The organism is Rhodoferax sp. (assembly GCF_039922535.1).
In the GTDB taxonomy this organism is placed as follows: Bacteria; Pseudomonadota; Gammaproteobacteria; order Burkholderiales; family Burkholderiaceae_C; genus Rhodoferax_B.
Window position 1 is genome coordinate 1 of record NZ_JBDTEM010000147.1, and the last position, 55,886, is coordinate 55,886.

53 protein-coding genes and 1 pseudogene (1 of these 54 running past the window's edge) are annotated in these 55,886 nt (G+C 64.8%); 16 read left to right on the forward strand and 38 right to left on the reverse strand.

Translation table 11 applies throughout. The features are described from left to right. Positions 1–143: 143 nt before the first annotated feature. Complete coding sequence (locus tag ABI213_RS06750; protein ID WP_348026507.1) at positions 144–830, reverse strand: SOS response-associated peptidase; 687 nt, start codon at positions 828–830, stop codon at positions 144–146. 302 nt (positions 831–1,132) lie between these two features. On the opposite strand from ABI213_RS06750, the gene ABI213_RS06755 reads away from it, so the two are divergent. Next, complete coding sequence (locus tag ABI213_RS06755; protein ID WP_348026509.1) at positions 1,133–1,750, forward strand: glycine zipper 2TM domain-containing protein; 618 nt, start codon at positions 1,133–1,135, stop codon at positions 1,748–1,750. Between the two features lie 14 nt (positions 1,751–1,764). Here the strand turns inward: ABI213_RS06755 and ABI213_RS06760 are convergent, their stop codons facing one another. The 5 genes from ABI213_RS06760 to ABI213_RS06780 all read right to left on the reverse strand — a co-directional run bounded on the left by ABI213_RS06760 (position 1,765) and on the right by ABI213_RS06780 (position 6,964). Continuing rightward, positions 1,765–3,180, reverse strand: a complete 1,416-nt coding sequence (locus ABI213_RS06760; RefSeq protein WP_348026511.1) for an amidohydrolase family protein — start codon at positions 3,178–3,180, stop codon at positions 1,765–1,767. Then, complete coding sequence (locus tag ABI213_RS06765) at positions 3,177–3,968, reverse strand: ABC transporter permease (RefSeq protein ID WP_348026513.1); 792 nt, start codon at positions 3,966–3,968, stop codon at positions 3,177–3,179. Before ABI213_RS06765 ends, ABI213_RS06760 begins: the two co-directional genes overlap by 4 nt. Positions 3,969–3,981: 13 nt before the next feature. Next, positions 3,982–4,785, reverse strand: coding sequence for an ABC transporter ATP-binding protein (locus ABI213_RS06770; protein WP_348026530.1), 804 nt, complete (start codon positions 4,783–4,785; stop codon positions 3,982–3,984). Positions 4,786–4,803: 18 nt separating this feature from the next. Then, a complete protein-coding gene (locus tag ABI213_RS06775; protein WP_348008571.1) occupies positions 4,804–5,856 on the reverse strand; it encodes an aromatic ring-hydroxylating dioxygenase subunit alpha in 1,053 nt (350 codons plus the stop codon). A gap of 100 nt (positions 5,857–5,956) precedes the next feature. Continuing rightward, complete coding sequence (locus ABI213_RS06780) at positions 5,957–6,964, reverse strand: ABC transporter substrate-binding protein (protein WP_348008572.1); 1,008 nt, start codon at positions 6,962–6,964, stop codon at positions 5,957–5,959. A gap of 325 nt (positions 6,965–7,289) precedes the next feature. Between ABI213_RS06780 and ABI213_RS06785 the strand changes: the two genes are divergently transcribed. The 5 genes from ABI213_RS06785 to ABI213_RS06805 all read left to right on the forward strand — a co-directional run bounded on the left by ABI213_RS06785 (position 7,290) and on the right by ABI213_RS06805 (position 12,603). Next, the gene (locus ABI213_RS06785; RefSeq protein ID WP_348008573.1) at positions 7,290–8,243 is read left to right on the forward strand and encodes a phosphoglycerate mutase; all 954 of its coding nucleotides are present in this window, start codon (positions 7,290–7,292) and stop codon (positions 8,241–8,243) included. Next, positions 8,240–9,964, forward strand: coding sequence for a single-stranded-DNA-specific exonuclease RecJ (gene recJ, locus ABI213_RS06790; RefSeq protein WP_348008574.1), 1,725 nt, complete (start codon positions 8,240–8,242; stop codon positions 9,962–9,964). The genes ABI213_RS06785 and recJ overlap by 4 nt, the downstream gene beginning before the upstream one ends. 111 nt (positions 9,965–10,075) lie before the next feature. Further along, on the forward strand, positions 10,076–10,537 hold the full coding sequence (locus ABI213_RS06795; protein ID WP_348008575.1) for a hypothetical protein: 462 nt from the start codon (positions 10,076–10,078) through the stop codon (positions 10,535–10,537). 28 nt (positions 10,538–10,565) lie between these two features. After that, entirely contained in the window at positions 10,566–11,222 is a 657-nt protein-coding gene (locus ABI213_RS06800; RefSeq protein WP_348008576.1) for a response regulator, read from the forward strand. Between the two features lies 1 nt (position 11,223). Then, complete coding sequence (locus ABI213_RS06805) at positions 11,224–12,603, forward strand: HAMP domain-containing sensor histidine kinase (RefSeq protein ID WP_348008577.1); 1,380 nt, start codon at positions 11,224–11,226, stop codon at positions 12,601–12,603. 18 nt (positions 12,604–12,621) lie between these two features. On the opposite strand, the gene ABI213_RS06810 is transcribed toward ABI213_RS06805, so the two are convergent. Further along, positions 12,622–13,764, reverse strand: a complete 1,143-nt coding sequence (locus ABI213_RS06810) for an ABC transporter substrate-binding protein (RefSeq protein WP_348008578.1) — start codon at positions 13,762–13,764, stop codon at positions 12,622–12,624. Positions 13,765–13,799: 35 nt separating this feature from the next. Next, the gene (locus ABI213_RS06815) at positions 13,800–14,243 is read right to left on the reverse strand and encodes a type II 3-dehydroquinate dehydratase (protein ID WP_348008579.1); all 444 of its coding nucleotides are present in this window, start codon (positions 14,241–14,243) and stop codon (positions 13,800–13,802) included. A 140-nt stretch (positions 14,244–14,383) separates the two neighbouring features. Here ABI213_RS06815 and ABI213_RS06820 point away from each other — a divergent pair, with 140 nt between their 5' ends. Then, a complete protein-coding gene (locus ABI213_RS06820) occupies positions 14,384–15,178 on the forward strand; it encodes an IclR family transcriptional regulator (protein WP_348008580.1) in 795 nt (264 codons plus the stop codon). Between the two features lie 78 nt (positions 15,179–15,256). On the opposite strand, the gene ABI213_RS06825 is transcribed toward ABI213_RS06820, so the two are convergent. The 18 genes and pseudogenes from ABI213_RS06825 to ABI213_RS06910 all read right to left on the reverse strand — a co-directional run bounded on the left by ABI213_RS06825 (position 15,257) and on the right by ABI213_RS06910 (position 35,365). Further along, positions 15,257–17,080: a methyl-accepting chemotaxis protein gene (locus ABI213_RS06825; RefSeq protein ID WP_348008581.1), complete on the reverse strand. Its 1,824-nt coding sequence runs from the start codon at positions 17,078–17,080 to the stop codon at positions 15,257–15,259. A 102-nt stretch (positions 17,081–17,182) separates the two neighbouring features. Beyond that, a complete protein-coding gene (locus tag ABI213_RS06830; RefSeq protein WP_348008582.1) occupies positions 17,183–18,514 on the reverse strand; it encodes an NAD(P)/FAD-dependent oxidoreductase in 1,332 nt (443 codons plus the stop codon). Between the two features lie 122 nt (positions 18,515–18,636). Beyond that, positions 18,637–18,774: pseudogene (locus tag ABI213_RS06835) on the reverse strand (nitric oxide dioxygenase); the annotation flags it as partial. Positions 18,775–18,784: 10 nt separating this feature from the next. Beyond that, on the reverse strand, positions 18,785–19,726 hold the full coding sequence (locus ABI213_RS06840; RefSeq protein ID WP_348008583.1) for an NAD-dependent epimerase/dehydratase family protein: 942 nt from the start codon (positions 19,724–19,726) through the stop codon (positions 18,785–18,787). After that, entirely contained in the window at positions 19,726–20,724 is a 999-nt protein-coding gene (locus ABI213_RS06845) for a fumarylacetoacetate hydrolase family protein (RefSeq protein WP_348008584.1), read from the reverse strand. The genes ABI213_RS06840 and ABI213_RS06845 overlap by 1 nt, the downstream gene beginning before the upstream one ends. Before the next feature lie 11 nt (positions 20,725–20,735). Beyond that, the gene (locus ABI213_RS06850; RefSeq protein WP_348008585.1) at positions 20,736–21,545 is read right to left on the reverse strand and encodes a cyclase family protein; all 810 of its coding nucleotides are present in this window, start codon (positions 21,543–21,545) and stop codon (positions 20,736–20,738) included. Positions 21,546–21,556: 11 nt separating this feature from the next. Next, the gene (locus tag ABI213_RS06855) at positions 21,557–22,348 is read right to left on the reverse strand and encodes a glucose 1-dehydrogenase (RefSeq protein ID WP_348008586.1); all 792 of its coding nucleotides are present in this window, start codon (positions 22,346–22,348) and stop codon (positions 21,557–21,559) included. Position 22,349: 1 nt separating this feature from the next. Next, entirely contained in the window at positions 22,350–22,946 is a 597-nt protein-coding gene (locus tag ABI213_RS06860) for a cupin domain-containing protein (RefSeq protein ID WP_348008587.1), read from the reverse strand. Positions 22,947–22,960: 14 nt separating this feature from the next. After that, the gene (locus tag ABI213_RS06865; RefSeq protein ID WP_348008588.1) at positions 22,961–24,088 is read right to left on the reverse strand and encodes an FAD-dependent oxidoreductase; all 1,128 of its coding nucleotides are present in this window, start codon (positions 24,086–24,088) and stop codon (positions 22,961–22,963) included. Between the two features lie 74 nt (positions 24,089–24,162). Then, on the reverse strand, positions 24,163–24,513 hold the full coding sequence (locus tag ABI213_RS06870) for a Rieske 2Fe-2S domain-containing protein (protein WP_348008589.1): 351 nt from the start codon (positions 24,511–24,513) through the stop codon (positions 24,163–24,165). 12 nt (positions 24,514–24,525) lie between these two features. Continuing rightward, the gene (locus ABI213_RS06875; RefSeq protein ID WP_348008590.1) at positions 24,526–25,470 is read right to left on the reverse strand and encodes a VOC family protein; all 945 of its coding nucleotides are present in this window, start codon (positions 25,468–25,470) and stop codon (positions 24,526–24,528) included. Positions 25,471–25,526: 56 nt separating this feature from the next. Then, the gene (locus tag ABI213_RS06880) at positions 25,527–26,357 is read right to left on the reverse strand and encodes an EthD domain-containing protein (protein ID WP_348008591.1); all 831 of its coding nucleotides are present in this window, start codon (positions 26,355–26,357) and stop codon (positions 25,527–25,529) included. Between the two features lie 49 nt (positions 26,358–26,406). Further along, entirely contained in the window at positions 26,407–27,564 is a 1,158-nt protein-coding gene (locus ABI213_RS06885) for a prolyl oligopeptidase family serine peptidase (protein ID WP_348008592.1), read from the reverse strand. Between the two features lie 22 nt (positions 27,565–27,586). Beyond that, positions 27,587–28,774, reverse strand: coding sequence for an MFS transporter (locus ABI213_RS06890; protein WP_348026516.1), 1,188 nt, complete (start codon positions 28,772–28,774; stop codon positions 27,587–27,589). After that, positions 28,771–31,158: an MMPL family transporter gene (locus ABI213_RS06895; protein WP_348008612.1), complete on the reverse strand. Its 2,388-nt coding sequence runs from the start codon at positions 31,156–31,158 to the stop codon at positions 28,771–28,773. The genes ABI213_RS06890 and ABI213_RS06895 overlap by 4 nt, the downstream gene beginning before the upstream one ends. After that, the gene (locus tag ABI213_RS06900) at positions 31,158–32,231 is read right to left on the reverse strand and encodes a YCF48-related protein (RefSeq protein WP_348008594.1); all 1,074 of its coding nucleotides are present in this window, start codon (positions 32,229–32,231) and stop codon (positions 31,158–31,160) included. The genes ABI213_RS06895 and ABI213_RS06900 overlap by 1 nt, the downstream gene beginning before the upstream one ends. Positions 32,232–32,244: 13 nt before the next feature. Further along, positions 32,245–33,609 (reverse strand): DUF1329 domain-containing protein, encoded by a 1,365-nt coding sequence (locus ABI213_RS06905; protein ID WP_348008595.1) that lies wholly within the window; start codon positions 33,607–33,609, stop codon positions 32,245–32,247. Between the two features lie 43 nt (positions 33,610–33,652). Further along, the gene (locus tag ABI213_RS06910; RefSeq protein ID WP_348008596.1) at positions 33,653–35,365 is read right to left on the reverse strand and encodes a DUF1302 family protein; all 1,713 of its coding nucleotides are present in this window, start codon (positions 35,363–35,365) and stop codon (positions 33,653–33,655) included. Positions 35,366–35,516: 151 nt separating this feature from the next. Between ABI213_RS06910 and ABI213_RS06915 the strand changes: the two genes are divergently transcribed. After that, positions 35,517–36,425 carry a LysR family transcriptional regulator gene (locus ABI213_RS06915; RefSeq protein WP_348026518.1) on the forward strand — a complete coding sequence of 303 codons (909 nt, stop codon included), beginning with the start codon at positions 35,517–35,519 and terminating at the stop codon, positions 36,423–36,425. On the opposite strand, the gene hmpA is transcribed toward ABI213_RS06915, so the two are convergent. Further along, positions 36,426–37,607, reverse strand: coding sequence for an NO-inducible flavohemoprotein (hmpA, locus tag ABI213_RS06920; RefSeq protein ID WP_348008598.1), 1,182 nt, complete (start codon positions 37,605–37,607; stop codon positions 36,426–36,428). Between the two features lie 149 nt (positions 37,608–37,756). Between hmpA and norR the strand changes: the two genes are divergently transcribed. Next, entirely contained in the window at positions 37,757–39,307 is a 1,551-nt protein-coding gene (gene norR / locus ABI213_RS06925; protein ID WP_348008599.1) for a nitric oxide reductase transcriptional regulator NorR, read from the forward strand. A gap of 39 nt (positions 39,308–39,346) precedes the next feature. After that, positions 39,347–39,832 (forward strand): acyl-CoA thioesterase, encoded by a 486-nt coding sequence (locus ABI213_RS06930; RefSeq protein ID WP_348008600.1) that lies wholly within the window; start codon positions 39,347–39,349, stop codon positions 39,830–39,832. Between the two features lie 55 nt (positions 39,833–39,887). On the opposite strand, the gene ABI213_RS06935 is transcribed toward ABI213_RS06930, so the two are convergent. The 4 genes from ABI213_RS06935 to ABI213_RS06950 are packed head-to-tail and all read right to left on the reverse strand — an operon-like array spanning position 39,888 to position 42,619. Then, the gene (locus ABI213_RS06935) at positions 39,888–40,433 is read right to left on the reverse strand and encodes an NYN domain-containing protein (RefSeq protein WP_348008601.1); all 546 of its coding nucleotides are present in this window, start codon (positions 40,431–40,433) and stop codon (positions 39,888–39,890) included. A 5-nt stretch (positions 40,434–40,438) separates the two neighbouring features. Continuing rightward, positions 40,439–40,834 (reverse strand): VOC family protein, encoded by a 396-nt coding sequence (locus ABI213_RS06940; RefSeq protein WP_348008602.1) that lies wholly within the window; start codon positions 40,832–40,834, stop codon positions 40,439–40,441. A gap of 10 nt (positions 40,835–40,844) precedes the next feature. Then, positions 40,845–41,588: a LytTR family DNA-binding domain-containing protein gene (locus ABI213_RS06945; protein WP_348008603.1), complete on the reverse strand. Its 744-nt coding sequence runs from the start codon at positions 41,586–41,588 to the stop codon at positions 40,845–40,847. Continuing rightward, positions 41,585–42,619 (reverse strand): histidine kinase, encoded by a 1,035-nt coding sequence (locus tag ABI213_RS06950; protein WP_348008604.1) that lies wholly within the window; start codon positions 42,617–42,619, stop codon positions 41,585–41,587. The genes ABI213_RS06945 and ABI213_RS06950 overlap by 4 nt, the downstream gene beginning before the upstream one ends. Before the next feature lie 67 nt (positions 42,620–42,686). On the opposite strand from ABI213_RS06950, the gene argH reads away from it, so the two are divergent. From argH to ABI213_RS06970, 4 genes are all read left to right on the forward strand, one after another. Beyond that, entirely contained in the window at positions 42,687–44,090 is a 1,404-nt protein-coding gene (gene argH, locus ABI213_RS06955) for an argininosuccinate lyase (protein ID WP_348008605.1), read from the forward strand. Positions 44,091–44,271: 181 nt separating this feature from the next. After that, a complete protein-coding gene (locus ABI213_RS06960) occupies positions 44,272–44,709 on the forward strand; it encodes a universal stress protein (RefSeq protein ID WP_348008606.1) in 438 nt (145 codons plus the stop codon). A 42-nt stretch (positions 44,710–44,751) separates the two neighbouring features. After that, a complete protein-coding gene (locus ABI213_RS06965; protein WP_348008607.1) occupies positions 44,752–45,411 on the forward strand; it encodes a response regulator transcription factor in 660 nt (219 codons plus the stop codon). Next, complete coding sequence (locus tag ABI213_RS06970) at positions 45,408–46,727, forward strand: ATP-binding protein (protein WP_348008608.1); 1,320 nt, start codon at positions 45,408–45,410, stop codon at positions 46,725–46,727. The genes ABI213_RS06965 and ABI213_RS06970 overlap by 4 nt, the downstream gene beginning before the upstream one ends. A gap of 73 nt (positions 46,728–46,800) precedes the next feature. Here ABI213_RS06970 and ABI213_RS06975 read toward each other — a convergent pair whose 3' ends face one another. Further along, positions 46,801–47,907, reverse strand: coding sequence for a J domain-containing protein (locus tag ABI213_RS06975; RefSeq protein ID WP_348008609.1), 1,107 nt, complete (start codon positions 47,905–47,907; stop codon positions 46,801–46,803). Positions 47,908–47,910: 3 nt separating this feature from the next. Then, on the reverse strand, positions 47,911–49,140 hold the full coding sequence (locus tag ABI213_RS06980; RefSeq protein WP_348026520.1) for a glycosyltransferase: 1,230 nt from the start codon (positions 49,138–49,140) through the stop codon (positions 47,911–47,913). Positions 49,141–49,196: 56 nt separating this feature from the next. On the opposite strand from ABI213_RS06980, the gene ABI213_RS06985 reads away from it, so the two are divergent. Further along, complete coding sequence (locus ABI213_RS06985; RefSeq protein WP_348026522.1) at positions 49,197–50,342, forward strand: hypothetical protein; 1,146 nt, start codon at positions 49,197–49,199, stop codon at positions 50,340–50,342. A 30-nt stretch (positions 50,343–50,372) separates the two neighbouring features. Then, complete coding sequence (locus tag ABI213_RS06990; protein ID WP_348007920.1) at positions 50,373–52,061, forward strand: asparagine synthase-related protein; 1,689 nt, start codon at positions 50,373–50,375, stop codon at positions 52,059–52,061. A gap of 90 nt (positions 52,062–52,151) precedes the next feature. On the opposite strand, the gene hisD is transcribed toward ABI213_RS06990, so the two are convergent. The 5 genes in view from hisD to ABI213_RS07015 are tightly spaced (at most 20 nt apart) and all read right to left on the reverse strand, a layout consistent with a single transcriptional unit that may run on beyond the window. Then, complete coding sequence (hisD, locus tag ABI213_RS06995) at positions 52,152–53,474, reverse strand: histidinol dehydrogenase (protein WP_348007921.1); 1,323 nt, start codon at positions 53,472–53,474, stop codon at positions 52,152–52,154. Between the two features lie 5 nt (positions 53,475–53,479). Further along, entirely contained in the window at positions 53,480–54,130 is a 651-nt protein-coding gene (gene hisG, locus ABI213_RS07000; protein ID WP_348007922.1) for an ATP phosphoribosyltransferase, read from the reverse strand. Further along, positions 54,127–55,407 carry a UDP-N-acetylglucosamine 1-carboxyvinyltransferase gene (murA, locus tag ABI213_RS07005; RefSeq protein ID WP_348007923.1) on the reverse strand — a complete coding sequence of 427 codons (1,281 nt, stop codon included), beginning with the start codon at positions 55,405–55,407 and terminating at the stop codon, positions 54,127–54,129. Before murA ends, hisG begins: the two co-directional genes overlap by 4 nt. Positions 55,408–55,427: 20 nt before the next feature. Further along, positions 55,428–55,670, reverse strand: a complete 243-nt coding sequence (locus ABI213_RS07010; protein WP_348007924.1) for a BolA/IbaG family iron-sulfur metabolism protein — start codon at positions 55,668–55,670, stop codon at positions 55,428–55,430. Positions 55,671–55,677: 7 nt separating this feature from the next. Beyond that, positions 55,678–55,886: the end of an ABC transporter permease gene (locus tag ABI213_RS07015; RefSeq protein ID WP_348026524.1), read on the reverse strand. The gene runs 547 nt beyond the window's last position; only the last 209 of its 756 coding nucleotides appear in the window; the start codon falls outside the window, past its right edge; it ends in the stop codon at positions 55,678–55,680.

Consider the following 55,886-nt stretch of genomic DNA (forward strand, 5'->3'; position numbering starts at 1 on the left):
CCACGCGGCCTTGTCGTCATAGCCTGCGATGTTGGTACCTGCGTGGTAGGTGGTGATGCGCGGGTTGCTCTGGCCGGGCGGGGCGGTGCGCACACCTTGCTCGCTGGCAGCCACCCGCATCCAGGTAGCGAAGGGCTGGAGTGTCAAAACAGCCCCTGCGGCACCTTGTCAGCCTTGGTTTCCACCGGGTTGGCGGCCAGCCAGTTGGCCGGGTACTGGCGCATGAATTCCTTGGCTTTTTCGACGCGCACCGTCAGCCAGGCATCCACCGCGCCTTCGTTCAGGATGACGGGCATGTGCCGGTCGCTGCCCTCGGGGCCGTAGCGGCGCATCAGGGCGTGGTTGTTGGCGTTGACGGTCAGCACGGTGTAGCTGAGGAAGGGCACGCCGTCTGGCCCGGTCCAGCTGGCCCACAGGCCCGCCACGCCCATGGGCTTGCCGTCGATGCGCGAGATGCGCGTGGGCACGGCCTTACCGCTGCGCCAGTCGTCGGCAAAAAACGCCTGCATGGGCACGATGCAGCGCTGGTTTTGCAGCCAGGCATCGCGAAAGTTCTGCGTGGTGCTGGCCGTCTCGGACCGGGCGTTGACCAGCTTGGGCGCGCGCAGCTTGCCGTCCGATGCCGATTTGACCCAGTGCGGCACCAGGCCCCACTGGGCGGGGGTAAGTGCGCGGGTGGCTGGCGCATCGCCCTCGGCGGCCACGGGCCGGATGCAAAACCCCGGCTTGCGCGGCCACATGTCGCGCTCGCCCAGGGCGCTGGGCGGCTCCACATTGAAGCTATCGGGGTACGCGGCGGGCAGTTGCAGGGATTCGTAGTGGGTGGTCATGCGGGGATGGTAGCGCGCTGGGGCGCAGGCTGCAAAGTTACAAGCTTTTTAGGCCTCCAGCGCAATATTCACCTACGGTAGAAGCTACTTTTTATATAGCAAATACAGACGGCAGATCCGGAACCGTCACGGGGTAGTCTGGGCCGCCCACCGCAGCAAAACCGGGTGCAAGGTCAACCGCAACCGGCTTTCCGGCGTTAAAAACCTATCCCCAAGGGATTTGTGGGGTCTGGAAACACCTTTTTCACAAACCCGCATACAGTTTCTTCATCTGCCAACACGGCAACCTACAGCCAAACACCATGAACACACCTACCGACTCCGTTTCAAAGCCCCGCCTGCACCCCATGGTCATCGCCGCCTGCTCGGCCGTGGTGCTGGTCTGCGCCGTGGGTACGGCGGCCATCATGGGCTGGATTCCCACCTCCACGGCCCGCAACACGGAGACCAGCAGCTTGGCGCAACCGGCGCCAGTAACCGCTCCGGTTGAAGCACCCGTCAAGGCCCCCGTAAAGGCCCCACAAATGGCGGCAGCGCCCGTGCACAACACCACCCACACCGAGCCACGCCCAGTGGCTGCCATTTGCAGCAATTGCGGCGTGGTGGAATCTACCCGTGAAATCACCAACGCCGCCAAGGGCAGCGGTGTGGGTGCCGTTGGTGGCGCGGTGGTAGGTGGCGTACTGGGCCACCAGGTCGGCGGTGGCCGGGGCCGCGACGTGGCGACCGTGCTGGGAGCCCTGGGCGGCGCCTTTGCCGGTAACCATATCGAAGGCCAAGTGAAGGCCACGCACAGCTATGAAATCACTGTGCGCCTGGACGACGGTTCCACCCGCACCCTGCAACAGTCCGAGCAGCCCGGCTGGCAAGCAGGTGACCGGGTGAAGATCGTCAACGGCGCACTGCGCTCCATCGGCTAATTTGCCGCATTTCTTCAAGCGGTGGCCATCAGGCGCCGCACTGCTGCACGGGCGGTATGGCGTAGCTCGGCCACGTCCAGCCCCTGCAGCACGTCGTCGCGCACCACCTGCTGCCCGGCCACAAACAGCGCCTTGAGCCGGGGCCGCCCGCCGCTGACCACTGGGCCCAGCGCCACGTCGTGCAGGCCAAAGTAGCGAGGGTCGTCCAGCGCATAAATTGCCAGATCCGCCGCCATGCCGGGGGCCAGCGTGCCCACATCGCCCAGGCCCAGCACGGTGGCACCGCCCGAGGTACCCCAGGCGACCACATCGTCGGCACTCACTGCCACACGCTCGCCCTCCCCGACCCCGCCCCGGAATACCGGCTGGCTCTTGTCGCCCTGCGCGGCGCGCTGCATCAGCCAGGCGGCGTGCACTTCCGACACCATGTCGGCGGCTTCGTTGGAGGCTGCGCCGTCCACCCCAATCGAGATCGGCACGCCCGCGGCCTGCAAGGCCATCACCGGCGCGGTGCCGCTGCCCAGGCGGCCATTGCTTTGCGGGCAATGGGCAATGCCGGTGCGGGTGCTGCCCAGCAGGGCAATTTCTTCGGCATCCAGCTTGACCAGATGGGCGAACCACACGTCCGACCCCAGCCATTCGTGCTCGGCCACAAAGCGCACCGGCGACAGGCCGTGCATGGCGTGCACGCTGTCCTGGTAGCCCACGGTTTCCGACAAATGCGAGTGCAGGCGGATGCCGAGTCGGCGGGCGGTGCGGGCGCATTCCCGCAGCTCGGCCGGGGCCAGCGAGTAAGGAGGCGTGGTGGGGGCCATGACGACGCGGCGCATCGCATCCGGCGCGGGGTCGTGGTAGCGGGCGGTGAGGCGCTCCACATCGGCCAGGTAGGCATCCAGCGACTCGGGCCGCATGGCCTGGGGCAGTTCGGCCTCCAACTGGCGGGTGCGGGTGGCACCACCGCGGCACAACACAAAGCGCAAGCCCATGCGCTCGGCCTCCTCGAACAAAATCGCCGAGCCGTCGAACGGCATGCCGGGGTAGTACAGGTAGTTGTGGTCGGCCACTGTGCCGCAGCCGGATAAGGCCAGCTCCAGCAGACCGATGCGCGCCGCGGTGCGGAACAAGTCCTCGTCAAACGCCGCCCGGAAGCGGTACGGCGTGGCCGCCAGCCAGGCCGTCAGTGGCAGGTCGATACCGCCCGCATCCCCCTTGAGCAGCGACTGGAACAGGTGGTGGTGGGTGTTGACCCAGCTGGGGTAGATGACGCAGTCGGTCGCGTCGATCACCGTCTCGCCCGGCAGCGGGGTCAGCGGGCCGATGGCCTCGATGCGCTTGCCGCGCAGGCGGATGTCGGGGCCCGCAATCCGCGAAGCGGCACCGGGTTGGCCGCTGAGGATGGCGGCTGCATTGCGTATCAAAGTGGTGCTCATGTTGCGCTTTCGTGCCAGTGGCCCAGGGCCTTTTTGGATAACCAAACCATGCTGATAAACAGCAATACACCGGTCACCGAAATCAACACCAGCGCGGCGAACAGGCGTGGGATGTTGATCTGGAAACCGGCCTGCAAAATTTCGTATGCCAGGCCCGCGCCGGTGCCGCCCGTACCGGCCACAAACTCGGCCACCACCGCGCCGATCAAGGCCAGCCCGCTGGAGATGCGCAGGCCGCCAAAGAAGAACGGCAGCGCACTCGGGATGCGCAGCCGCACCAGGGTTTGCCAGCGGCTGGCGCCGTTCAGCTTGAACAGATTCAGCAGCCCAGGATTCACGCTGCGAAGCCCCAGCACGGTGTTCGACAAAATGGGGAATAGCGTCACCAAAGTGGCGCACAGCACCAGCGCGAAGGTCGGGTTCTTCACCCAGATGATGATCAACGGCGCAATCGCCACCACCGGCGTTACCTGCAGCAGGATGGCGTAGGGGAACAGGCTGGCCTCGATGAAGCGGTTCTGCACAAACAAGAAGGCGCCGGCCACACCCAGTAGCACCGCCAGCGCAAACGCCAGCACCGTGACCTTCAGCGTTACGCCCAGCGCACGCAGCAGCGAGGGGCCGTCAGTGAGCAGGGTTTGGAAGATGTCGCTGGGCTTAGGCACCAGGTACACCGGCACCTGCCAGGCCGTGCACAGCGCCTGCCAAATCAGCAGCAACACGATGCCGAAGCTGATCGGCGCCAGCCAGTTGAGAACGCCGGGGCGTTGCAGCAAAGGGGTTGTCATGGTCATCACTCCTTCAATGGGCCGACATCAGCAGGGCGGAGAGTTCGCGGCAGTGGTCGGCGAACGCGGGGGACAGGCGGTAGGTCTCGGAGCGGTCCGGCTCGTCCAGCGGCACATCGGCCATCAGCCGGCCCGGCCGGGCCGCCATCATCACCACGCGGCTGGACAAGAACACCGCCTCGTAAATGCTGTGCGTGACGAACACCACCGTCAGGCCCCGCGCCGCCCAGAGCGCGCGCAGGTCGGCATCGAGCTTGTTGCGGGTGAACTCGTCCAGCGCACCAAAGGGCTCGTCCATCAGCAGCACATCTGGCTCGGTGACCAAGGCACGGGCAATGGACGCACGCATCTGCATGCCGCCCGACAGCTCGCGCGGATACGACTTGCCGAACGCTGCCAAGCCCACCTGCGCCAGTGCCGTGGCCACGCGGGCATCGGCCTCTGCGCGCGGCACGCCGTGCAGGTCCAGCGGCAGGCGCACGTTGGCAGCGACCGTGGTCCAGGGCATTAGCGTGGCCTCCTGGAACACCATGGCCGTTTTCAGACCCGACTTGGCCGGGCTGTCTTGCCCGGCCCAGCGCACATGGCCATGCGAGGGCGACTCCAACCCGGCAAACATCTTCAGCAGCGTGCTCTTGCCGCAGCCGGAGGGGCCAAGCAGCGAGACAAAGTCACCGCGCTGGATGCGCAGGCTCAGGCGCGACAAGGCATGGGTGCCGTTGCCGTAGGTCTTCTCCACCTGGTTGGCGTGGAGCACGGTGTCGGCATCGGGCGGTAAAGACTGCACCGTGGGCACAGGAATAGGCAGGGCTTGCATCAGCATGGTGCGTACTCCTTAGGCCGCCACAGGGTGGATGGGAATGCGCCGGTTGCCCCGGTGCACCTCTTCCTCGCCATGGGCTTTGAGCAGATCGAGCAATTGCTTGCGGATCATCAGGCCGGGGCGGTCGCTGGGCATGTGGAATTCTTGCCGGCGCGTGGTGTCGATGCAGGCATCGAAATCGGTGGCTTCCAGGATGTCGCGGTCTTCGGCGGTGATGGCTGCGTCCCAGTCAATCAGCTCCTGCGTGCTGCACTGCTCTTCGCTGTCGTTGCGGTACAGCCACTGCACCAGCATCAGGCGGTCGTCGCTGATCGGCGTCGCGCAGTTGTAGATGATGTGGTCGATGCCGCTGTCCGGGTACTGGCAGCCAAAGCGGCGCGAAAACGGCAGGTAGTAGCGGTTCGTCAAATGCCGCTGCGTCATCGGCGTGGTGGTGCCGGTGACGCGGTGGCCAGCCGGCGGGTTCTTGATCGGCACCAGGGTCTCGGCCTGGAAGCCGTAGTCGGTGTCATGGATCTCGTACTTTTGCGGCACCGGTTGATCGATGTCGCCAAAGTTGGCCTTGTGCACGAAGCTGAAGTGCGAGTTGTCGAAGGCGTTTTCCATCACCCGCACCGGGCTGGTTTTCCACTCTTCATAAAACTGGAAGATGCGGCGGTAGCCGGGCGCACCGTCTTCGGGGAAGTGCGGAATATCGCGCAGCGGGTCTTCCAGCGCCACCCACACGTAGCCATATTTCTCCTGGCAGTGGAAGGACGGCACCTTGGCTCCGGCGGGGATATTGCCATCGGGATTTTGCGGAATGCGCACGCAGCTGCCGCCGCAGTCATAGGTCCAGCCGTGGTAGCCGCAGACGATGTGGTCGCCCTCGACAAAGCCTTTGGACAGCTTGGCCGTGCGGTGGCAGCAGCGGTCGCGCAGGGCAGCGGGCGTGCCGTCCTGCTTCTTCCACAGCACTAAATTTTCGCCTAGCAAGGTGAAGGGTTGCGGGCCATCGTCCAGCTGGTGAATGGGCATCAGCGCGTACCAGAAGCGGCGCAGAACGGGTTGTTGGGTTACTAGCATGTCATCTCTCCTCCATCGGCGCAGAGCCTGCATTGCGCGGGCTCTGCGCCACCGGCCGGCGCGCCAAAATGGTCGCCTTCGCCGATAAATGCTTACTTTGTTACGGCATGACCTTCAGGTCTTTCACAAACTGCGTCGTGTAGGCCTTTTTCCAGTCCACACCGGGCTTGAGCAGACCAGCGGAGAGCATGAACTTGTAGGTTTGCTCCCAGCGCGCGTCGGTCATCACGCCCACGCCCTGGGTAGCGGCATCACCGCCGTCCACGGCCTTGACTTCCTTCATGCGTTTCACGGCGAAGGCGATCAGGTCGTCTTCCATCTTCGGGTTGTCTTTTTTAATCAGCGCGTTGCCGGGTGCGGGGTCGGCCAGATAGCTTTTCCAGCCTTCCATCGAAGCGCGGACAAAGCGGGCCACCACATCCGGTTTCTCGGCCACCATCTTTTGCTGCGTGACGATAGTGGTGCCATACGGCGGATAGCCCTGGTCGCCCAGCAGGAAGAAGTTGGCTGGCACATTGCTCTTCATGGCCATGAACGGCTCGGACGACAGGTAGGCGCTTTGGGCCACGTTCTTGTCGACGATGAAGGGCTGCAGATTGAAGGTGTAGGGCCGCACCTGGTCCATGCTGTAGCCGTACTTGCCCAGCAGCCAGGGCAGCCAACTGGTCTGGGCGGAGGTGTTGGCCAGGATGGTCTTGCCCTTCAGGTCGGCCAGGCTCTTCACATCGTCGTGCGCCATGATGCCTTGCAGGTCTTTCTGGAACGAGGCCGCCACCGTTACCACCGGCAGGCCTTTTTCCACTGCGTTCAGGGTCTGGATGTCGTAGCCCATGATGAAGTCGGCCTGGCCCGCCGCCAGCAGCTGGATGCCGTTGACCTGCGGGCCACCCATCTTGATGGTTACGTCCAGCCCGTACTTTTTGTACAAGCCGGTGGCCACCGCCTGGTAGAAGCCGCCGTGCTCGGCCTGGGCGTACCAGGATGTGAGCATGGTCACCTTGTCCTGCGCCCAGGCGGCGCTGGTGAGGGTGGTGGCAGCCAGGGTGGTGGCTGTCAGGGCCAGGCGGGAAAACCACCGGCGATAGAGAGGTTGGGGTTGGCGATGCATGGCTATCCGTCCTAAAGCTAAATTGCTGTGGAAAGACGAAAGCACCGCGCAGAGACAGGCCCAGAACACCGCACCAGGGCGCGGATGGCCAACAGCTGTTCTCCGTGGCGTTCACACATGAACACCAATGCACGCGCCGGGCGGCGTGTGCATGCGACGGCACTTCCGTCACCGGAGCAATGACCGACAACCGACACCTGTAAGGGCGGGTTGCTGACAGCTTCTACTCCACGTACGGCCATGCAAATGGTGTGCCAGATGGATTGCACGGCTTTGGTGCGGGGTGGCTAGCACGCCGGTTAGCGCCATCCCGGACAATACCCGCATGCCCACCCCCACCCATTTGCTGATTCCCCTGGCCGCCAGCGCGTCTGACGGCTGCCGCCAGGCGCTGGCCACGCTGCGCCTACCGAACCTGGAGCGCCTGCTCCAGCGCCTCACCGCCACCGCCCACGATAGCGGTGAAGACACCAGCCTGTCGCCCCCGCACGAACGCGCCCTGGCCCGGCACTACGGCCTGCCGGTGGCCGACGGCCAAATCCCCTGGGCGGCACATGAGGTGGCACAAGTGGCAGCGCAAGACGGTGCCTGGGCCTACATCACCCCCTGCCACTGGCAGGTGATGACCGACCACATCGTGATGGCCCCGCCCGACACGCTGGGGCTGGAAGAAGCCGAATCCCGCGCCGTGCTCGCCGCCGTGCGGCCCTTTTTTGAAGAAGACGGCATCACACTCACCTACGCCAGCCCCACCCGCTGGCTGGCGCAAGGCGAAATTTTTCGCGGTCTGGCCACGGCCTCGCTGGACCGCGTGGTCAGCGGCGTGGGCGCACGCAATGTGGATGAATGGATGCCCCCCACGGCCCAGGGCGGCCCGCTGCGGCGGCTGCAGAGCGAGATGCAGATGCTGCTCTACACCCATGCCGTCAGCGATGCCCGTAACGAACGCGGCCTGTTCCCGATCAACTCGTTCTGGGTCAGCGGCAGCGGAGCCTTGGCAGCGCCACCCGCGCCACAACCCGCCCCCAGCATGCCGCTGACCCTGCTGCACGCCGCGCAGATGGAGGACTGGGCAGCCTGGACCGCCGCCTGGCAGCACATCGACACCACCGCCTGCGCCGAACTGCTGACTGCGCTGGACCAGGGCCAAGCCGTGCAACTCACGCTGTGCGGTGAAAGCAACGCGCAAAGCTTCGAGGTAGTGCCGCGCAACTTCTTCCAGAAAATTTCAAGCCTTTTAAGCCCCCAGCGCTTATCTAACTTGCTGGAGAAGCTATGAAAATTACAGCACGCGACATTCCGCCCCGCGCCGTCTGGGCGCTGGAGCAAGCCGGGGTCCACCCCCTGCTGGCGCGCTTGTTCGCCGCCCGTGGCGTGGCCGACAAAGACGCGCTGGACGACGGCCTGGGCAAGCTGCTGTCGCCCGCCAGCATGCTGGGCACGCAAGCCGCCGCCGTGCTGCTGGCCGACGCCATTGCCGCCGACAAAAAGCTCTGCATCGTGGCCGACTACGACTGCGACGGTGCCACCGCCTGCGCCGTCGGCCTGCGCGGCCTGCGCCTGCTGGGCGCCAAGCACGCCGACTACATCGTGCCCGACCGCGTGACCGACGGCTACGGCCTGACGCCCAGCATCGCCCGCCGCGTGAAAGACAGCGGCGCCGACATGCTGGTCACCGTGGACAACGGCATCGCCAGCCTGGAAGGCGTGGCCGAGGCCAAGGCCCTGGGCTTGCAGGTGCTGGTAACCGACCACCATTTGCCGGCACTGAAAGACGGCCAGATCGTGCTGCCGGATGCCGACGTGCTAGTGAACCCCAACCAGCCGGGCTGCGGCTTCGAGAGCAAATCGATTGCCGGTGTTGGAGTCATGTTCTACGTGCTGCTGGCATTGCGTGCCGAGCTGCGCAGCAGGGGTGTATTCACGGCAGAGAACCAGCCCAAGTTGGACCCGCTGCTGACGCTCGTTGCCCTGGGCACCGTGGCCGATGTGGTTAAGCTGGATGCGAACAACCGCCGCCTTGTAGCCCAAGGGTTAAAACGGCTTCGCGCGCAGGCGCAACCTGCGGGACTAGCTGCGTTATTTGTAGCAGCCGGGCGCCAGGCCAAGGTCGCCACGACCTTCGATTTCGGCTTTGCCCTCGGCCCGCGCATCAATGCCGCAGGCCGCCTGGCCGACATGACGCTGGGGATAGAGTGCCTGCTGACCGACGACCCGGCGCGCGCTACCGAATTGGCCACCACCCTGGACAAAATCAACCGCGAACGCCGCGAGATCGAAGGCGGCATGCGCGACCAGGCGATGCTGGTGGCCGAGTCGCTGTTCGACGAATCCGAGGAGCCGCCGCCAGCGGTCTGCGTGTTCGACCCGGACTTCCACGAAGGCGTGGTCGGCATCGTCGCCAGCCGCCTGAAAGACAAGCTGCACCGCCCCATCTTCGTCTTCGCTGCCAGCAAGGCGCCGGGCAAAGAGCATGAACTCAAGGGCTCGGGCCGCTCCATCCCCGGCTTCCATCTGCGCGACGCACTCGACCTGGTGGCCAAGCGCCACCCTGGCGTGCTGCTGCGCTTTGGCGGCCACGCCATGGCAGCGGGCTGCACCGTGCATGAAGACAACTTTGCGCAGTTTGAACAGGGCCTGCAACAGGTGGCGCTGGAATGGCTGGACGCCGCCACGCTGACGCGCCGCCTGGAGACCGACGGCCCGCTGGCACCCGAATACCGCCGCGCCGAGCTGGTCGATGTGCTGCACAAAGAGGTCTGGGGCCAGGGCTTTGCGCCACCCACGTTCAGCGAAGAAGTCGAAGTGGTGTCGCAGCGCCTGGTGGGCGAAAAGCATTTGTCGCTGAAACTCAAGCACCAGGGCCAGCCGGTGGACGGCATCTGGTTTGGCCACACCGAGAGCTTGCCGCCCCGGGTCACGCTGGCGTTTCGGCTGGATGTGAACGAGTGGCAGGGCCAGCGGCGCGTGCAGTTTCTGGTGGAAGCCGCAGAGGAATAAGAAGCTGTTGTTCTGAGGCTGGCGTCTTTGGCTAAGCCAAAGCTTGGGCGCACAAAAATGTGCGGCATGGACGATTCGCTCCATGCACCAACCACAGACCCAAGGAACACCATGCAACTCCGTCAATTATTTATGTGCGCAGGGCTTGCCTGCGCCGTCTTGTCCAGCGGCTGCACGTCGATCATGAGCGAAGTCATAGCTGCCAAACAAAATGGCAGCGAAGGCCTGGCGGTGGAATACCCGGTCACGGAAAACCAGGCCTGGGACATCGCCAAAACCGTGCTGCGTGAAGCCGGTGCGCAGGCCATAGAAGAGCACCGCGCCGAAAACTACATGCTGACCACCAGCCCCAACACCCTCGGTGTATCCGGCGCGCTGGTGGGTGTGTGGATCAGCAAGGGCGGCGTGTCTACAAGCACGGTGACGGTGATCACCAAACGCCAGATCAAATCCGCCCTGTTCGTTGCGCCTACCGAAGCCAAACTGCAAAGCCAGTTTGCACAAGCGGTTGCGCAACTGCACAAGAACGTCACCTACATGCTGGTGCCGCCCGACGCAAAACCCCAAAGCTGACACGCCCCAGCTCTCGCACAATAACGCCATGCATATTCTGTTGATCGAGGACGATCTGGACCTGGGCCGGGCGCTGCACTCCAGCTTGCAGCTGGAAGGCTTCAGCGTGCAGTGGCTGCGCCGTGCCGCCGACGCACCGCACCAGCTGGACGATGGCGTGCTGGGCTGCGTACTGCTGGATTTATCCCTGCCCGACGGTGATGGCATGGCCCTTCTGGCCCGCTGGCGAAAACAAGGCCATGTGACGCCCGTGATCGTCATCACCGCACGCGCGGCCTTGCCCGACCGGCTGAACGGGCTGGACAACGGTGCCGATGATTTTCTGGTCAAACCCTTCGCCATCTCTGAACTCGTGGCCCGCATCCGTGCCGTGCTGCGCCGCTATGCCAAGCAGGCCAGCGAGGTCTGGACCATCGGTGGGTTGTCGCTGGAGCCCAAGCGCCACCTCTGCAGCCTGCATGGCGAAGCGCTGGACTTGTCGCCACGCGAATTCCAGCTGCTGCTGGAACTGGCGCGCGAGCCGGGCGTGGTCATCGCCAAAGGCCAGCTGGCCCAACGCCTGGAGCCACTCGGCGACGCCGTGGAATTCAGCGCGCTGGAGGTGCATATGTCCAACCTGCGCCGCAAGATTGGCGCCGAGCGCATCCGCACGGTGCGCGGCGTTGGCTACCTGCTGGAGGCTTAGGATGCCAAGCTGGCATTGGCGCAAAACCCTGGTGGCACGCGTCGTGGCCGTGGTCGTGCTGGCCGTCGCGCTGGCCGGTGTAGCCGTCGCGCTGCTGAACTACTGGCAGTTCAAGCAGGCGATGGCCACGGAATCGGGGCTGCAGCACCTGGGCCGCTACCTGACTCCAGCATTGGCAGACATCCGCAACCCGCAAGATGCCATCACCACGGTGGTGGCGCTGGAGAGCGTAGTGAATGCATCCCGGCGCGAAGCTGCAGCACAGGGTTTGACTCTGGCCCCCTGCCTTTTTCAGCTGCGGGACGATAAAAACCAGCTGCTGTACTCCAGTGCCCAGCTCGGCCCCCAGACGCTGTTAGCCCTTGGCCCAAAGGTGAGCGAACAGACTATTGCCGGGAAACTCTACCGGGTGGTGCAAACCGATCTGCCACGCTGGTCGGTACGCATCGCAGAGCCCAAGCTTGCAGACACCACGGTATTGCAGGTCATCGCGAACGACCTGCTGCCCGCACTGCTGCTGGCATTACCGGTCGCTCTACTTCCCATCTGGCTGGCCGTGCGCCAGGGGCTCAAGCCGCTGCAACGCTTGTCCACACAACTGCAGGCGCGCTCGCCCAACGATTTGTGCGCCGTGAGCTCGGATTTGAAATATGCCGAGCTCAACGCCGTTGCCAATGCATTCAACGCCGTGCTCGGGCAGTTGCGCGACAAGATGCAACGCGAGCATGCGTTTGTGCAAGATGCCGCCCACGAGCTGCGCACCCCCATGGCCGTCATCAGCGCCCAGGCGCATCTGCTGGTCCAGGCGGCCACCGACCCACAACGCCAGCAGGCCCAGGCCGGGCTGGAGCAGGCGATCCAGCGCGCCTCGCACCTGGCCCACCAGTTGCTGGCCCTGGCCGCTCTGGACCAGCCCGGCCCCACACCTGCGCAACGCACCGACGTGGCCGCCCTGCTGCGCAACACACTGGCCGCGCTGGCCCCTGCCGCCATGGCGCGGAATATGGACATCTCGCTGGAGGCCCCCGACCAGCTTTTCTGCACGCTGGATGCCGCAGCCCTGCAATCCATCGTGCAAAACCTACTGGACAATGCCGTGCGCTACGGGCACGACGGCGGGCGCATAGCGATGAGCCTACATGCCGACGGCGACGGCCGGCAGCTGCGGCTGCAGGTGGCCGATGACGGCCCGGGCATCCCCGACGCCGAGCAGGCACACATCTTTGAGCGCTTTGTGCGTGGCAGCCAGCAGCAGGCCGCCGGCTCCGGCCTAGGGCTAGCCATCGCGCGGCAGGCCGCCCTGGCGCTGCACGGTCAGATCACGCTGGGGCCCGGGCTGGACGGCAACGGGGCCACATTTACGCTCACCGCCCGCATCTAGAACTAGCTGCGAGCGGAGTTACTTGGCCTGCATGGCGGGCAGTATCTGCACCACCTGCTGCTTGCCTTGGTCCACGCGGATCAGAAAGCTCTCGCGGTCCAGGTCGCCGTTGTTGTCGAAGGCCACGTCCATCAGCACGCCGGGGTTTTGCGCGGCAAAAATCTTGGCACCGTGCAGCGACTCGGCCAGCAGCTTGCTGTCGAACTTGCCGAGCTTTTCGGTCATGGCCTTGACCACGTAGACGCTGATGTAGCCCTTCATGCCGTTGTGCTCGCTCTTGTACTTGTACTCCGCCTGGAAGCGGGCATCAAAGGCCTTGATGCGCGGCTCCGGCGCGTCCACGGTCAGGCCCACGTGGCCCAGCATGCCGTTGGCCGCCTCACCTGCCAGCTCAATGGTCTTTTGGCTCACAGCGGTAGTCTCGCCCACGATGGGCTTGGCATAGCCCTGCTTGCGCAATTCGCGCAGCGCGCGGGCCGACTCTTCCTCTAGCGTGTACAGAAACAGCGCGTCGGCACCCGACTGCTTGACCTTCAGCACGGCGACCGAGAAGTCGATCTGCTGCGGGTCGGTGGGCACGTCCACCGCCACCTTGATGCCCTGCGCCTCCAGCGCCTTCAGCATCGCGTCGTGGCCGCCCTTGCCGTAGTCGTTGTTGGTGTAGACCACGGCCACGCTGCTGGCCTTTACCGTGTCTTTGATGTAGCGGGCCACCTTGGGCATGGAGATTAGTTGGGTGAACGACGAGCGGAATACGTACGGGTTGCCCTGCTGGGTGATGCCCGCCGCTTCGCCGCCGGTGAAGTTGGTCACCGCCGCGCGCTGGGTCTCCGACATGGTCACCAGCATGGAGCCGGAATGCACCGGGCCGAGCACCACGTAGGCACCGCCGTCAATCGCCTTTTGCGCCAGCGCCTTGGCCACGGCGGGGTTGGTTTGCGAGTCGGCGGGCTGGTAGTCGATCTGGCGCCCGAGGATGCCGCCAGCGGCGTTGATTTCCTTCACCGCCAGCTTCACGCCGTTGTTGAAATTGGTGCCCGGCGTAGCGCCGCTGCCTGACAGCTCCATGATGCCCGCGAACTTGACGGGGGTGGTTTGGGCCGTGGCGGCGCAGGCGGCGCTGACCAGCAGAGCGGTGAGTGCGTGGTGGATGGTTTTCATGGTTTTTGTCTCCTCGGTCGAATAGAAATGAACAGTTACTGCGCGGCCAATGCATCGGCCACGGCGCGCACGGCCAGCAGGTAGCCGCCCACGCCCAGTCCGCAAATCACGCCCTGCGCCACCAGCGACACCAGCGAGTGCTGGTACTGCGCCGTGCGCTGGTGGATGTTGGAGATGTGCACCTCGATCAATGGCTTGCGCAGCAGCTTCAGCGCGTCCAGCACCGGGATGGAATGGAACGAAAAACCGGCCGGGTTGATGACGACGGCGGCATCTTTCTCGTACGCCTCCTGGATCCAGTCGACCAGCACGCCCTCGTGGTTGGTCTGGCGGAAATCGCAGTCCAGGCCCAGCTTGGCGGCCAGGTCGACGGTGCGGGTTTGTACCTCGGCCAGGGTGGTGGTGCCGTACAGGTGCGGCTCGCGCTTGCCCAGCATGTTGAGGTTGGAGCCGTTGAGAATAAACAGGGGATGGGCCATACAGGGTTTCCTTGCAAAAAGTGGTGTGCGTGGACGGCCATTGGAATAGGCTTGCGTCAAGCCGCATCTTCGAACCAGCGGAAACCCGGCGTTCTAAACCGGAATCTATTTCTACAATATGAAATTTTGTAACCCAACCTATGACCGCTGCACTTGACCGGGGACTAGACCTGCTGGAACACCTCGCCAGCCATCCCGAAGGCTTGCCTCTGGCGCTGATTGCCGACTCGGCGAACATGCCCAAGAGCAGCTGCCACCGGGTGCTGCTGGCGCTGGTGGCGCGCGGCTACGTGAAGCAGCTGCACGCCCAGGGCGACTACGTGCTGACTACCAAGGTGGCGGCGCTGGGGCTGGGGTTTCTGAGTGGCTCCGGCATCGTCGACATCGCCCAGCCCTTGATTGAGCGCCTGGCCGAGGCCTCGGGCGAGTTGGCACGCCTGTCCATCGTGGACGAAGACCGCCTGACCTGGGTGGCCAAGGCCGAGGGTGGGCGCAAGGGCTTCCGCTACGACCCCGACATGGGCATGGATGCCCGCCTGTCCTGCACCTCGTCTGGCCACGCCTGGATGCTGACCCTGAGCGACGAGCGCGCGGTGGCGCTGGTGTCCAAGCAGGGCTTTGGCTTGCCGAAGGAATACGGCCCCAAAGCCCCCACCACGGTGAAGGCGCTGCTGGGCTTTTTACATGCAGCCCGGGTGCGCGGCTACGCGATGATCGACGAGGTGTTTGCCCCCGGCATGGCGGCGGTGGCCGCACCGGTACAGCGCCGGGGACGGCCTGCAATGGCAGTGATCAGCATCGCCGGGCCGCGGCAAAGGTTGACCACCGCGCGCATCCAGGCGCTGGCTCCCGCGCTGCTGGCAGCCACCGAAGAACTGGCGGCGGAGAGCAGTGCCTCGGGTTTATTCTCGAAAACTCCGCTAGGCAAAGGCTGAACCAGATTTACAAGCTTTTTAGGCTTCCAGCGCAGGTGGCACCTGCACTGGAAGCTATTAAATAAATAGCATCTGGCTTTAGAAGCTTTCCCAGTCGCCCTCACCGCCTTGGGGCGCTGCAGGCCGCGCCAACGCGGGCTTGGCGGTGATGGCCACCGGGCGGCGCTGCGCTGGTACAGGCTTGGCAGGCTGTGGGGTACGGGCCAGGGCTTTCACCGGGGGCTTGGACTGGTGTTGGATGGCGGGTTTGCTGGGCAAGGCCTTTGCCACGGGCGGCCTGGCCGCGATGGCCGGGCGCATGGGCGCGGCGATGGTGCGCGGCACGGGAGCCGCTAACCGGTGTGTGTGGGCCGTGTGGCCGCCAACGTTGAACACCGACACCACTTCGGCCAGGCGTTGGGACTGGTCGCGCAGACCGGTAGCGGCAGCGGCAGATTGCTCGACCAGGGCGGCGTTTTGCTGGGTCATCTGGTCCAGGTGGTTCACCGCCTGGTTGACCTGCGCAATGCCGTCGCGCTGCTCAGAGGATGCGGCGCTGATCTCGCCAATCAGGTCGCTGACGCGGCTCACGCTGCTGACGATTTCGCCCATGGTTTCACCCGCCTGGGTGACCTGCTGGGTACCCGCTTCGACGGTTTGCACCGAGGCACCGATCAGGGTCTTGATCTCTTTGGCGGCATCGGCGCTGCGCTGCGCCAGGCTGCGCACTTCGCTGGCCACCACGGCAAAACCCCGACCCTGTTCACCGGCCCGTGCGGCTTCCACCGCGGCATTCAACGCCAAGATATTGGTTTGAAACGCAATGCCGTCGATGGTGCCGATGATGTCGGCGATGCGCTTGGACGAGGTGCTGATGTGCTGCATGGTGGTAATCACCTGCGCCACCACTTCGCCGCCGCGGGTGGCGGCCTGGGCGGCGGTGGAGGCCAACTGGTTGGCCTGGCGGGCGGTGTCCGCAGCTTGGGACACGGTACTGGTCAGCTCTTCCATGCTGGCGGCGGCCTGCTGCAAATTGGACGCGGTTTGCTCGGTCCGCGCCGACAGGTCGTTGTTGCCGATTGCAATTTCATTGGAGGCGGTGGACACCGAATCCACACCGGTGCGCACCTCGGCGACCACGCCGCGCAACTTGGCGACCATGCCACCCAGCGAGCGCAGCAAATGGCCGAATTCGTCTTTGCGTGGGTCCTGGATGTCCAGCGTCAGATCGCCCGCCGCGATGGCATCGGTGACGGCCACCGCACGCTCCAGCGGCAGGGTGATGGAGCGCACCAACCACTGCGACAGCAGCACGCCCAACGCAAACACCAGCACCACGCTGACCAAGGCCACCACCGCCACGTGGCTGCCGGCATCTTGCGCAGCCAGCTTGGCGGCATCGCGCTGCTGGACCTGCAGGGCCAGGTATTTGTCGATCGCGTCCAGGTACACCACGGCGCGGGGCTTGTAGTCTTTGTCCATGAAGGCCTGGCTGGCCTCGGCATCGTGGGCCTCCTTCAACTGGTTGACCTTGTCGCTCAGGCCGCGGATGTCGGCGCGGGTGCTGGTGATCAGGTCCAGGGCCGCCTTGTCCGCTGGTGCGGTGGCGGCTTTGTTCATACGCTCCTGGATCGGATTGATCTTGGCGGTGAGCTCGGCTGCGCGTTCCTGGAACACCTTGGCCTGGGCCTCGTCGTTGGTGAGCACGCCGTAGATGTTCATGCTGACCGCCATCTCCACCATGCCGCGCCAGCCGGTGACGGTGGTGATGGCATCCTCGTACTGCGCCACCTGGCTCTCGGTGGCATCGGCCACCTGGCGGGTGCGCAGCTGGGTCCACAACGTGACCAGCAACATCGCCAGCAGCAAACCCAAAATCGTGCCCCACAGCTTGTGGGACACGCGCATATCATTGAATTTCATGGTGTGTCTCTTGGTTCATCACGGATATCTTTGGCCAGAGGCGGCCAAAAAGTAACCGAATGCTACATCCAAACACCACCGTGCCCGCAGCGGGCACAGCATTCAATGCAACTTGACGTGCGATTCGGTGCGCCTGGTAATGGCGCGTGTCAGGGTTTCCAGCGTGACCTTGGTGACACCGTGCAGGGCCAGTTCGTGCATTTTGTAGAGCGAGGTGTACATCACCCGCGCCACCAGCCCGTCGATGAACAGGCTGCCTTCCATGATCCCGCCCATGAGACTGCCTACGGCGCTGTAGTCGCCCAGCGACACCAGCGAGCCGAAGTCGCGGTAGCGGTAGGGCTCCAGCGGCTTGCCGTCCAAGCGGCGCTTGATTTGCTTGACCAGATGCGATGCCTGCTGGTTGGCGGCCTGGGCGCGTGGTGGCACAAAGCCGTTTTTCTCCGGCCAGGGGCAGGCAGAGCAGTCGCCCAGGGCAAAAATATTGTCGTCGCGCGTGGTCAGCAGGTTTTGGTGCACCGCCAACTGGTTGATGCGGTTGGTTTCCAGGCCGTCGATGTCTTTCAAAAAGCCCGGTGCCTTGATGCCCGCCGCCCAGACCACCAGCTCGGCCGGAATGACCTCGCCACTGGCGAGTTGTACGCTGTCAGCTCCCACGCCCGACACGCGGGCCGAGGTGTGCACCTTTATGCCCAGGCTGTCGAGCAGGTCGTGGGCCCCTTTGGACAGGCGCGGCGACAACGCGGGCAGGATGCGGTCAGCGGCCTCGATCAAATGCAGCTTGATATCGCGCTCGGGGTCGATGCGGTCCAGGCCAAAGGCCACAACTTCGCGGGTAGTGCGGTGCAGCTGGGCCACCAGTTCCACCCCGGTGGCACCCGCGCCAATCACCGCCACCTGCAACTGCTCCGGCTGGAGCGGACCGGTCTGCGCATGGGCGCGCATGCAGGCATCCAGCATACGGCGGTGGAAGCGCTCGGCATCGGCCAGGGTCTCTAGTTTCAGCGCATGCTGGTCCACGCCGGGCGTACCGAAGTCGTTGCTGCGGCTGCCCACGGCAATTACCAAGGTGTCGTAGGAAAAACTTTGCTGGCTGGTCACAGCCACTCCATCTTCGTCGATGAACGGTGCCACATGCACCAGCTTGTTGGCGCGGTCTAGGCCGTTCATCTCGCCCAGCCGGTAGTGGAAATGGTGCCAGTGCGCCTGCGCCAGATAGTTGAGCTCGTGGCGGCCTACGTCCATGCTGCCTGCAGCGATTTCATGCAGCTTGGGCTTCCAGATGTGGGTGCGGGCCTTGTCGATCAGGGTGATGCCCGCCAAGCCCTTGCGGCCCAGAGAATTACCCAAGCCGGTGGCCAGCACCAGGCCCGCGGCCCCACCTCCAACGATGACGATGCGGTGGGCCGAGGGGTTGGGTGTGGGGGTGCGCATGCAGAAATTCTACGGCGCAGCTTCCCGCCGCCAATACGTATTCACCGATATTGCGCTTCTGGCGGACCCACAGTGCAGCCACTTGTTTCATTTAGGCGAAAAAGCAGTCCAGCGCACTGGCCAGGCCAAAAAAATTTGTACCAGATTTGCGCTTCGGGTACGCCCAAGGTACGAAGTTGCTGCTTCACGTCGCGCAGGAAGAGCTTAGGGCCTAAAAAGTAAGCATCCACATCTTTGGAGGCAGCCAGCCATCGGGCCAGATCTGCCGCGCTATGTCTCCAGCGAGTGCTCTACCAACATATCCACACTGCCATCGTGCGCAAAGCCCAGGGCTTGGGCCAATGGCGTATGCAAGGGTGGGTAGGCGGCAAACAGGCGTTCAATCTGTGCATCCGGTGCATAGTGCACCAACCCCCTGCGGTCGGCACCAAAGCGCGCGGCCAGTGCGTCCACCACCTCGGCCACGGCCAGGTGCAGCGCCGGCATTTGGTAGACGCGGCGCGCATCCAGCCGGGCCGGGTCTATGCAGGCGGCATGCAACAGGTTGTCCACGCAGGCACTCACGGAAATCCACCAGGCCTGGCCCGGGGCGGATACCGGCACCGTGATGGACTGGCCGGCCCGCAGGCGCCAGAACAGCTGGCTCATGAAGGCCGACAACAGGCCTGCGCCCTCCCCTGGCCGCGCCACCACGCCGGGCACACGCAGCGAGCAGCCCTGCACCCAGCCCAGGCGGGTGGCATCGGCCACCAGGGCCTCGCCCATGAGCTTGTGGGTGCCGTAGCTCAGCGCGGGTGCGGGCTGTGTGGCTTCGTCCACCACCGCGGGCAAATTGGCGCCGTACACCGCCACGCTGCTGGCAAATACAAACCGGGGTGGCCGGGGTTGGGCACGCAGGTCTTCCAGCAGGCCCAGGGTCGCGTCCAGGTTGATGCTGCGGCCCAAGGCATAGTTTTTTTCCGCCAGCCCGCCGGGGCAACTGGCCAGATGGAACACCACGTCCACCGGGTCGGCGAATGCCTGGGCACGCAGGGCCGGGTCGGCAATGCTGCCCGCGAAATGGGTCACCCGGGCATCGCTGGGCGGCTGGGCAAACGCCAGGTCCATCAAGAGTAATTGGTCCACCGGCTGGCCTGCCAGGCCGTGTATCAACAGCTGCTGGACCAGCGCATGGCCCACAAAACCGGCGGCGCCGGTGACGACAATACGCATCAGCCGCCCCTGCCAGCGGCCAGCGGCACGACCTGCTGGTCGATGCTGCCGAACGGCCCGGCGCTGCCGTCTTCAAATAGCGCCTGCATGCGCACCCGCTCGCCGAAGCGCATGAAGGGCGTACTGGCCGCGCCCTGGTCAATCATCTCGATCACGCGGCGTTCCGCCAGGCAGGCCGAACCCGCAGAGCGCGCCGCGTTCGACACGGTGCCCGAACCCACGATACAGCCCGCCGTGAGCCGCCGGGTGCGCGCCGCATGGGCCACCAGCTCGCCAAAGCCGAAGCCCATCTCGCGGCCATGTGGTTCGCCGAACCGCTCGCCGTTGCGCTCCACTTTCAGATGCATGTGCACGCGGCCGTTGTGCCAGGCGGCACCAAGCTCGTCGGGCGTCACGGCCACGGGAGCGAAGGCGGTAGACGGCTTGGCCTGCAGAAAGCCGAAGCCGGTTTGCATCTCGTGCGGCCCCAGCGCGCGCAGGCTCCAGTCGTTGATCTGCACAACCAGGCGCACGGCGGCCAAGGCCTCAGCGGGCGTTGCGGCCATGGGCACGGGGCCGACGACCACGCCAAACTCGCCTTCGAAGTCGATGCCGTCGGCCTCGCTGGGCAGCGGCACGTCTGCATGCGGCCCCAGAAAATCATCGCTGGCACCCTGGTACATCACTGGCACGGTGTCGCCCTTGGGCATGGGCGGTGTGTTGAACGCGCGCTCCATCAGCTGCATATGGTTCAAAAAGGCCGAGCCGTCCAACCATTGCGGGCTGCGCGGCAAGGGCGCCAGGCACTGCTGTGGATCGAAGACGAAGGCGTCGGCAGCCTGCCCGGTGTTGAGCGCATCGCTGCGCGCCTGCAGGGCCAGTGCGACGGTGTCCCAGCGCTGCAGGGCATCCAACAGGCTGGGGGCGATGTCGTGTGCGTCGCAGGCCAGGTGCTGGTCGTACGAGACGATGACGAGGCGGCCGTCGAGGTGGCCGTTGGCGAGTGTGGCGAATTTCATGGGTGTCCTGTTCAGCGGGGCAAGGCCATGAGGCCGTCGTCAAAAATCGCCACGGCCCGCGTCCAGCCAGCCGAGCCACGCCGCACCTTGTGCGGAAAGCAACTGATGAAGAAGCCGTGGCCGGGCAAGGCTTCCAGGTTGTGCAGTTTTTCCAGGTGGCAGTAGCCGATGTCGCGGCCCGCCTTGTGGCCTTCCCAGATCAGCGCTTTGTTGCCGGTTTCGGCAATCTTTTTAGCGGTGTAGGAGAACGGAGCGTCCCAGCTCCAGGCGTCGGTACCGGTCAGACGCACACCTCGTTCCAGTAAATACATGGTGGCCTCGTAGCCCATGCCGCAACCGGCGGACACAAAGTCGTTGTGGCCATAGCGCGATCCGGCGCGGGTGTTGACCACCACAATGTCCAGCGGCGCCAGCGTGTGGCCTATGCGCGCCAGCTCGGCCTCTACATCGGCTGCCGTCGCCACATAACCGTCTGGGAAGTGGCGGAAGTCGAGCTTCACACCAGGCTGAAAGCACCACTCCAGCGGCACCTCATCGATGGTGATGGACGGTTTTTTCTCCCCGTTCTTGGCGTCCATGGTCGAATGGAAATGGTAGGGCGCGTCCAGGTGGGTGCCGCTGTGCGTGGTCATGGTCACCCACTCGGCGGCAGCGGCCTCGCCGTCCGGGTAGTCCTCCACCGTGGTGCCGGGAATCATGGCCATGAACTCGGGCAAGGTGTCCTGGTGCTTCTGGTAAGTGATCTTAGGAGCCAAAGGTGGCGGGTCAGAGAGGACCTCGTTTTCCAGGAAGATCGAAAGGTCAATGAATTGGCGTGGCATGTAGGGAATCCTCAATTTCCATCTGTTATCAAAGTGCCGCCGTCCACCACCAGGTTCTGCCCGGTGATGAAGGCACCGGCCGGGCTGGCCAGCATTACGGCTACGCCCGCCACCTCGTGGGGTTCGCCCACCCGGCGCAAGGGTGTAAGCGCCAGACGGCGCTGCATGAAGTCTGCGTTGCCCATCAAGCCGGTAGACAAAGGCGAGCGGATCAGGCCTGGCGATATGGCATTGACGCGGACCTGCTGTGGCCCCCACTCCACAGCCAGGTTGCGGGCCAGCTGTGCTAACGCAGCCTTGCTCAATCCGTACAAGCCGATAGAGGTGTTGCCGCGTAGACCGGCGATGCTGGACATCAGCACCACGCTGCCGCCGCCGCGATGGGCCATGCTGGGTATCACCCCCAGCGCCAAGCGCGCAGCGCCGCGCAGGTTGATGTCCCACACACGCTGCCAATCGGCATCACTGGCCTGCGCCAAGGGGCCAGCTGGCCCCTGCACACCCGCATTGCACACCAGTGCGTCAATGTGGCCGCGCCAGGCGCTGGCTTCGTGCACCAGCCGCGCTACCTGGGCCGCGTCCGCCATGTCGCAGCCCAGCGCCAGAGCCTCATGGCCCTGGGCTCGCAGCACGGCAACAGCCTCTTCGCAGGCCCCTGTCTGGATATCGGCCAACACCACCGCTGCACCGTGGGCTGCCATGGCCTGTGCAATAGCCCAGCCCAGGCCTTGGGCGGCCCCGGTGACCAGGGCCACCTGGCCGGTCAGCCGGAACATTTCTGTAACGTGGGACAGGGCCACCATGTCAGTGACCCACCTCCGAGGCGCGGGCCTGCAGAGCCTCACGCAGCGCCGGCGTATAGGCTCCGTCCACCAGCACAAAAAGCATGCGGCACATGCGGCCCGAGCGGTTGGCCCAGGCGTGGTTGGTGCCGCGTTGCACCACCACATCACCCTGGCGCAGCAGGGTGGCGCTGTCGTCCAGCACCAGGGTCATTTCGCCGTCTAGCACCACGCCGTAGTCCACCGACTCGGTGCGGTGCATCAGCGGATGCGGGGAATCGACGCGCACAGTGGACGCACTGGCATCGCCAATCTGCGTGAAGGCGTCGTGCATCGCAGCGGCACCGTGGGCCAGGAAGTCTTCGGTATCGGGCGGGATGTCCACGACACGTATGCGGGTGCCCGCCTGCGGCGGTGGCAAGACCAGCGCGCCCAGGGTCGGGTCCGCGCCGTTGTCTATCTGTGCGGGCGTGCTCTGGGTGGACCATATCTCGTGGAACACGGTGCCCGGAATTTTCTCGATCGCCACCACCTTGGGCAGCAGACCGGCCTCGCTGACGATGGCTTTGCCTTGGGCGTCATGCCCGGTGACGATGCGGCGGATGGGATGAAATGCCATGCTGTTTGCCACCGTCAAATGGGCGCGGCCAGGGCCATCAGCGTCTCGCGCATGATGCGGCCGTGCTCGGCCTTGTCGCCACCAGTGATCTCGATCTCGCCCAGGCGCACGGAGTTCTCTACCACCATGCGGCAACGCTCCCAGCGCCGCACCTGGAAGCGCTCCAACGCCGACTGCAAGCCGCCGTCCGTATTCAGCTCGTCGGCCAACACGATCGCATCCTCGATGCCAATGCAGGCGCCAGACGCCATATGCGGCGTGGTGGCGTGGACCGTATCGCCAATCAGCACAACCCGGTTTTGGTACCAGGGCTGGGGCATGAGCAGGCTTTCCAGCGGGCGGAAGACGATTTGCGCGTCTGCGTTGATCTGGGCTCGCACGCTTTGCATCAGCGGGGCGGAAAATGGCGCCAACAGGTCGGCCAGCATCTGCGGAAACCGCTGCGGGTCCACGCGGTCATTGTTCGCCCGGTCTTCGGTCACGAACAGGTACATCTCCTCTTGCGACACGGCGTTCACACCGGTCTTGACCTTGGGGCCCAGCCACATCATGGTGCGCTGCACCTCGGCAGGCCGGGGCAGCACCGCCCGCCACACGCACTGGCCGCTGTAGGCTGGCTGAGGGGCATCCGGGAACAAAGCCTTACGCACCTGGGAATACAGGCCATCGGCGCCTATCACCAGGTCATAGCGCTGCTGGCTGCCATCGGTGAATTCCACGTCCACACCATCGGCATCCTGGCGCATAGAGGTGAAGCTGCAGCCCAGCCGCACCTGGGCACCCGATGCGCGGGTGGCATCGGCCAGTATCTTGGCCAGCACCGGCCGCATGATGCCGCCGCCGCCGGGCACGTCCGGCCCCGCGATGCGCGGCGTGGGCAGGCTGCCGATCTGATGGCCGGTAGGGGTGAACAAGTCCACCCCATCGGCTGCGAAGCCCTGGGCCAAAAACGCATCCAGCACGCCCAGCGTGCGAAAGGCGCGCAAGGTAGCGCCGCCCAGGCTGATGCCCGCGCCGTAGGAGCGCCAGCCCGAATCGATCTCAACCACATCCACCGCGCAGCCCTGCTTGCGCAACTGTATGGCTGCCGCCATGCCCGAGAACCCCCCACCAATGATCAAAATCTTGTGTGCTGCTGTCATTCTTCTATCTCCGTTGTATCTGTTAAGACTTGCGCAGTGCCCGATTGGCGGGCCTGTCGCCCTTCTGTTGCCCTTCAGTCGGCCGCTGCGTAAGTCGTGTCTATCAATCTCACATAACCCTGGACGTCTATCGCGTGGGCAACGGCCTGCAGCGACTGGCCCAAACACGGCCCCAGCGTGCAGGCCCCGGTATCCACATCAAACAGCGCACCGTGGGCAAAGCACACGATGGCATCGCCCGCGTGGTTCAGGTACGCATCCTTGCGCCAGGCCATGGGGCTGTTGGCGTGCGGGCAGTTGTCACGGTACACCCGCAGCCCATCACCACAGCGCACCGCAAACAGTGTGTCCCGGCCCGCCTGCCCGGGGTCAAAGCCGCGCGACGTGCCCGGAGGCACATCGTCCAGATGGCACAGCAGCGTCATCAGACTGCGCCTTCAGCGCGCCGCACCGGGTGGTGGGCCACCGGATGGCGCCCACTTGTCGCGCTGCTGGAACAAGAATAGCTGCGACGCGTCCGCGCCCATGGGTGCCTCGCGGGCCAGCCATTCGGCGTCGTGCAGGTCCATGTCGGCGTCGTACTCCACATGGCAGCCCAGCGGGCTGTTGAAGTACCAAAACCAGTTGGAGCCAAAAAGATGGCGCCCCGGTCCCCAGAAGGACTGGTAACCCTTGTTGACGAAGCGGGTGCCGGCCAGCATCACCTCGGTAGGCCCGCCCATGTGGAAGGTGAAGTGCTCGCACCCCTTCATGAAAGGTGGCGTCTGGATCATGAACAGCGTGTGGTGGTCGGCCGTGCCGGCCGGGCGCAGAAACGGGCCCACACCGGTAAAGCGGTCGGTGCACACAAAGCCCAGGCGCTGGTAGAAGGCTTCGGCCTTGGCCGCGTCGGGCACGAAATACACCACGTGCGATAGGGAGCGCGGCAAGGCCTGCATGGCCGGCGTGACAGCCACCTGGTTGGCCGGACGCTGCGGCGCGGCGCCTGGTGCGTTGATGGTTTCAGCGGGCAGCTGGATAGACCGGCGCACAGTGAGCTGAAAGGCCAACGCAAAGCCCATGTCATCCACGGCCAGCACGCGGCCCTGGGCATCGCGGCGCACCTCGCGGTCGCGGCCCAGCTCGGCGGCAATTGCGTCCAGCGTCGCTGCGTCGGCCACGCCGTACACGGTCTCGCGCAGCATGCTGGCCGTGCCCATGGCAGGCGGCAGGCGGGGGTCGTCCTTATGGCGGACTTCCACGGCCGTGCCGTCCAGCGCCTCGAAACGGCCACCTTCGGCGGTGACGCCCACCGGCGTCAGGCCGTAATCGGTCAGGTACTGGATACAGGCGGCCACGTCGTCCACGCCAAAGACCAGTGCATCGGGTCCAATAATGTTCATAGCTTGTTGCTCAGTTCAAAAGTAAGAAAAAGGTCGGCATGCCAGAGCGCGGTGCATCAGCCCTGCCCGGCATACAGCACCGCTTCCGTCGCCAGCAGGCCAAAGTGGCCCGATGCGGTAGCCAGGCCCTTGGCCACCAGCGTGTCGCGCACCCAGGTCTGCCATTGCGTCCACAGGCTACGGGCGGCGGCCTCGTCGTCCAGCCAGAATTCATCGATGCCATCCAGCGGGGCCGTCGTGCCGGGTTTGGCCATGGCATCGTTTTGCACATAGCGGCGCAACTTGGCGGCTACAGGCCAGGCCTGCAGCGCGGCGGCGCCTTGCTGCCAGGCGGCGCGGAATGCTTCGGGATCGGCATCCGGTGCGCGCTGGATGCAGAAGAACAGCTTGCAGGCGCCCGCCAGCGGGGCGCGCTGGGCGACCACCTCCCGCTCGCGCACGGTAAGCGGCACCACCGTGCTCTGGTCCACAAAGTTGTCTTCATCGCCCTTCAGGTTCTGCAGGTAGAACGGCGTTTGCAACGAACGACCCAGCGCGCCAAAGTCCGGGAACCAGATCTGGGTGACGAAATCGCGGTTCAACGCAAATGGGTCGCTGCCCGGTGCGGAGCTGCGGTACTGCCCGTCGAACACCGCGTTCTGCACATAACGGCGCGGGGCATTCTGCGGGTCGGTGGCGATGTAGCGCAACACCATTTCGCCATGCACATTGCGGATGTGCTGGCGGTGTTCCACCATGCTGGTGCCGGGTCGGCGGCGGCCCAAGATCATCAGCTTCAAATCAAACGGCCCCGGGACCTGCGGCGCCGACTGGGCATAGTCCGAGGGTGCCGCACCCAGCGCCAGGGAAGCCAGCAGCAGGTGCCGCCGGTGGATCATTGTGTTCATCTAAATACTCCTATTTTTATAGCTGCTTGCGCACGTATTACCTGCGCCATTAGGCAGTTCGACCACCTAATGTTTCGGCCACCCAGTCGGCGATGTAGGCACCGGCATTGGCGCTGTTGTCGAAGCTGCTGTGCTGCACCCCGCCCTCGCGGTCGGTGAAGATCTTCAGCTCGCGTTTCGGGCTGTTGACCAACTGCTCATAGGTGGCATGCGCCCACTTCAGCGGGATCTGAGAATCCTTTTCGCCATGGGTCACCAGGAACGGCACCTTGATGCGGTCCAGGATGCCGTCCAGATGCACGTCCTGCGCAATGCGCATGAAGTCGTCGATGTTCTTGGCGCCCCAGACCCAGCAAACGTGCGCCCAGTAGTGCGGAACAGGAAGATTGCCTTCCTTGGCCAATCGTTTAGCCTGCACGTCGCGCCAGTCGTGGTTGGCACCCCAGACCACACCCATGGCAAAGCGCGGCTCGAAGGCCACGGCGCGCGGGCAGTAGTAGCCGCCGAGCGATACGCCTTCCATGCCGATGCGCTTGGGGTCCACATCGGCGCGGGTTTCCAGCCAGTCCACTACGCGGCTGGCCCAGTGTTCGCTGTCAAAGCGCGCAGTCAGCCCGCGCAGACGCAGCGCATCGCCGGTGCCCGGCTGGTCGATGATCAGCGATGAAACGCCCCGCTTGGCCAGCCAGCCCGGCAGGCCCACCAGGTACTTCATCTCCTTGGTCGAATCCAGGCCGTTGACCTGCAGCAGCAGGGGTGCCGGTCCCGAAGTGCCTTCGGCGTGCACCAGCAGGCCCGAGAGAAAGCTGTCGCCGTAGGGGATCTGCACCCGCTCGCAGTTGTCGCGGGCCAGCGCAATGCCCTTGGAGAATAGTTCCTCGAAACGCTGGTACAGCGCGATCCGCCCGGGCGCGCCGTGGGCCTGCAGGCGTTCGCAGGTCAGCAGGTAGTTGGCCGCGCGTTTGTATTTTTCACCGGCAGACAGCAGGCGGCCTGCGGCCTCGTCTTCTTCGGCCAGGCCGCACAGCTTCTCGGCCATGTGTTGCCAGGTTTCGCGGAAGGCGGCGGTGCCTGCGGCATCGGGCTGTTTGGCAGCCTCTTGTAGTGGCTTGCACATGACCTCGATTTCACCGATGCGCGCGCCCATCTCCAGGGCCAGGTTGACGGACAGGTCCCAGACGTAATTGGTGGGGAAGTAACGGAACATAACTGCTTTCTCAGGGTAAAAATCAATGGGCTACAGCGGGTGCGGACGCGGCCTGCACCACACCGGGCGAAAGATGCGCAGCGCGGCGATAACACAGCCAGGACACGGCGCAGACCAGTACCGCGGCCAAGCCGATGGATGGCGTGCCAAAGCCCGCCACCAGCACGCCGCCCACCACCGGACCAATCGCAGCCCCGCTCATCAGCATGGCGGGTGTCAGCGCCACCGCGCGGCCACTGGCGTCGTTACGCGACAGCCAGCCGAAGACAAAGGTATGGGTGAAGATCATTGGCGTCACGAACAATGCGGTAGCCACCGCATACATCGCGAATCCGCTACCCCAGGCCAGAGCCACGGCCAGTCCGGCCTGCACCAGCACGCCGCCTGCGGCTGCGCTGAAAGCAGGCCAACGCCGCTCGGTCAGCGCAGCCAGCACCGGCGGCAAGAGGTTGATAAAACCCAGCACTACCAGCACTACCAGCACCACCAGCACCCGGTCGCCAAAGCCGCGCTCGGTACCGATGCGCTCGGCAAAGCTGAACACCATGGACTGGGTGACGGCCATCAGCGTCAGGCCGGCAATTGCCCACCAAACCGGTGCGGCAATCGGCTGCACCTCGCGCGGTACCGGCTTGGCGCTGCCATCCACCGCCGTGGGTCGGGGGAAAGCCAGCGCTGTACCCAAGGTAGCACAGGCCATCAGCGCGGCAAACATGGCGAATAAAGCCACGCCGCCGTGCTGCGTCACCATGCTCTGGGCCACGCCGATGAACACGATGCCGGACACGCCCAGGCCAATGCTGACAATGGCAAACAGGCGGTGTGGCCGGGCACTACGGCCTATGGTGCCGTGCACGAACGACAAGCCGGTTCCCGCACCCAACCCGGCCACCGCGTGCAACACCGTCATGGCGCCCACGTGGGTGGTCTGGGTCATTGCAGCAAAGGCGATAAAGGCCAGCGCATAGCCCAGTGGCGCCGCGCGCCAGGGCGCATACCGGTGAAAGCGTGGCGCAAACACCAGGCTGGCCAGCACGGCCGCCGCCAGATAGGCTGTGACCATGGCACCGGCCTGCGGCGGGCTGAGATGGTATTGGCCTATCAAGGCGGAGCCCACCCAGACGGGCAGCGCCACCAGGTCCACCATGCCGGCCACATGGGCCAATAGCAGGATGGCGCGGCCCTGCCAATGCTCGGTATCTGTTTTCATGCTGTTGTCTCCGTGGCGGCCGTCTGCGCGGCGGGTTTGAGTAGGAAGTGGGCCAACGCGGGCAGCAGGATCAATGCACCCAGCATGTTCCAGAGGAACATGAAGGCCAGCAGCAAACCCATGTCGGCCTGGAACTTGATAGGGCTGGCCACCCAGGTGATGACGCCAATCGCCAGCGTCACGCCGGTCAGCATCACCACCTTGCCGGTGAACAGCAGCGCCCGGTAATACGCCTGCGACAGGCTAGCCCCGGCACGCAGCTGCGCCAGGGTGACGCTGAGGATGTACAGCGCGTAATCCACGCCTATGCCCACACCTAGCGCAATCACCGGCAGCGTCGCCACCTTGACGCCCATGCCGAAGGCCACCATCAGCGCCTCTGCCAAAAACGATGTCAGCACCAGTGGCAGCACCGCCACCACCACCGCGCGCCAGGAGCGGAAGGTAATGAAGCACAGCAGCACCACCGCGCCATACACCATCAGCAGCATCTGGTGCCAGGCATGTTTGACGACGATATTGGTGGCCGCCTCGATACCGGCATTGCCCGCCGCCAGCAGAAACTGCACGTCCGCTGTGTCGTTTTCTTTGGCGAAGGCTTCCACATGCTCAACCACGCGGGTCAGGGTGTCGGCCTTGTGGTCGCGCAGGTAGACGTACAGCGTCAGCAGGCCGCAGCTGTCGTTGTACAGCCCACGCGGTGCGCCAGCGGTCACGGTGTTGAGCATGTCCTGGTTGTTCAGGAACTCGTACCACTTGGGGTTGCCCTCGCTCAGGCCCGTCAGCACGCGGCGGTTCAGCAGTGCCAGAGTGTTGGTGGACTCCACGCCGTCGAGCTGGCGCAGCTGCCACTCCAGCGCATCCACCTTGTTCAGCGTCTCGTACTGGGAGCACTGGCCTTCGGGCGTCTTGACCATCACGGCCAGCACGTCACTGCCCGCGCCATAGGCGCTGTTGATGAAGGCCACGTCGCGGTTGTAGCGGCTGTCGGCGCGCAGCTCGGGAGCGCCCGGGTCCAGGTCGCCAATCTTCAGCTGCGACGCCACCAGCGCACCGGCCACGCCCAGCAGCACGCCACCGGCCACGGCCGCTGTCGCCCAGCGGCGCTGGGTAAAGCGGTCCAGCCAGGCCCACAGCGGGCTGCGCGCCGCGCCGCTGGCATCGCCCGCCTCGGCCCGTAGGCTGCGCTGCGCGGCAGCGGGGCTGACGCCGGTGTAGCTGAGCAAAATCGGCAGCAGGATCAGGTTGGTGAAGATCAGCGCCGCCACGCCCAGGCTGGCCGCCAGGGCCAGCTCACGGATGGCCTGGATGTCGATCACCAGCAGCACCGCAAAGCCCACGGCATCGGCCAGCAGCGCCGTCAGCCCGGCCAAAAACAGGCGGCGAAAGGTAAAGCGTGCCGCCACCAGGCTGGGCATGCCACGGCCTATGTCCTGCATGATGCCGTTCATCTTCTGCGCGCCGTGGCTCATGCCGATGGCAAACACCAGGAACGGCACCAGGATGGAATACGGGTCGAGCTGCTGGCCCAGCAAGGGCAGCAGGCCCAGTTGCCACACCACCGCCACCATGGACGCCGCCACCACCAGCACGGTGGAACGCACACAGCGGGTGTAGGCAAACACCATCACGCTGGCAATCGCCACCGCCAGCGCAAAGAACACCAGCACCGCCTGCACGCCGTCGATCAGGTCGCCCACGATCTTGGCAAAGCCGGTGATGTGCACCGACACCCCTTGTGCGCTGTACTTGGCACGCAGCAGCTCCAGGCGTTGCGACAATGCGCGGTAGTCCATCGCATTGCCCTGGGCATCGCGGGTCAGCAGCGGCACAAACAGCACGCTGGAGCGCCGGTCCAACGCCACGGTCTGGCCGATCTCGCCCGAGCGTTCGATATTCGCTGCCAGTTGCTGCAGGCTGGCTGCGCCGCCGTCGTAGCCCTCCGGGATCACCGGGCCTCCTTCCAGCCCATCCTCGGTCACACCGACCCAGCGGGTCGATGGCGTCCAAAGCGACTTCATGCCCACGCGGTCCACGCCGGGTACCAGGAACACTTCGTCGCTGATCTTGCGCAGGGTCTCCAGATAGCTCGCGTCGTAAATACTGCCTTTGGGGTTGGCCACCGCAATGCGCAAAGCATTGCCCAGGCCGCGCAGCTCGCTTTGGTGCTGCAGGTAGTTCTGGATATAGGGATGGTGGCCGGGGATGGTCTTCTCGAAACTCGCATTCAAGTCCAGACGGGTCGCCTGCCAGCCCAGCAGCAGCGTGACCAGCGCGCAGATGCAGACCACCCACAGGCGGTGGTTGAACAGCAAGCGCTCCACCACCGAGCCAGATTGTGTATTGAATGCCGCTGCTGGGGGCATGGGTGATGTTGCCGCCATCATGGTGCCGTCCCCAATGGCACGGCGATCGCACCGCGTACCGTCAGCGCCAGCAGCCGTCCATCGGTCAACGGCAAAACGCCAGCGGGCGAAGGCAGCGCTGCGCCAGGCAGCAAGCTCAGAGTACCGTCACGCAGGGCAAACAACTGCCCGCCCTGGTTGGCCAGCACAGCCCCCTGCCCCGCGCGCAATGCCGACGCGGTGAATGAAATCGGCGCAGCCGCCGCAATGGCCAACCAGGTGGTGCCTGCATCGGTGGAGCGCCATGCATTACCGCGCAGACCGGCCAGCACGATCTCGCCATGGGCGGGCAGTTCGGCCGTAAAAAAGCTGCCCTGGTAGGGCGTGGTCAGCCGGGTGAAGTGTTGGCCAGCGTCTTGCGATTGCAGCACCAGACCCTGCTCGCCAGCGATCACCACGGTGTTGCCCTGGGCGCGCACGGTGTACAGGTGCAAGGCCTTGGGGTTGTCCAGATGCTGGCCCCAGGGCTTCCAGCTGTGGCCGCCGTCTTCGGTCATGAATGCCAGGTTGTACGCACCCACCACGATACCGTGCTGGGCGTCAAAGAAATGCAGGTCCAGCAAAGGCTTGTCGGCACCGTCGGCCACCAGGCGCTGGGCGTTCTTCACCGCGGCGGCGTCACCGCGGGCCTGGGCCTCGTCCAACACCAACTGGGCAGCGGCCTTGCCTTCCAGTTGGCGCACCCAGGTCTCGCCACCGTCCACCGTGGCCAGCACCACGCCGCTGTGGCCCGTGGCCCAGCCATGCTGGGCATCCACAAAGCGCACGGCGGTCAGCGTCACGCTGGTGGGCACCTGGGCCTGGCGCCAGTGGGCCGCCGCATCGTCTGACAGCAGCACAATGCCGCGCTCGCCTACCGCTACCACACGCGACCCTGCCAGGGCCGCGCCCAACAACACCGCCTGGGCGGCTTGCGGGCTGACCAAGGCAGGGCGGTCCAGCGCACTACCCACTGGTGCAGCCCATGCTGCGGGCAGTGCCAGCGCAGCGGCGCACACCAGCAGGGCACGCAGTCGGCCCGTTTCCGGTGGCTTCAAGGAAATCAGAAGCATGTTGTCCTACGCCTCAGCGAACGCTGTCGCCAGCCATGGCATCGGGCGAGAAAGTGGAGTCGGCGTAGCGTGGCTGCAGCGTGTATTGCGCCGACTTGCTGTTGTACAGGTCACCCACATAGGCGGTGCCCGACAGCAGGTCGTTGAAGCCGAAAGCTCCGGTTACCGTGCCTGGCAGATCGGGCGCCACAAAGGTGGCGGTCCAGATGGACTTCCAGAGCTGGCCGTTGGAATCCCAGCGGTCGGCCAGCACACAGGCCCAGGTGTCTTCGTCGCAGTAATAGCGGCTCTTGGCGGCAGGGTGGCGTTGACCGGCCCGCAGGCTGGCATTCACCACCCAGACCCGGTGCAGCTCCCAGCGCATGAAGTCGGGATTCACGCCGTTCTTGCCCAATACCTCGGCATCGGTCTTGGCTTGTAGCAGGCGGTTGCCGTTGTAGGGGATGAACATCTCCTTCTTGCCTGCCAGCTTGAAGTCGAAGCGGTCCAGCTTGCCGGACCAGGTCTGCACCTCGTCAAAGCTCATCAGCCCGGCGGTCACTGGCGACGGCGTATCGCAGCAAGGGTTGGGCAGCTTGCGCACACGGCGCTGGCCGGTCAGGTAGACCCAGGACTGGGTCTTGGCCGGGTCGATCTGGTCGCGGCCGGTGATGGCTTCGCCCGCGCGTATCGGAGGGCCCACGTTGACCAGGCGGATCAGTTGGGTCTCGGGTGCCTTGGCAAAAGACTCCAGCGTGACGTCGGGGTAGTAGTACGGAATCTGGAAGTCGATGACGCCGTCGGTGGTCATCACCGGCTTGCCGTCTGCCGTGATCTGGTACTGGGTGACCTTGGACTGGAAGGAAGTACCGCGCCAGCGCAGCATGTGGTTCCATATCACTTCGGCGCCCACTTTGGGCAGGGGGAAAGGAATACCGCCCACCACATCGATCGGCACATCGCCCTGCAGCTTGCCACGGGTAGCGTTTTTCTGCGTGTTGTCGTAAACCCACTGCGGCGCGGCGGCGGTGCGGTGCGTCTTGTACACATCTACCCGGTAGTCGGGGTATTTCTTCAGCAAAGCCATCACGCCGTCGCTGAGCTTGTCGGCGTATTGGTCGGCGTTCTTGCCGGTGATGCTGGTCAGCGGCTTTTCGTCCTTGAACGGGTCGCCGCGGCGGCCGCCGGCGTTGTCGCCAGCAATCGCGGTGGTCAGGCCGCCGGTCCAGGTGGGAATGCTGCCGTCTTTGTTGGCGGCTTTTTCAGCACCCAGCGGTGTCAGCTCGGTCTTCAGTTTCGCGGCCTCTTCCGCGCTGACGGCGGCCCAGCTTGGCAGGCTGGTGGCAGCGCCCATCAGCAGCCCGCAGGCCGCCAGCAGGGTATGGTGGTTTTTTTTCATGGTGTCTCCGGTAATTCCAAATGGGTAGGGGTTAGCGGGGGGGTCAGAACGTGCGACGCAGGTTCAATGAGATGAAGTTGCGGTCGCCCAGCGGGTTGCCGTCGCTGAACTGCCCTGTGCTGTAGTCGTTAAAGGGCTTGCTGGTGCCGATGTAGCGGGTGTAGTTCAGCCCGAATTGCCAGGTATTGCGGAAGTTGCCTTCAATGCCAATGTTGGCGCTGCCCGTGCCCTTTGGGCCCCAGGCGGTGACGCTGGAACGACCCGACAGGGTGTAGCGCAGGCCCACAGGCACGTTGATGTCCACACCGTCAAACACCTGCCGGTAGGTCGGGGTGTAGACAAACTGCACGATGCTGGCGTCGCGGGTGCGGCCCTGGTCGATCTCGTTGTCCGGGTCGTTTTTATGCAGCACGCGGTTCCAGGCCAGCTCGGCCGCCAGGCCGCTTTCCTTGGCCAAGAAGTTCGGGCCAAAGCTGGCAATGGTGGACAGGTTGATGTGCGCGGTGCGTCCAGTCGGATACGCCGGCCGGGCCGTACCATTGGGGCCGAAATACACAGCGTTGTTCACATTCAGCGGCATGTTGTCGCGCAGCGAGGCTTCGGCGGACACATTGAAGTCACCCACCGAACGCGACACGCTGGCGCCTGCCACATCGATGTCGCTGCCGAATACATAGAACCAGCTGCTGTCCGTAGCGGGTGCACCGGGGTTCAGCCGGGAATAGAGCTGGCCAGTCTTATCGTGGTAACGCGCGTAGTAAAAACCCAGGTCGGTCTCGTCCAACCGCCATTTCGCCTGCAGGCCAAATTGGCCGCTGTTGCGTGGCTTGTCGTCTGCGCCTGGCTGGGCCACATAGTTGCCACCAATGCCGGGAATGGATGCCGGAATGCCGACAAACTCCGGCCCGGTAGCCCCCCAAGGCACATTGGCGGTGGAGAAATAGCTGCCGGCTGCAGGCACACGACTCTCCTTCCACTGGAATTGCACATAGCCCCCCAGGCTGAAGTTGGGCGCCACCTGCCACTGGCCCGACAGCTGCGGCACCGGAATGGCGATTTCCTTGAACTGCGCGTTCGGTGACGACAGCAGCTTGGACACGTCCGTCGGCCCCTGCGCAGCGGCAATGCCGTTGTCGCCAAAGAACAGGCTTTCGCCGTACAGCAAGCTGTGCTGGCCCAGCCGACCGCTGAGCTTGCCACCGTTGGCCAAGGTGGTGCTGCCAAACACGAATGCATCCATCAGCTCTGCCTTGCGGCCCGACTCCTCCTGGGTGTGGTCGGCGAACTGGTTGTAGGGTGACTGGCCGTTGGTCGGGTCGTTGGGCGCATCGGTGCCGCGCTGGTAGGCCCGGTCGTACCAGCCAGCGGCGCTGATCCGCAGGCCAAACCGGCCTTGGTACACCGCATCGAACTCGGACAACAGATCCAGCCGCTCCGACACAAAACCGCGCTGGCTGAAGTTCTGGTCGCCCGCATTGAAGTTGATGGCCTGCGGCGCACCCTGGGCGCTGAAAGACTGTGTCAGCGCCGGGTCCGCATTGCGCAGCCGGTACATGGTGCTGGCCTTGACCGTGTTGTCGAAGCGCAGGCTCAGGTCCGGGTTGCCGCTGTCCAGCTCCATGGACTGGGCGCCTTGCACGGCCCCCAGCGCCGCGCAGGCCATGGCGGTACGCGTCATCAGCTGAACGCGGGAATAAGGGGAATAGGGGCGCGGAGCCCGGGCGGACGGGGTCCGCTTCCATAAACGTGGGTGCATGCTTTGTCTCCGGTTTGTTGTCTTACGGTGGGCTGCAAATTGCGGTTTGCCCCGACCTGGAAACGGAATGTACGGAGGGGTAAAGCATTCGTAAAATGGATTCTTTCGATTCCACAAATCCACGCCACTAATACCAAGGGTTACCCCGAGCATGCGATTCAACAAACTCGACCTCAACCTGCTGGTGGCGCTGAACGCCTTGCTGACCGAGCGCAACATCAGCCGCGCGGCTGTGCGCGTGCACCTCAGCCAGCCCGCCATGAGCAATGCGCTGGCACGCCTGCGGGCTTATTTCGAAGATGAATTGCTGGTGCCATCGGGGCGCCAACTGATCTGGACACCGCGCGCCGAAGCGCTGGTGGAGCCAGTGCGCGAAGTGCTGATGCGCATCGACAGCACGATTGCCGTGCAGCCCCGCTTTGACCCAGCCACCGCCTCGCGGGCCTTCACCCTGCTGGTGTCCGACTTCACCACCACGGTCTTCGTACCCGCCCTGCTGGAGCGGCTGTACCACGAGGCGCCGGGCGTACGCATAGACCTGCGCATGCAGTACACCAACCCCGCCGAAATTCTGGAACAAGGCGATGCCGACCTGCTGATCATTCCCGCCCAGTACGCCTCACCCGACCACCCGTCACAGCCGCTGTTTGAAGAAAACTATATGTGCGTCACCTGGACCGGCAATCGGCATATCCAGGACAGACTGAGCTTTGAGGACTACCTGGCTGCAGGCCATGTGCTGGCCAATTTTTCCGGCGCTGCGCAGACACCGGCATTCGACGGCTGGTTTCTGGAACGCTTTGGCATCACCCGCCGGGTCGAAGTCACGGCCCCGACCCTGGCCGCCCTACCCAGCCTGGTCGTGGGCACCGACCGCATCGCCACCGTGCACCGCCGGCTGGCCGAGCGGGTGCGCCACCTGTTGCCCATCCGCATCTGGGAGCCGCCGCTGGAAATCCCCAAGCTGGTCCAGATGCTGCAATGGCACAAATACCGCAACAACGACTTGGCCCTAGCCTGGCTGCGCAACTGCGCGCTCGAAGTGGGCGCGCAAATCTAGTCAGTCCAGCGATGCCGCTGGGCCGAAGAATTCATAGCGGGTTTGCGCCTCGGGCACGCCCAATGCGCGCAACTGCTTTTTCACCTGGCGCATAAAGGGCTTGGGGCCCAAAAAATACGCGTCCACATCGCGCGAGGCGGGCAGCCACTGGGCCAACTGTTGCGGCTCCAGGTGGCCCACGGCATGCGGTGCGTCTTCAGAACCGCTGTGCTCGTCATAGGCATAAAAGCGCTGCAACTGCGGGTGCTTGGCCAGGCGCGCCTCGATGGCGTGGCGGAAGGCATGCACATGGCGATTGCGCGCACAGTGGATGAAGTGCACCGGCCGTGTGCCCTGCAGCGCCGCGTCCAACATCGCCAACGTGGGCGTGATGCCAACGCCGCCGCTGATCAGCACCACGGGGCGCTCACCGGCCGCCAGCACGAATTCGCCTGCGGGCGGAAACAGCTCCAGCACATCGCCAACCTGTACCTGGTCATGCAGATGGTTCGACGCCAGGCCGCCAGCCTCGCGCTTGACGCTGATGCGGTAGTCCACACCATTGGGGGCGGCCGACAGCGAGTAGTTGCGGCGAATCTCCTGGCCGTTCACCATAAGGCGCAGGCCGATGTACTGGCCCGGCACAAATTCGGCCAGCGCGCCGCCGTCTTGCGGCTGTAGGTAGAACGAGGTGATTTCGCTGCTCTCGACCTCTTTGCGGGCCACGCGGAAGGCCCGCGCACCGCGCCAGCCGCCCGGGGCGGCAGCGGTATCGGCATAGATTTTTTCTTCGGCCCCGATCAGGATGTCGGCCAACTGGCCATAGGCCGCGCCCCATGCAGCGATGACTGTATCGGTAGCGATCTCGGCGCCCAGCACTTCGCGGATGGCGCGTAGCAGGCAGGCGCCGACCACGGGGTAGTGTTCGGGCTGGATCTGCAGCGACACATGCTTCTGGATGATCTGCGTCACCAGGCCGCCCAGCTGCTCCAGCTTATCGATATGCCGGGCGTACATCAGCACACCATTCGCCAGCGCGCGCGGCTGGTCACCGCTGGCTTGGTTCGCCTGGTTGAAAAACGGCCGTACCTCGGGGTGTTCGGCCAGCAGGATTTTGTAGAAATGCGTGGTCAGCGCCTCGCCGCCGCTCTCCAGCAGGGGCACGGTGGATTTGACGATGGCGCGTTGTTCAGGGGTCAGCATGGATGGGCTTTCAATGAGGCTGCAGGGCGACGCTCTGCTGCACCCGGTTTATCAAGATCCATGCCCGGCCTACGGTCTATACAAATCAAGCACTTACGCTTTTACAGTATCTAATGGATGCAGTCATAATGATCTTAAAAAATATCAGAATGACTACAAAATCCCTGCTGCAAACCATCGTCCCGCTGGTGAACGACCTGGCCCGCGAACTGCCCGATGCCGAGCGCTACCGCCGTCTGCTGGAGGCCGTGCGTGCGCTGCTGCCCTGCGACGCGGCGGCCCTGCTGCGGCTGGACGGGCCCACGCTGGTGCCGCTGGCGGTCAACGGCCTGAGCCACGACACCCTGGGGCGGCGCTTCAAGGTGGCCGAGCACCCGCGCCTGCAAGCCCTGCTGCAAGCCCCCGGCCCGCTGCGCTTTCCGGCCGACAGCCCCCTGCCCGACCCCTACGACGGCCTGATCCCTGGCGTGCAGCTAGAGGTGCACGACTGCATGGGCTGCCCCGTGCTGCTGGGCGACCAGCCCTGGGGCGTGCTGACGCTGGATGCGCTGGACAAAGAGCGTTTCAGCACCGTAGACCTGGGCGACTTGCAAGCCTTTGCCAGCCTGGCCGCCGCCACCGCCAGCGTGGTACAGCGCATCGCCGGGCTGGCGCAGCAAGCGGAAACCGAGCACCTGCGGGCCGAAAGCTACCGCGCCCTGGCCCAGGACCACCCCACCCCGGTGCTGATCGGCCAAAGCCCGGCCCACCAGCGCCTGCTGGCCGACATTGCCACCGTGGGCAACAGCGACCTGACGGTGCTGGTCACCGGCGAAACCGGTGTCGGCAAAGAGCTGGTGGCGCAGGCGCTGCATGCGGCCTCGCCCCGCGCTGCGCGGCCGCTGATCAGCATCAACTGCGCGGCCCTGCCCGAGTCGCTGGTGGAGAGTGAACTGTTCGGCCACGTGCGCGGCGCGTTCTCTGGCGCCGTGGCCGACCGGCGCGGCAAGTTCGAGCTGGCCGATGGCGGCACGCTGTTTCTCGACGAGGTGGGCGAGCTGTCGCTGAACGTGCAGGCCAAGCTGCTGCGCGTGCTGCAAAACGGCCAGTTGCAACGCCTGGGCTCGGACCGCGAGCACCGGGTGGACGTGCGGGTGATTGCCGCCACCAACCGCGACCTGGCTCAGGAGGTGCGCGCGGGCCGCTACCGCGCCGACTTCTACCACCGCCTCAGCGTCTACCCGCTGCCGGTACCACCGCTGCGCGAGCGTGGCCACGACGTGCTGCTGCTGGCCGGGCATTTTCTGGAACTGAACCGCTCCCGCCTCGGCCTGGGCAGCCTGCGCCTGGATGCCGACGCCCAGGCCGCGCTGCTGGCGCATAGCTGGCCCGGCAATGTGCGCGAGCTGGAGCACCTGATCGCCCGCAGCGCCCTCAAAGCCCAGCAAGGCGCAGCCCCCCGGGCGCGGATTGTCAGCCTGACGGCAGCGCACCTGGCACTGGAGAAAGAGTTGGCACCGCAATTGCACGTGCAAAGCCTGCCCGCCGACACCGCAGTTCCAGTCGATTTGCGCACCTCGCTAGACGACCACCAGCGCCAGCGTATCGCCGCCAGTCTGCAGCAGCACGGTGGCAACTGGGCCTCGGTGGCGCGTGAACTGGGCCTGCACCGGGCCAATTTGGTCCGGCTGGCGCGTCGGCTGGGTTTACGCACCCGCTAACATTGACACCAAACTTACAACGATTAAAAGAGAACCCCTATGGATTTCCCCCTGCACCAACTCAGCATGACCGTTCTGATGAGCCCGGACATGGCCAATTTCTCCGGCAACGTGCACGGCGGCGCGGTGCTCAAGCTGCTGGACCAGGTGGCCTACGCCTGCGCCAGCCGCTACGCCGGGCGCTACGTGGTCACGGTCAGCGTGGACCAGGTGATGTTTTTGCAGCCCATCCACGTGGGCGAGCTGGTGACCTTTTTGGCCAGCATCAACCACGCGGGCACCTCGTCGATGGAGGTCGGCATCAAGGTGGTGGCCGAAGACATCCGCACCCACAGCGTGCGCCATGTGAACAGCTGCTTTTTCACCATGGTGGCCGTGGGCGACGACCGCAAGCCCGCGCCAGTGCCGCCATTGCTGCCCGCCACGCCCGATGAAAAACGCCGCTTCGAGCAGGCCATTCTGCGCAAAAACCTGCGCCACGAGCTGCGCAACCGGTTCAAGTCGATCAAAGAGACTTCTGAATAAAAAGTGCCTCCAGCGCAGGTATCACCTGCGCTGGCAGCTATTGTTTCAATAGCACCTACCGGTCACGGTCAATGGCGGAGCCCATGTCGTCCAGCCACAGCACGCGGTCGGCGTAGCACTGCAGGTCGGCCGACAAGGTGCTCTGCGCGCCGTTGAGCCAAACCTCCTTGCGCAGGTCGGACTTAAGGTACGAGATGGCATCTTCAAAGTCGCCATCGCCCGCCGACAAAATCACCCGGTCGTAAATGCCCTGCGCGGCCAGCTTGATCATCAGCGTGGCGATCGCCACGTCCACGCCTTTTTGCACGGTGCGGTCAAACCGCGTGCCGCAGGACGGGCACTGGTTGTGCTGGTCCTTGAGCTTGTACAGCTGCACGCGCATCTGCGGGCCCTTGGGCGGCGCGGATTTGATCCAGGTGTGGAAGGCGTTTTGCGCCTCTGCATGGGGGTCGCCGGTGGAGTTGAGGTAGTAGCTCTCGTACAGCGGGCCGCCGTTGGCCTTGACCAGCTCGTTTTTCAGCTTCAGGTAGTCAAAGCCATTGGGACGCGCACGGCCAAAGTTGTACAGGTAGGCGGCATCGACGATCCAGACAGTCTTCATGGGGGTCACGGGTTGATTTCGTAAAGTTCTAACGGCAGGCCGTCGGGGTCGGCAAAAAAAGTGAAGCGGCGGCCGGTGAATGCATCCACCCGCACCGGCTCAACCAATACACCGTCGGCTTGCAGGCTGGCGATGTTGGCATCCAGATCTACCACCGCAAACGCCAAATGCCGCAAACCGCAAGCCTCGGGCCGGGACGGGCGTGGTGGCGGCACAGGGAACGAAAACAGCTCAATCTGCGAACCATCGGCCAGCGCCAGATCCAGCTTGTAAGACTGGCGCTCAGCCCGCAGATTCTCGGCGACCACCCGCAAACCCAGGATGCGGGTGTAAAAATCCCTCGACCGGGCGTAGTCCGAGCAGATGATGGCGGCGTGGTGGAGGCGGGCGAGGTGCAGCATGGGCTGGAGCTTACCCCGCCATGGCTTCCCGCACCGCCGCCAGTTGCCGCCGCGACACCATCAGCGGCTCGTCCAGCCCGTGCAGACGCACCGCCCAGCCTTCACCCTCCTCCGGGTCGAAATGTTTTTCCAGCGCCCGCAAGGCCCGCCGGGACACCAGCGCGTTGCGGTGGATGCGGATGAACACACTGGCAAAGCGCTGCTCCAGCTCGCCCAAGGCACCGTCCAGGATGAAGTGCTTGGTGGCGGTGCGCACGGTGATGTATTTCAGCTCGGCCTTCAGGTACAGCACGCCCGACAGCGGCACACGCTCGGTGCGGCCCCGGTCGTGGATCACCAGCGATTCTTCAGCCAAATCGGGCTCTGGCGCAGTACGCACCTGCGCAGAGCGCTCTACTTTTTGTAGTGCCTGCTGCAAACGCTGCAGCCGTACCGGTTTGGTCAAATAGTCCAGTGCCTCCAGGTCAAACGCCTGTAGCGCGTGGCCCGCGTGCGCGGTAACGAACACCACGGCGGGGCCGCCGCCCTGGGCCCGCAGCTGCTGCGCCAGTTGCACGCCGTCCATGCCGGGCATGTGGATGTCGAGCAGCAGCAGGTCGAAGGGCTGGGTCGGCAGCAGCGCCAGGGCTTCTGCAGCGGTGCTGGCCTCAGCCGCCACCTCGGCCGCAGGCGCGGTGCAGTCGCCCAGCAAGGTGCGCAGGCGGGCCCGGGCCAGGGTTTCGTCGTCCACCAATAAAACGCGCAAGGCCTTCATGCTGGAATCTCGATGCGGACGAGGTAGAGGCCGTCTTTCAGGCCCGCCTGGAACTGGCCTTGCATGTCGTGCAGCAGGTTCAGGCGGTCGCGCACGTTGTCCAGCGCCAAGCCATGGCCCGGGATGCCTTGGCCGCCCGGGACGGTGTTGGTGATTTTGATGACCACCGTGCCGCCCCGGCGCTCGGTGGAGATGCGCACGTCCGCGCCGCTGGCGCTGGGCTCCACGCCGTGCTTCACCGCGTTTTCTACCAGCGGCTGTAACAGCAGCGGCGGCAGCTGGGCTCCGGCAGCGCGCGGGTCCAGCGCCCAATGGATGCGCAGGCGTTCGCCAAAACGCACCTGCTCAATGGACAAATAGCGCTCGGCCAGCAGAGTCTCCGCCGCCAGCGTGACGGATTCGCCCTGGTCCACCAGCGCGTGGCGGAACAGGTCGCTCAGGTCTTCCAGCAAGGCCTCGGCCTTGGCCGGTTCGGCGCGCACCAGGGCAATGGCGCTGTTCAGCGTGTTGAACAAAAAATGCGGGCGGATGCGGGCCTGCAGCTCACCCAGCCGCGCCGTGGTGGCCGCCGGGGTGCGGGCGCGGGCGCGCAGCACCAGGCCCGCCACCACCAGCGCCGACAGCCAGGCCCCGGCCCCCGCACTGGCCAGCCAGGGCACGGGGTCCAGCAGGCCGATCAAGGCCAGCATGCCGCAGCCATACAGCCCAGCCAGCGCGCCCAGCACCACGCCGCCCAGGTTTTGCGCGTGCTGCGGCAAGCGCGCCAGCGGGCGCTTCAGGCTGCAGGCCGCCAGCAACCACACCAGCACGGCGGGCAGCGCACCGCCGGTCCACAGCGCCAGCCGCGTCAACCAGTCCCAGGCGTTCTGCGCACCAAACACGGCCGCCACCGCCACCGCCACCTCCACAAACAGCACCGCGCGCAGGATCACCCCCGCCTGGCAGGCATCAAACACCAGCGCCGAACGGGGCGGCGGTGCGGCGGCCGCGGCCAGCGGCTGGAAGCCCGATAAAATTTGCGGTTCTTGCATACCAGCCGATTATTGGGGAAGTTGATCCCTTGCTGGTAGGCCATCTCTTCCCATTTGGTAATCCTCCATGTCTTCTTCCCACAACCAACTCGACAAAAAATCCGAAGCCTGGTCGGCGCTGTTCTCCGAGCCCATGAGCGATCTGGTCAAGCGCTACACCTCCAGCGTGTTTTTTGACAAGCGCCTGTGGCAGGCCGACATTGCGGGCAGCCTGGCCCACGCCGACATGCTGGCCGCCCAGGGCATCATCAGCACGCAAGACTTTGCCGACATCCAGCGCGGCCTGGCCACCATCCACACCGACATCTCCGCGGGCAACTTCGAATGGAAGCTGGACCTGGAAGACGTGCATCTGAACATCGAAGCCCGCCTGACCCAGCTGGTCGGCGACGCGGGCAAGCGCCTGCACACCGGCCGCAGCCGCAACGACCAGGTGGCCACCGACGTGCGCCTGTGGTTGCGCGACGAGATGGATTTGATCAACGGCCTGCTGACCGACCTGCAGCTGGCGCTGGTAGACATTGCCGAAAAGAACGTAGAAGTGGTGATGCCCGGCTTCACCCACCTGCAGGTGGCCCAGCCGGTCAGCTTTGGCCACCATATGCTGGCCTATGTGGAAATGTTTGCCCGCGATGCCGAGCGCATGCTGGACGTGCGCAAGCGCGTGAACCGCCTGCCGCTGGGCTCGGCCGCACTGGCCGGCACCAGCTACCCACTGGACCGCGAGCGCGTGGCCCACGTACTGGGCATGGAGGGTGTCTGCCAGAACAGCCTGGATGCCGTCAGCGACCGCGACTTTGCGATCGAATTCACCGCCGCCGCCAGCATCGCCATGGTGCACATCAGCCGCCTGAGCGAAGAGCTGGTGCTGTGGATGAGCCAGAGCTTTGGTTTCATCGACATTGCCGACCGCTTCTGCACCGGCTCCAGCATCATGCCGCAGAAGAAAAACCCCGACGTGCCCGAGCTGGCACGCGGCAAAACCGGCCGGGTGGTCGGCCATTTGATGGGCCTGATCACCCTGATGAAGGGCCAGCCCCTGGCCTACAACAAGGACAACCAGGAAGACAAAGAGCCGCTGTTCGACACCGTGGACACGCTCAAAGACACGCTGCGCATATTTGCCGAAATGGTCGGCGGCATCACCGTCAAGCCCGAGGCCATGGAACGCGCCGCCCTGCGCGGCTACGCCACCGCCACCGATCTGGCCGACTACATGGTCAAAAAAGGCCTGCCCTTCCGTGATGCGCACGAGGTGGTGGCCCACGCCGTGAAGGCGGCCATCACCCAGGGCGTAGACCTGTCCGAGCTGCCACTGAACGTGCTGCAAGGCTTCAACGCCAAGATCGAAGACGACGTGTACGCATGTTTGAGCCTGCGCGGCTCGCTGAACGCCCGCAACATCCTGGGCGGCACGGCCTGGGCGCAGGTACGCGCGCAAATTGCCCGCCACCGGGCGCGCTTGGGCTAAAAAGCCTTACCAGACAATTGCTATTAAATATAGAGCCGCTGGCGCAGGTAGATACTGCGCCAGCGGCCTTTTTTACGTGAATTTTCAGGCCCGCGAACGCCCTTGCGGTACATCAAAGGCAGCCTGCCCCGGTAGGCCGCACAATGGGGTTTCTTCAACCCGCTTTGCGCAAAGGCTCCCCATGCTGAAACACATCTTGCTCGCCACCGACGGCTCGGCCGCCTCCGACCATGCGGCCGCCATGGCGGTGGATTTGGCCCGTAACTTCGGTGCCAAATTGACGGCTCTGTATGCGGTAGACCCGTATCCGTATCTGGGTTTGGGCGAAGTCAATTCCGAAGGGCTCAACTACTACAAGCAGGCGGCGCAAGAAGAGGCCGCATCGGCCCACGCCAAGGTCGCCGCGCTGTGCCAGCAGGGCACGCCGGTCGCCTTCACCCCCGTGGTGGTGGAAGAGAGCGACGTGGCCACCGGCATTGTGGAATACAGCCAGGCCGAAAAGGCCGACATGATCGTCTTGGGCTCGCACGGCCGCACCGGCATTGCCCGCCTGGTATTGGGCAGCATTGCCACCAAGGTCTTGGCCGCGTCCACGCTGCCGGTGCTGGTCGCCCGCTGATTTAAGTTAGGCCTAAGCCCGCTTGCGCATACTGCCCACACTATGCGCCTGCTGTTGGTAGAAGACGACCCCATGATCGGTGAAACCGTGCTCGACGTACTGCGCGCCGAGCACTTTGCCGTGGACTGGGTGAAAGACGGTGCCATGGCCGACACCGCCTTGCGCACCGAGCACTACGACCTGGTGCTGCTCGACCTGGGCCTGCCCCTGCGCGACGGGCTGGACGTGCTCAAAGCCCTGCGCCAGCGCAAAGACAGCACGCCCGTGTTGGTGGTGACCGCCCGCGACGCGGTGGCCGACCGCATCAAAGGCCTGGATGCCGGGGCCGACGACTACGTACTCAAACCCTATGACATCGACGAGCTGCTGGCCCGCATCCGCGCACTGACCCGGCGCAGCACGGGCCGCGCTGAGCCGGTGCTGGAAGCCCACGGCCTGCGCCTGAACCCCGCCACCCACGAAGCCACCCGCGACGGCCAGCCCGTCACCCTGTCCAACCGCGAATGGGCCGTGCTGGAAGCGCTGATGGCCCGCCCCGGCGTGGTGTTCTCGCGCGCGCAGCTGGAAGAAAAGCTCTACAGCTGGAAAGACGACGTGAGCAGCAACGCGGTCGAGGTCTACATCCACGGCCTGCGCAAAAAGCTGGGCGCAGAGCTGATCCAGAACGTGCGCGGCCTGGGCTATGTCATGCCCAAACCATGAATTCCATCCGCCGCCGCCTGCTGGGTTCGGTGATGACGGCCATCCTGGTGGCCGCGCTGTTCCAGGCCGCATCCGCTTACCGCGGGGCCTTGCAGCAGGCCGATGAAATGTTCGACTACCACCTGCAGCAAATGGCCTTTGCGCTGCGCAACGGCGCACCCAGCCACAGCGCGCCCAAAGACCCATACGACCCGGAAGACCCCGACGATGCCGAGTACGAGGTGCAAATCTGGAGCCCTAACGGCGTGCAGCTGTTCCAGTCGCACCGCAACCGCCTGCCACCGCAGGCGGTACTGGGCTTTTCGGACGTGGAGCAAAACGGCACGCACTACCGCGTCTATTCCATCCAGACCCCGTTGCAAACCATCCAGATCGCCCAGGACCTGAGCGCCCGCCAAGCCCGCGCCCGCGCCCTGGCGGTGCGCGCGATGCTGCCCATGGCGATCATGGCCCCGCTGCTGATGGCCGCGCTGTGGTGGGCCATACGCCACGCCCTCCAGCCGCTGGAGCGCACCCGCCAGCAGGTGGCGGCCCGCGCGGTGGACGACCTGTCGCCGCTGCCCGAAGGCGACCTGCCCGACGAGGTGCTGCCGCTGGTGCGCGAGCTGAACCTGCTGTTTGGCCGCGTGCACGCTGCCTTCCATGCCCAAAAATCCTTTGTGGCGAATGCCGCGCACGAACTGCGCAGTCCACTCACCGCCCTCAAATTGCAAGCCCAGGCGCTGGACCGCGCCCCCGACGCGCCCACGCGCAGTGTCGCCATCGCCCGTCTGCACCAGGGCATCGACCGCGCGGTGCGCCTGATGAACCAGCTGCTGGTGCTGGCCCGCCAGGAATCTGCCGCCGACACACCCGCCGAGCGCTTAAACCTGCAAGACCTGGTGCAGCTCGCGGTGGAAGAAGCACTGCCGCAAGCCCAGGCCCGCCACATCGACTTGGGGGTAGCCCCGAGCCAGCCCACCGAGGTGGCCTGGGTGATGGGCCACCCCGACGCACTGCGCATCTTGCTGCGCAACCTGCTGGACAACGCACTCAAATACACGCCCGAACAGGGCCGGGTAGATGTAGCCATCACCCGTGAGAACGGCGCACCCGTGCTGACCGTGGAAGACTCCGGCCCCGGCATTGCGCCCGCCGATCTGGAAAAGGTGTTTGACCGCTTTTACCGCAGCGCCGAAGCCACCGCGGGCGGCAGCGGGCTGGGTCTGGCGATTGCGCAGGCGATTGCCCAGGCGCACGGCGCGAAACTGCGGCTGGACGCATCGCCCACGCTGGGCGGGCTGCGGGTGGCGCTGGTGTTGCCAGCGCTTCCCTAGCGCTGGCAAAAAACTGGGCAGCTATTTAATTTATAGCTGCCTGCGCAGGCGGAATATGCGCTGGCGCCCTATTTCACCAATTAAATCCATCCAAATCCATGTCCCGCTGCCGGGCCTTGGCTTCGCGGCGGTAGTCCTTGACGAACTCTTTGATGCCCAGCGGATACTTGAGCCACAGGGCATCTTCCTGGAGATTCTGGAGCTGGGCGCGCAGGCCCTTCAGGTCGCGATTCAGCACCCGGATCAGGCCCACAGGTGTCAACCTCTCAAACGGCGACACGCCACATTGCATGCGCAAGCCCATTTCGATGTCGTCGGTTTCGGCGTTCAGCTCGGCCAGTTGCTCTTTCAGCACCCGGTTGTAGTGCTTGAGCCGGTCTTCGGACAGGCCCGCCATGGTGCTGGCGTCGATGTGCTCCAGCTCCAGTTGCAGTTCCAGCAGTTGCAGCAGGTCTTTTTTGACGTAGGCCTGGTTGACCCGCTGCATCAACTCGGTTTTGCGCGTGCGCTCGGCGACATCAGGCTCGCGGTCGGGGTGCAGGGCGCTGGCCAGTTTGCGGTAGACCTCGCGGATGGATAGACTGGTTTGCGCATCCTCCAGCTTTTGCTGCGCCTCCAGTGCTTGTTGCTTGGCGCTGGGTTTTTTGGTACGCGGGGGCGCAGTATCGGCCTGCTGGCCCAACAGTTTCGCCAGCAATTCTTCGGGTGACTGCGACGGGTTCTCGGCAAACACGTCCGGCCCGTAAACGTCTTCCATCGCCTTGTCAAAGTGGGCATCCAGTTCGGCTTCTTCGGCCAACTCGGCATCCCAGTCGGTGGGGCTGTGCTGGTTGTAAAGCGCTTTCATCGCCTCATCGCCGGTACTCTCCAGCACGTTGCGGGCGATCTCGCAGATCACTTCCGCGGCCGTTTTGCGGTCGGCCTTGGTCAGGCCGGGCTGGCCCAGGGCCTTGTCCAACCCGTTCGCAAAAGCCACCTGCGCCGCGCGGTACTGCGCCTGCAGCGGGGCGTAGTCGCTGGCCACTTTGTGCCGGTAGCTATCGGCAGCGGTTTGCCATTGCAGCAGCAGGTCGCGCTGCTTGGCGATCTTGGCCACCAGGGTGTTGAAGGCTTTTTGGCCCGGGCTCAGCGTGGACTGGGCTTGCGGGGGAACGATGCGAATCTGTCGGGGTGCCGTCACGGGTCAAACTTTAGAAGCCAGGCCATTCAACAAGTCCGCAAATGCCTGCGAACGGCCTTGGCGCGACGCGTTTTTAACCGCCGCGGGGTCGGGCAGGCGCACGGCCTGGGCCCGCACGGCGGCCACAAACTGCGGCAGCAGTTCGGCAATTTCGTCCACCGAGTCGATGCGCGCCATGGCCTCCAGCCCGGCACCGCGCAGCACACCCGCGGTGTCGCCCACCGGGTCGGTCAGCCCGAGTACAGGGCGGCCGGCACGCAGATATTCGTAAATCTTGGCGGGAATCTGGGCGTTGCAGTTGCTGGCCTGCATGACCAGCAAGGCATCGACCGACAGCATTTCGGCCAAGGCCTCGCGGTAGGGCACAGCGGGGCTAAGCTCGATGAAATCTTGCACGCCGTACTGGCTGGCCAGCTGGGTCAGCATGTCATCATGGGCCGAGGCACGGAAGCGAATTTGCAGTTGCCGGGCCGTCAAACCACCGCTGGCCTTGAGGCGCTGCAGGGCCTGGAACAGCTGGGTCGGGTCGCGCTCCGACGGGTAGACGATGCCGCTGTGCAGCAGCACCACGGGCTGGTCGTCCGTCAACACCCGCACAGGGGCATGAGGCGCGTTGGCAAAGCTTTCTTCGTCATAGCCGTTTTCCAGCACGGTGATGCGGCTGGCGGCCTGGGGGTAGCGCTCGCGGTACATCTGCGCCGCACCGGGGGTGGTGAAAACGCTGCGGCTGGCCTGCTCGACCGCTTCCTGCTCAATGCGCTGGTAGCTGCGCCAGGTGATGGGGTCGGCGGGGTAGCCGTCTTGCGCCATCGGGTCGCGGAAGTCGGCAATCCAGGGCAGGCCGGTCTTCTGGTGCAACTGCTGGGCAATCACGTGGGCGGTGGCAATCGGGTAGGTAGACCAGATCGCGTCGGGCTTGAATTCTTTGATGAGCTGCAGGCCCTGGCGCACCGCGTCAAAGCGCCAGCTGATCCAGCGGTCGGGCCGGGCCATCCAGCCCATGTAGCGGCCCTGGATGTTCAGGTGCCGCGCGGTGTCGAGGGCGAAGGCGCGGCGCACCACCGTGCCGTCGGGCACGTCGCGCATCAAATCCGGGCTGGTCCGCTCGTAGGCGCGCGGGTCGGCGGTCAGCACCACCGGCTTCCAGCCCAGGGCGGGCAGGTGCTGCACGAAGCGCAGCGTGCGCTGGATGCCGCTGCTACCCGCCAAAGGCGGAAAATGGTATGCAATCATCAAGACGGTTTTCATCATATGGATGATAAAGGACGGCTCTGACAAAATGCCCAGCCATGCCCATCTCCCGCCGTCCTCTCCTTGCCCTGCCCTGGCTACTCGGTCTATGGTGCCTGCCCACGCACGCGGCAGTGGCGGGCAACACCTTGCAAGTCGGCCCCACGCGGACTATCAAAACAATAGCTGCCGCCGCACGATTGGCGGGCGCTGACACCACAATTGAAGTAGATGCGGGCGATTACGTGGGCGACGTGGCGGTGTGGACCCAACCCAACCTGAACCTGCGTGCCGTGGGCGGCCGGGTCCGCCTGCGGGCCAACGGCATGGCGGCCGAGGACAAAGGCATATGGGTGGTGCGCAGCCCCAAGCTCACGGTGGAAGGCTTTGACTTTGAAGGTGCGCAGGTGCCGGGCCGCAACGGTGCGGGCATCCGCTTTGAATCCGGCTGGCTGGTGGTGCGCAATTGCAGCTTCACGCACAACGAAATGGGCCTGCTCACCAGCAACGACAACACCGCCGTGCTGGAGGTCGAAAACAGCGAATTCGCCTACAACATGCGCCCCGACGGGCACAACCACAACCTCTACATCGGCCAGATTGCCCGCGCCACGGTGACCGGCAGCTACCTGCACCACGCCCGCACCGGCCACCTGCTGAAAAGCCGCGCCGCCATCAGCCACATCCTGTACAACCGCCTGACCGACGACGGCGGCAGCGCCAGCTACGAGCTGGAGTTTCCCAACGGCGGCGTGGCCGTGGTGGTGGGCAACATCATCCAGCAAGGCCCGCTGACCGAAAACCCGGTGCTCATTGCCTTCGGGGCCGAGGGCTACACCTGGCCCTTCAACCAGCTCAGCCTGGCCTACAACACCCTGGTGGACGACCTGCCCAGCGGCGGCAGCTGGCTGAAGGTCAAACCCGGTGCCGATGCCGTGCTGGCCGTCAACAACCTGCTGGTCGGCACAGCACCGCTACAGGCCATCCCATCGGGCGACTTCCGCAATAACTTCAACACCGACCGCAGCAGCCTCGCCCCCGGCGGCAGCTACCGGCTGCGCGCAGGCTCGCCGCTGCTGGGCAAAGCCATCGCACTGGACCCCAACCTGCAAGCCCAGCGTGAATATAGTCACACGGCCAAGAGCATTGCGCTCAACATTGCCCCGCATAATCCCGGAGCGATGCAGCGCCCGCTGGCGCGCTAGCCTCGATATTTTTGCCTTTTACGCCCTAATATGTCCTCAAACACCCCCTCCCTGGCATCCCTGGTACTGGGCAGCCCCCGCTTTAGCGATGCCCGTCTGGCGGCGCTGGCCAGCACCGACGGCCCGTTGGCCGCCTGGCAAGCCGCCTGCGCGGCCGATGCCAGCAGCGCCGCACTGCAGGCCACGGGCGACTTTGCGGTGGGGCTGCAAGAGCCCTCGGGCCGCACCTTTCTGGCGGTGGACCGCTTTGCCATCCGCAGCCTGTGCTACCGGGTGGTGGACGGGCAGATCCGCTTCGCAGGCCGTGCCGATGAATTGGCCGACGGTGCCGACATCGACCCGCAGGCCATCTTCGACTACCTGTACTTCCACGCCATCCCCTCGCCACGCACCATCTTCAAAGGTGTTTTTCGCCTGCCGCCGGGGCACTACGCGCTGTTTGAGCACGGCCAACTCACCGTAGCACCCTACTGGGTGCCCACCTTCATCGAGCCGCGCAGCGCGTCGTTCAGCAGCCTGCGCGAAGAGTTCCGGGGCCTGGTGCGCAACGCCGTCAACACCCAGCTCGACGGCGGCAAGGCCGCCTGCTTTTTGAGCGGCGGTACCGACAGCTCCACCGTGGCCGGCATGCTCAGCGAAATCGGCGGCAAGCAGGGGCCAAAGGCCGCCACCTACTCCATCGGCTTCGATGCCGAGGGCTACGACGAAATGGAATACGCCCGGCTGGCCTCGCGCCACTTTGGCACCGAGCACCACGAGTACTACGTCACCCCCGACGACCTGGTGCGCAGCATTGCCGACGTGGCCCGCTCGTACGACCAGCCCTTCGGCAACTCCTCCGCCCTGCCCTCGTACTACTGCGCGCTCAAAGCCAAAGACGACGGTGTGACCAAAATCCTGGCCGGAGATGGCGGCGACGAGCTCTTTGGCGGCAACAGCCGCTACGCCAAGCAGCGCGTGTTTGGCTGGTACGACAGGGTGCCCAGCGGCATCCGCAGCGGCCTGATGGAGCCGATGCTGGCCAAAACGGCTGAAAGCAGCATCTCGCTGCTCAGCAAAGCCTCCAGCTACGTCGAGCAAGCCAAAGTCCCCCTGCCCGACCGCCTGCAGATGTACAACCTGCTGCTGCGCCTGGGTGTGAACGATGTGCTGACCCCGGCCTTCCTCAGCCAGGTCAACATCCAAGGCCCGGCCGAGCAGCAGCGCGGCATCTGGAGCTTGCCCACCACCGGCAGCCAGCTCAACCGCATGCTGGCCTTCGACTGGCGCTACACCCTGGCCGAAAGCGACCTGCCCAAGGTCTGCGGCACCACCCGGCTGGCGGGCCTGGGCGTGGGCTTTCCGATGCTGAACGAGGCACTGTTGGACTTCTCGCTCAAGCTGCCGCTGGAATACAAGCTCAAGGGCCTGAAGCTGCGCTGGTTCTTCAAGGAAGCCCTGCGCGGCTTCCTGCCGGACGAGATTTTGACCAAGAAGAAACAAGGCTTCGGCCTGCCCTTCGGCGTCTGGGCCACCCGCCACGACGGCCTCAGAGCCGTCGCCACCGACTCCCTGAACAGCCTGGCCACCCGCAACATCGTGCGCCCCGAATTCATCCGCAGCCTGCTCACCGAGCGGCTGCAGGAGCACCCTGGCTACTTTGGCGAAATGGTGTGGATTCTGATGATGTTGGAGCAGTGGCTGCAGGCGCACGCGCCTGGGTACAAGATGCCCGCCTAAGGCACACTCTCTTTTTTGACGTCAAAATAAATAGCGGCTGGCGCAGGTAGTACCTGCGCCAGCCGCTATTTTTATGCCTGAAAAATGGGCTTAAATCGGGTCTAAACGCATTTCCGCCGCCCGCGCATGGGCCTGCAGGCCTTCGCCATAGGCCAGCTCGGCGGCGATGCGGCCCAGGGGCTGGGCACCGGCCTGGCTGACTTCGATGAGGCTGCTGCGCTTTTGGAAGTCGTAGACCCCCAGCGGGCTGGAAAAGCGGGCCGTGCCGCTGGTCGGCAGCACGTGGTTGGGTCCGGCGCAGTAGTCGCCCAGGCTTTCGCTGGTGTAGGCACCCAAAAAGATGGCTCCGGCATGTTTGAGCAGCGGTTCCCAACGGTGCGGGTCGGTGCTGCTGACTTCCAAATGCTCGGGGGCGATGCGGTTGCTGATCTCGCAGGCCTCTTCCATGCTGCGGGTGTGGATCAGCGCGCCACGGCCGGTGAGCGACTTGGCGATGATCTCGGCGCGGGGCATCTCGTTCAGCAGGCGGTCGATGCTGGCCTGCACCTGGGCTATGTACGCCGCATCCGGGCACAGCAAGATGCTTTGCGCCAGCTCGTCGTGTTCGGCTTGGCTGAACAGGTCCATCGCCACCCAATCGGGCGGGGTTGTGCCGTCGGCCAGCACCAGGATTTCGCTGGGGCCGGCAATCATGTCGATGCCCACGGTGCCGAAAACGCGGCGCTTGGCCGCTGCCACGTAGGCGTTGCCGGGGCCGGTGATCTTGTGGACGTTGGGGATAGTGGCCGTGCCATAGGCCAGCGCGGCCACGGCCTGCGCGCCGCCGATGGTGTAGGCGCGGGTGACACCGGCCACATAGGCCGCAGCCAGCACCAGCGCGTTCTTTTCGCCACGGGGCGTAGGCACCACCATGATGATCTCGCCGACACCGGCCACGTGCGCGGGGATGGCGTTCATCAGCACGCTGCTGGGGTAGGCGGCCTTGCCACCGGGCACGTAGATGCCCACGCGGTCCAGCGGCGTGACCTTTTGGCCTAAAAGCGTGCCGTCGGCATCGCGGTAGCTCCAGCTCTCGCCCGAGGCCTTTTTCTGCGCCTCGTGGTAGGTGCGGACTCGGGCGGCTGCGGCCTGAAGAGCTTCGCGCTGGGCTGCGGGAATGGTGTCGAAGGCGGCTTTGAGCTCGGCCTGGGTCAGTTCCAGTTCGGCCAGGGTGCTGGCTTGCAAACCGTCAAAGCGATTCGTGTACTCCAGCACCGCCGCGTCGCCGCGCTGCTGCACGTCGGCGAGGATGTCGGCAACGACCTTTTCAATCGCCGTGTCCGCCTCGGCAGACCAGTGCAGGCGGGCTTTGAATTCAGCCTCAAAAGTGCTGCTAGCACTGGATAGACGTGCGGGAGTAGCTACGAAATTCATAGTATTCAGGCGTTAGATCGTTCGGCCACCGCTGCGGCGAAGGCATCGATCATGGCGCGGATGGGGGCCTGCTTGAGCTTGAGCGCGGCTTGGTTGACGACCAGACGCGAGCTGATGTCCATGATGCGTTCCACCTCTTTCAGGTGGTTAGCCCGCAGCGTGTTGCCGGTGGACACCAGATCAACGATGGCATCGGCCAGCCCGGTCAGCGGGGCCAGTTCCATGCTGCCGTAGAGCTTGATCATGTCCACGTGCACGCCCTTGGTGGCAAAAAATTCGCGCGCAATTGCTACATATTTGGTCGCTACCCGCAGGCGCGAACCCTGCTTGACGGCACGTTCGTAGTCAAAGTCGTTGCGCACCGCCACGCTGATGCGGCATTTGGCGATTTGCAGGTCCAGCGGCTGGTACAGACCCTGGCCGCCGTGTTCGATCAGCGTGTCTTTGCCGGTAATGCCCAGATCGGCACCACCGTTTTCCACATAGGTGGGCACGTCGGAGGCGCGCACGATCAGCACGCGCACGCCGGGTTGGTTGGTGTCCAGAATCAGCTTGCGGGATTTTTCGGGGTCGTCCAGCACCTCGATACCGGCGGCGCGCAACAGCGGCAGCGTGTCGTCAAAGATGCGGCCTTTGGACAGGGCTAAGGTGATCATGCTTTCACTCGCTCAATGTCTGCACCGATGCCGCGCAGCTTGGCTTCCATTTGGTCGTAGCCCCGGTCCAGGTGGTAGATGCGGTCCACCACGGTTTCGCCCTCGGCCACAAGGCCGGCGATCACTAGGCTGGCGGAGGCGCGCAGGTCGGTGGCCATGACGGTCGCGCCCGAGAGCTTGGCAATGCCTTCGATGACGGCCACTTTGCCGTCGATCTGGATGTGCGCGCCCAGGCGCACCAACTCGTTGACGTGCATGAAGCGATTTTCAAAAATCGTCTCGGTGACCTTGCTGGGGCCCTGGGCCACACAATTCAGGACCATGAACTGGGCTTGCATATCGGTGGGGAAACCGGGGTATTCGGTGGTGCGAAAGCTCTGTGCCTTGAGGTGCGTGTGGGCCGGGCCAGCCGACTGCACGCGGATGCCGTCGGCCTCGGGGGTCACGGTGACACCGGCGGTGCGCAGCTTGTCGATCACCGCGTCCAGATGGTCGGCGCGGCCTTGCTGCAGCAGCACGTCGCCACCGGTGGCGGCCACGGCGCACAGAAAAGTGCCGGTCTCGATGCGGTCGGCGACGACCTGGTGGGTGCAGCCGTGCAGCTTGTCTACGCCCTGGATGCGGATGCGGTGGGTGCCGTGGCCTTCGATCTTGGCGCCCATCTTGATCAGCATTTCGGCCAAATCGCTGATTTCCGGCTCTTGCGCGGCGTTTTCCAGAATGGTTTCGCCTTCGGCCAGGGTGGCGGCCATGAGGAAGTTCTCGGTGCCGGTCACGGTGACCATGTCGGTGGTGATGTGGCAGCCCTTGAGGCGGGTGCGGCCCGCAGGCAGCTTGGCGATCATGTAGCCGTGCTCGACCACGATCTCGGCCCCCATGGCCTGCATGCCCAGAATGTGCTGGTCCACCGGGCGCGAGCCAATCGCGCAGCCGCCGGGCAGGGACACGGTGGCCTCGCCAAAGCGGGCCAGCAGCGGGCCCAGCGCCAGCACCGAGGCGCGCATGGTTTTGACCAGCTCGTACGGGGCTTCGGGCGACGACAGGTCGCTGGCGTTGAGGGTTACGGAGCCCTCCTCGCTGCGCTCAGCCGTGACACCCATGTTGCGGATCAGCGTGAGCATGGTGGACACGTCTTGCAGGCGTGGCACGTTGGTGAGGGTGACCGGCTCTGCCGTCAACAAAGCGGCGCAAAGTTCGGGCAAGGCGGCGTTTTTGGCACCGGAGATGCGCACCGAACCATGCAGGCTGCGGCCACCGCGGATGAGGAGTTTGTCCATGGAAATCGTTCTAAAAAACTTTATTGGGGCAAGGCTGCCCATTCAGCGGGGGTGTAGGTCTTCATCGACAGCGCATGCACCTCGTCGGTGTGCATCTTGGCACCCAGCGTGGCGTAGACCCGCTGGTGGCGCTGGATGGCACGCCGGCCTTCGAATTCAGCCGAGACGATGGTGGCGTACCAGTGGCGGCCATCGCCTTCCAGGGCGATGTGCTCACAGGGCAGGTGCGCCTGGATGATGGTTTGGAGTTCTTCAGCAGTCATTTTTTTGTTATCCGCGGATTTTGTAGCCGATGCGCAAGAGGTTCACCGTGATGGCGCTCACCACCACCAGGGCCGAGCCGACGATGCCCAGGCTGAGCCAGGGCGACACGTCGCTCACGCCAAAGAAGCCGTAGCGGAAGCCGTCGATCATGTAGAAAAACGGGTTCAGGTGGCTCACGGTTTGCCAGAAAGGCGGCAGGGAATGGATGGAATAGA

Coding starts and splice junctions, on each gene's coding strand:
- ABI213_RS06935 (WP_348008601.1), bottom strand. CDS start 40,433: ATGAAGACTGTCTGGATCGTCGATGCCGCCTACCTGTACAACTTTGGC.
- ABI213_RS06755 (WP_348026509.1), top strand. CDS start 1,133: ATGAACACACCTACCGACTCCGTTTCAAAGCCCCGCCTGCACCCCATG.
- norR (WP_348008599.1), top strand. CDS start 37,757: ATGACTACAAAATCCCTGCTGCAAACCATCGTCCCGCTGGTGAACGAC.
- ABI213_RS07010 (WP_348007924.1), bottom strand. CDS start 55,670: ATGACTGCTGAAGAACTCCAAACCATCATCCAGGCGCACCTGCCCTGT.
- ABI213_RS06900 (WP_348008594.1), bottom strand. CDS start 32,231: ATGCTTCTGATTTCCTTGAAGCCACCGGAAACGGGCCGACTGCGTGCC.
- ABI213_RS06965 (WP_348008607.1), top strand. CDS start 44,752: ATGCGCCTGCTGTTGGTAGAAGACGACCCCATGATCGGTGAAACCGTG.
- ABI213_RS06785 (WP_348008573.1), top strand. CDS start 7,290: ATGCCCACCCCCACCCATTTGCTGATTCCCCTGGCCGCCAGCGCGTCT.
- ABI213_RS06840 (WP_348008583.1), bottom strand. CDS start 19,726: ATGCGTATTGTCGTCACCGGCGCCGCCGGTTTTGTGGGCCATGCGCTG.
- hisD (WP_348007921.1), bottom strand. CDS start 53,474: ATGAATTTCGTAGCTACTCCCGCACGTCTATCCAGTGCTAGCAGCACT.
- ABI213_RS06905 (WP_348008595.1), bottom strand. CDS start 33,609: ATGAAAAAAAACCACCATACCCTGCTGGCGGCCTGCGGGCTGCTGATG.
- ABI213_RS06875 (WP_348008590.1), bottom strand. CDS start 25,470: ATGAACATTATTGGACCCGATGCACTGGTCTTTGGCGTGGACGACGTG.
- ABI213_RS06850 (WP_348008585.1), bottom strand. CDS start 21,545: ATGCCACGCCAATTCATTGACCTTTCGATCTTCCTGGAAAACGAGGTC.
- ABI213_RS06800 (WP_348008576.1), top strand. CDS start 10,566: ATGCATATTCTGTTGATCGAGGACGATCTGGACCTGGGCCGGGCGCTG.
- ABI213_RS06820 (WP_348008580.1), top strand. CDS start 14,384: ATGACCGCTGCACTTGACCGGGGACTAGACCTGCTGGAACACCTCGCC.
- ABI213_RS06760 (WP_348026511.1), bottom strand. CDS start 3,180: ATGAGCACCACTTTGATACGCAATGCAGCCGCCATCCTCAGCGGCCAA.
- ABI213_RS06930 (WP_348008600.1), top strand. CDS start 39,347: ATGGATTTCCCCCTGCACCAACTCAGCATGACCGTTCTGATGAGCCCG.
- ABI213_RS06985 (WP_348026522.1), top strand. CDS start 49,197: ATGCCCATCTCCCGCCGTCCTCTCCTTGCCCTGCCCTGGCTACTCGGT.
- ABI213_RS06980 (WP_348026520.1), bottom strand. CDS start 49,140: ATGATTGCATACCATTTTCCGCCTTTGGCGGGTAGCAGCGGCATCCAG.
- ABI213_RS06940 (WP_348008602.1), bottom strand. CDS start 40,834: ATGCTGCACCTCGCCCGCCTCCACCACGCCGCCATCATCTGCTCGGAC.
- argH (WP_348008605.1), top strand. CDS start 42,687: ATGTCTTCTTCCCACAACCAACTCGACAAAAAATCCGAAGCCTGGTCG.
- ABI213_RS06780 (WP_348008572.1), bottom strand. CDS start 6,964: ATGCATCGCCAACCCCAACCTCTCTATCGCCGGTGGTTTTCCCGCCTG.
- ABI213_RS06810 (WP_348008578.1), bottom strand. CDS start 13,764: ATGAAAACCATCCACCACGCACTCACCGCTCTGCTGGTCAGCGCCGCC.
- ABI213_RS06765 (WP_348026513.1), bottom strand. CDS start 3,968: ATGACAACCCCTTTGCTGCAACGCCCCGGCGTTCTCAACTGGCTGGCG.
- ABI213_RS06880 (WP_348008591.1), bottom strand. CDS start 26,357: ATGAACACAATGATCCACCGGCGGCACCTGCTGCTGGCTTCCCTGGCG.
- ABI213_RS06770 (WP_348026530.1), bottom strand. CDS start 4,785: ATGCAAGCCCTGCCTATTCCTGTGCCCACGGTGCAGTCTTTACCGCCC.
- ABI213_RS06775 (WP_348008571.1), bottom strand. CDS start 5,856: ATGCTAGTAACCCAACAACCCGTTCTGCGCCGCTTCTGGTACGCGCTG.
- ABI213_RS06830 (WP_348008582.1), bottom strand. CDS start 18,514: ATGCGCACCCCCACACCCAACCCCTCGGCCCACCGCATCGTCATCGTT.
- hmpA (WP_348008598.1), bottom strand. CDS start 37,607: ATGCTGACCCCTGAACAACGCGCCATCGTCAAATCCACCGTGCCCCTG.
- ABI213_RS06895 (WP_348008612.1), bottom strand. CDS start 31,158: ATGGCGGCAACATCACCCATGCCCCCAGCAGCGGCATTCAATACACAA.
- ABI213_RS06815 (WP_348008579.1), bottom strand. CDS start 14,243: ATGGCCCATCCCCTGTTTATTCTCAACGGCTCCAACCTCAACATGCTG.
- hisG (WP_348007922.1), bottom strand. CDS start 54,130: ATGATCACCTTAGCCCTGTCCAAAGGCCGCATCTTTGACGACACGCTG.
- ABI213_RS06990 (WP_348007920.1), top strand. CDS start 50,373: ATGTCCTCAAACACCCCCTCCCTGGCATCCCTGGTACTGGGCAGCCCC.
- ABI213_RS06950 (WP_348008604.1), bottom strand. CDS start 42,619: ATGCAAGAACCGCAAATTTTATCGGGCTTCCAGCCGCTGGCCGCGGCC.
- ABI213_RS06945 (WP_348008603.1), bottom strand. CDS start 41,588: ATGAAGGCCTTGCGCGTTTTATTGGTGGACGACGAAACCCTGGCCCGG.
- ABI213_RS06855 (WP_348008586.1), bottom strand. CDS start 22,348: ATGGTGGCCCTGTCCCACGTTACAGAAATGTTCCGGCTGACCGGCCAG.
- ABI213_RS06885 (WP_348008592.1), bottom strand. CDS start 27,564: ATGTTCCGTTACTTCCCCACCAATTACGTCTGGGACCTGTCCGTCAAC.
- ABI213_RS06805 (WP_348008577.1), top strand. CDS start 11,224: ATGCCAAGCTGGCATTGGCGCAAAACCCTGGTGGCACGCGTCGTGGCC.
- murA (WP_348007923.1), bottom strand. CDS start 55,407: ATGGACAAACTCCTCATCCGCGGTGGCCGCAGCCTGCATGGTTCGGTG.
- ABI213_RS06860 (WP_348008587.1), bottom strand. CDS start 22,946: ATGGCATTTCATCCCATCCGCCGCATCGTCACCGGGCATGACGCCCAA.
- ABI213_RS06845 (WP_348008584.1), bottom strand. CDS start 20,724: ATGAAATTCGCCACACTCGCCAACGGCCACCTCGACGGCCGCCTCGTC.
- ABI213_RS06870 (WP_348008589.1), bottom strand. CDS start 24,513: ATGACGCTGCTGTGCCATCTGGACGATGTGCCTCCGGGCACGTCGCGC.
- ABI213_RS06795 (WP_348008575.1), top strand. CDS start 10,076: ATGCAACTCCGTCAATTATTTATGTGCGCAGGGCTTGCCTGCGCCGTC.
- ABI213_RS06750 (WP_348026507.1), bottom strand. CDS start 830: ATGACCACCCACTACGAATCCCTGCAACTGCCCGCCGCGTACCCCGAT.
- recJ (WP_348008574.1), top strand. CDS start 8,240: ATGAAAATTACAGCACGCGACATTCCGCCCCGCGCCGTCTGGGCGCTG.
- ABI213_RS06890 (WP_348026516.1), bottom strand. CDS start 28,774: ATGAAAACAGATACCGAGCATTGGCAGGGCCGCGCCATCCTGCTATTG.
- ABI213_RS06960 (WP_348008606.1), top strand. CDS start 44,272: ATGCTGAAACACATCTTGCTCGCCACCGACGGCTCGGCCGCCTCCGAC.
- ABI213_RS06910 (WP_348008596.1), bottom strand. CDS start 35,365: ATGCACCCACGTTTATGGAAGCGGACCCCGTCCGCCCGGGCTCCGCGC.
- ABI213_RS06865 (WP_348008588.1), bottom strand. CDS start 24,088: ATGACAGCAGCACACAAGATTTTGATCATTGGTGGGGGGTTCTCGGGC.
- ABI213_RS06970 (WP_348008608.1), top strand. CDS start 45,408: ATGAATTCCATCCGCCGCCGCCTGCTGGGTTCGGTGATGACGGCCATC.
- ABI213_RS06915 (WP_348026518.1), top strand. CDS start 35,517: ATGCGATTCAACAAACTCGACCTCAACCTGCTGGTGGCGCTGAACGCC.
- ABI213_RS06825 (WP_348008581.1), bottom strand. CDS start 17,080: ATGAAATTCAATGATATGCGCGTGTCCCACAAGCTGTGGGGCACGATT.